A 47,725-nucleotide genomic window follows, 5' to 3' on the forward strand; every position below is an offset into this window, starting at 1 on the left:
ACGCCACACGCACGATCTGGCACCCCGAGGCCGTCAGCTCCGCGATCTGCTGCAACGTGGCACCGATGTCGGCCGTCACCGTGGTGGTCATCGACTGCACCGACACCGGCGCGTCGCCACCCACCGCAACCGACCCCACCTGGATCTTGCGGCTCTTGCGCCGTTCGGCGAGCAAAGACGGAACCGATGGCATACCAAGCGAAATCGCGGCCATGTGCTGTGCATCCCCAGGGTTCGGATGTGCGGGCGTGGTTCGAGTCCCGGTGTGGGCGGGCTCGGCTTCCGAGGTTACGGCACGGCGGAGAAGCCGGGCACATCCGCCAGGACCGCGCGCGAACATGGCACCGGCCGGACACCCATGATGCCCGGCCGGTTCGCACCTCGTTAGCGTTTGATCGATATCAGGTGATCTTGACCGGATTGACAACATCCGCGATCAGAACCAACACGGTGAATGACAGGAAGAGACCGGCCACCACATAGGCCACCGGCATCATCTTCGCCACGTCGAACGGACCCGGGTCCGGCCGGTTGAACACCCTGGCCATGTTCCGCTTCAGCGCCTCCCACAGCGCCCCCGCGATGTGGCCGCCGTCCAGCGGCAGCAGCGGAAGCATGTTGAACAGGAACAGCGACAGGTTGAACCCGGCGACCAGCATGAGCATGGTCGCCACCCGCTGCTCCGGCGGGATGTTCAGCGAGAAGACGTCGCCGCCGACCCGGGCCGCGCCGACCACGCCCATGGGCGAGTCGGGCTGCCGCGGCGCACCGTCGAAGGCCGCCCGCCACAGGCCGGGGATCCGCTCCGGCAGGTCCACCAGCGACCTGGTGGCGGTGGTCACCATGTCGCCCATCCGGCTCACCGAGCCGCCGAACGACTGCTTGACGATGCCCTGGGCCGGGGTGAAGCCGAGGAACCCGGCGGTCACGTACTGGCCGTCGACGTAGCCGCCGTGCCCGTCGGTCTTGGCCACCTGGTTCTTTATCAGGTCGGCGTGGAGTTCCACGCTCTGCCCGCCGCGCTGCACCGTGATCACGGCCGGGCCGGTGGTCTGGCGGATGTCGCCCTGCAACGTGGCCCAGTCCCTGATCGGCCGGCCGTTGAAGGCGGTGATCCGGTCGCCCGCCTTCAGCCCGGCCTTCTTCGCCGGCGAGGCCGGGTCGTCGGTGGCGCAGGTGGCCTTGCCCTTGCTGGCCGCGGACTGCGAGATGACGCAGTCGGAGACCGTACTGACCGTCGTGGTCTGGGAGTTGATGCCGAAGCCCATCAGCACGCCGAGGAACAGCGCGACCGCGAGGACCAGGTTCATGAACGGACCGGCGAACATCACGATCACGCGCTTCCACGGCTTGCGCGTGTAGAACAGCCGGGTCTCGTCGCCGGGCTGCAACTCCTCGAAGGCCGCGGAGCGCGCGTCCTCGATCATGCCGCGCCACGGCGAGCTGGAGCGGGCCACGATCTTGCCGTCCTCGCCGGGCGGGAACATCCCGATCATGCGGATGTAGCCGCCCAGCGGGACGGCCTTGATCCCGTACTCGGTCTCACCCTTCTTGCGGGAGAAGATCGTCGGGCCGAACCCCACCATGTACTGCGGCACCCGGATGCCGAACATCTTTGCCGTGGTCAGATGGCCCAGCTCGTGCCAGGCGATGGAGATCAGCAGGCCGACGGCGAACACGACTATGCCGAGGACCGTCATCGCTGTCGTCATACACGGACCTCCGCTGTCGCCTTCGCTGCCAGTTCACGGGCGCGGGCTCGTGCCCACGCCTCCGCTCCCAGGACGTCCGCCACGGTGAGGGAAGTTCCCGAGGCGGGCGTACCGTGCTCCTCGACGACCTCGGCGACGGTGTCCACGATCCCGGTGAACGGCAGCCGCCCGGCGAGGAAGGCGTCGACGCACTCCTCGTTGGCCGCGTTGAACACCGCGGGTACGGTGCCCCCGAGGCTACCCACTCGACGGGCCAGCGCCACCGAAGGGAACGCCTCGTCGTCCAGGGGTGAGAACTCCCAGTTCATCACCTTGGACCAGTCGAACGCGGGTGCGGCGTCCGGCACCCGGTGCGGCCAGCCGAGGCCCAGCGCGATGGGTGCCCGCATGTCCGGCGGGCTCGCCTGGGCCAGCGTGGAGCCGTCGGTGAATTCCACCATCGAGTGGATGTACGACTGCGGATGGACCACGACCTCGATCCGGTCGAACGGGATGTCGTACAGCAGGTGCGCCTCGATGACCTCCAGGCCTTTGTTGACCAGGGTCGCCGAGTTGACGGTGATGACCGGTCCCATGGCCCAGGTGGGGTGCGCCAGCGCGTCGCCCGGGGTGACTCCGGCCAGTTCCGCCCTGGTCCGGCCGCGGAACGGGCCGCCGGAGGCGGTGACGATCAGCTTGCGCACCTCGCGGCGGGTGCCGCCCAGCAGGGCCTGGAACAGCGCCGAGTGCTCGGAGTCCACCGGCACGATCTGCCCGGGCCTGGCCAGCGCCTTCACCAGCGGCCCGCCGACGATCAGCGACTCCTTGTTGGCCAGCACCAGCACCCGGCCCGCCGCCAGGGCGGCCAGCGTCGGGGCCAGGCCGATGGAGCCGGTGATGCCGTTCAGCACCGAGTGGCACTCCGTCCGGGCCAGCTCACAGGCCGCGTCGGGACCCGCGAGGATCTCCGGCTGGGCCTCGCCCGGCGCGTAGAGCGCGGACAGCGCCTCGCGCAGCGCGGGCACCGCCGCCTCGTCGGCCACCGCCACCGCGCGGACCCGCAGGGTGTGCGCCTGCTCGGCGAGCAGTTGGACCCGCCCGCCCGCGGCGGACAGGGCGACCACCCGGAAGCGTTCGGGGTTGCGCAGCACCACGTCGATCGCCTGGGTGCCGATCGATCCGGTCGACCCGAGGATGACGACGTCACGCGGGGCGCCGGGGCTGCCGGTGTCCGGCTGGTAGAGCACGTGGGGATCGGCGAGGGGTGCGGGACTCTCGGTCATGCCCCCATTGTGGCCGCATCCCCTGGCGGTTCCGACAGGGGATGCGGCGGGGCGGTGCCGGGGTCCGGGATGGGCCGCTCAGCGGATCGGCCGGTGGACGTTGTCCTTGGTGGAGGGTCCGGGCGTGGCGTCCGCGATCCACGGGCCGTCGTCCGACGGGTCCACGATGCCGTCCTCCAGCCAGGTGTAGGCACCGCTCATGATGCCCTTGACCAGTCGGCGGTCGATGGTGTCGGTGTTGGTCCACAGCCGGTCGAAGTACTCCTCGATCCGGATCCGGGCCTGGCGGCAGAAGACGTCGGCGAGCTGGTACGCCTCCCTGCCGTGCTCGTCGCGCGCCCTGAGCATCTCGGCCCGTACGCAGGCCGCGCTCATGGCGAACAGCTCCGCGCCGATGTCGACCACCCGGCCCAGGAAGCCCTGCTTGGTCTCCATCCGGCCCTGCCATCGGGACATCGCGTAGAAGGTTGACCGGGCCAGTCGGCGCGCCGAGCGTTCGACGTAGCGCAGGTGGACCGCCAGGTCGGCGTGGCCCGAGGGGTGGAACTCCCCGTACGCCGCCGGGAGTTGACCGGGCCCGGCGATCAGCTTGGGCAGCCAGCGGGCGTAGAAGCCGCCCGCCTTCGCCCCGGCCTTCGCCTTCTGTGACAGGGACTTGTCCGGGTCGATGAGGTCACCCGCCACCGACAGGTGGGCGTCCACCGCCTCGCGGGCGATGAGCAGATGCATGATCTCGGTGGAGCCCTCGAAGATCCGGTTGATCCGCAGGTCGCGCAGCATCTGCTCGGCGGGCACCGCGCGTTCGCCCCGGGCGGCGAGCGACTCCGCTGTCTCGAAACCGCGTCCACCGCGGATCTGCACCAGCTCGTCGGCCATCCGCCAGGCCATCTCGCTGCCGTAGAGCTTGGCCAGCGCGGCCTCGATACGGATGTCGTTGCGGTCCTCGTCGGCCATCTGGCTGGACAGGTCGAGCACGGCCTCCAGGGCGAAGCTGGTCGCCGCGATGAACGCCATCTTGGAGCCGACCGCCTCGTGCTCGGCGATCGACTTGCCCCACTGCACCCGGGCCGCCGACCACTCGCGGGCGATCTTCAGGCACCACTTCCCGGCGCCCGCGCAGGCGGCGGGCAGCGACAGGCGCCCGGTGTTGAGGGTGGTCAGCGCGATCTTCAGGCCCGCGCCCTCGGGGCCGATGCGGTTGGCGGCGGGCACCCGCACCTGGTGGAAGCGGGTGACGCCGTTCTCGAGGCCGCGCAGGCCCATGAACGCGTTGCGGTTCTCCACGGTGACGCCGGGGCTGTCCGCCTCGACCACGAAGGCCGTGATGCCGCCCTTGTGCCCCTCCGACTTCGGCACCCGGGCCATGACCACCAGCAGGTCGGCGACCACGCCGTTGGTGGTCCACAGCTTCACGCCGTCCAGCACGTAGTCGTCCCCGTCCGGCACCGCGACGGTGGCCAGCCGGGCCGGGTCGGAGCCGACGTCCGGCTCGGTCAGCAGGAACGCGGAGATGTCGGTGCGGGCGCAGCGCGGCAGGAAGGCGTCCTTCTGCTCCTTGGTGCCGAACAGCTTCAGCGGCTGCGGTACGCCGATCGACTGGTGCGCGGACAGCAGCGCCCCTATGGCCGGGCTGGCCGTACCGGTCAGCGCGAGGGCCTTGTTGTAGTAGACCTGGCTGAGGCCGAGGCCGCCGTAGGCGACGTCGATCTTCATGCCGAGGGCGCCGAGTTGTTTGAGCCCGTCGATGACCTCGTCGGGAATCCGCGCCTCGCGCTCGATGCGGGCGCCGTCGACCTTCGTCTCCAGGAAGTCCTTGAGCTTGGCCAGGAACTCCTCTCCCCGCTCGATGTCATCCGCCGGCCCGGTGGGGTGGGGGTGGATGAGGTCGAGCCGGAACCGGCCGAGGAACAGCTCCTTGGCGAAGCTGGGCTTGCGCCAGTCCTGCTCCCGGGCCGCCTCGGCTACCTGCCGGGCTTCGCGCTCGGAGACTTGGCGTGGGGCGGATGGTGCGGTCATGAGGGGCTCACCTCGCCGCGAATCGATGAGTGCGGTCACGGCCGGTCACCGGCCGATTGCTACTGATGCGTATACCCACTCCATGGGAACAGCACCAGCCCCCGCGCACAACCCGGGCGGCTGCCATTTCGGGCTCGTTCTGCGCCGGGCGCTTGACCCGGTGTCGACAACGGGTACGCCCTTTGGCTCACTCGCGGCCCGGAACCGTGGCCGGACTCCTCCGCGGCGTGTTCGCGCCGGAACCGGTCGCGGGATGGGCAGCGGGCGCTCCCGCACAGAGCGCCCGCTGCCCGGGGAGGGTGGCTTACAGGTCCAGGCCGGTGAGGACCAGAACGCGTTCGTAGGTGTAGTCGGCCATCGCGTAGGCGACGCCCTCGCGGCCGGTGCCGGAGGCCTTGACGCCGCCGTACGGCATCTGGTCGGCGCGGTAGGAGGGCGCGTCACCGATGATCACGCCGCCGACCTCCAGCTCCCGGTGGGCGCGGAAGGCAGTCTGCACGTCGTGCGTGAACACCCCTGCCTGGAGGCCGAACTTGGAGTCGTTCACCGCGGCGAACGCCTCGTCGGTGCCGTCCACGCGGTGCAGGCTGAGCACCGGGCCGAACACCTCGGCGGTGGCCAGGATGGCCTCGGCGGGCAGGTCCGCCAGCACGGTCGGGGCGTACGAGGCGCCGTCCCGTACCCCGCCGGTGACCAGCTTGGCCCCCTTGGCGGTCGCGTCCGCGACCCAGGACTCCACCCGCCGGGCGGCGTCCTCACTGACCAGCGGCCCGACATCGGTGGCGTCGTCCGCCGGGTCGCCGGTGACCTGGGCCTCGACCTTGGCGACGACCTTCTCCACCAGCCGGTCGTAGACGGAGGCGTCGGCGATCACCCGCTGCACCGAGATGCACGACTGGCCCGCCTGGTAGTTGGCGAACGTGGCGATCCGGGTGGCCGCCCACTCCAGGTCGGCGTCCGAGGAGTAGTCACCGAGCACCACGGCCGCCGCGTTGCCGCCGAGTTCCAGGGTGACGTGCTTGTGCGGCACCGACTGCTGGATCTGGAAGCCCACCGTGTCCGAGCCGGTGAACGAGATCACCGGCAGCCGCTCGTCCTGTACGAGGGCGGGCATCCGGTCGTTGGCCACCGGCAGCACGCTCCACGAACCGGCCGGAAGCTCGGTCTCCGCGAGCAACTCGCCCAGCAGCAGGGCGGACAGCGGGGTGGCCGGGGCGGGCTTGACGATGATCGGCGCGCCGACCGCGATGGCCGGGGCGACCTTGTGCGCCACCAGGTTCAGCGGGAAGTTGAACGGCGCGATGCCCAGCACCGTGCCGCGCGGGAAGCGGCGGGTCAGCGCGAGCCGACCGACACCGCCCTGGTCGGTGTCCAGCCGCTGTGCCTCACCGCTGTTGAAGCGGCGGGCCTCCTCGGCGGCCCAGCGGAAGACCGAGACCGCGCGGCCGACCTCGCCGCGCGCCCACTTGATCGGCTTGCCGTTCTCGGCGGTGATCAGCCGGGCGATCTCCTCGGTGCGCTCGGCGAGCCGCTTGGCGACGTGGTCCAGGGCCGCGCTGCGGACGTGGGCGGGGGTGGCCGCGAACTCGGCGGCCACCGAATCGGCGGCCTCGATCGCCTCTTCCACCTGGGCGTCGGTGGGGACGCTCACCGTGCCGACGACGGCGCCGTCCCAGGGGTGGGTGACATCGAAGGTGTCCTCGCCGGTGGCCTGGCGCCCGGCGATCCAGAACGGGGTGGCAGTGGGGGTGGTCATGCGAACACGGTAGGGCGGGGTGGGCGGGATCGCGGTTGTCCGTGCGGGAGTACGCCGGCGGCCTTGTGCGCCTATTTGGCGTACGTCGGCGTTTCTTCGGCTCCCGATGGGCGTACCCGGGACAGGCCGGGGTCCGGTTGTGCCCACCCGTTCCGCAGCTCAGCCGCCGGACTTCAGGGCCAGCCAGAGTTCCATGCGGACGTCGGGGTCGTCCAGCGAGCGGCCCAGGATCTCCTCGACCCGCCGCATCCGGTAGCGCAGGGTGTGCCGGTGCACCCCGAGGTCGGCCGCCGCGGCGTCCCACTGGCCGTGCCGGGACAGCCAGGCGCGCAGCGACCGGACCAGATCGCCCCGCGAGGTGGCGTCGTGGTCGTACAGCGGGCGCAGCAGCCCCTCGGCGAACGCCCGGACCGCTTCGTCGCCGAGTAGCGGAAGAATCGATCCGGCACCGACCTCGCCATGCTCCACCAGCGCCCGCCCCCTGCGCTGTGCCACCGCCAGCGCCCGCTCCGCCTGGTCCCCCGCCGCGGGCACCGCGTCAGCCGGCACCGCCGCCGAGAGACCAGCGGCCAACTCCTCCGCGGCCCCCACGAGTTCGGTCCCCGCCGCCAGCACCGCTCCCCCGTCGGCGGCCAGCACGGTCAGCCGCGGCCCGTCCAGCGAGGCGAGCAGCGGCTCTGCCGCCCGCGCCGCAGCGGCCTCCACCCGGTCGGCCAGCAGCGCCAACGCGGCCTGCGGATCGTCCCGCTCGGCCCGGTCCTGCCGCTGCGCGGGTTCCACGGCCAGCAACCGCACCGGCCGGTCAAGCAGCGTGCCGTAGCGGCGGCCCGCGACGGTACGTGCGTGGTCGCACTCGCCCGCCAGCAGCATCCGTAGCAGCGCCGCGCCGAACCGCCGCTCGGCGTCCTGCAAGGTGCGGGACTGCTCCAGGGAGAGGGTGAGCAGTGCGACCGCCGCCTGCACCACATAGCGGTCCGAGGTGTCCAGCCGCTCGGCGGTGCCCACCGCCAGGAAGCCGCGCGGGCGCCGCCCGGTGCCCAGCGACTGGATCTCCACCCGGTCGTCCGTACCGCCGGGGCCCGCCACCGCGGCGCTGGCCGGGGCGGGCCGTGCCCGCAGCCGCTCGATCTCGCCGCCCAGCCGGGCGGCCCGTCGCCCGGCCCAGTCCGGCGAGGCGGCGATCACCGCGCCGGACGCGTCGTACAGCGCCGCCCAGCCGTTGAGATGCGCGGCCAGCCGGGACAGCAGTGCGCCGGTGCCGTCCGGGGCGAGGGCGGCCCGGGTCAGCTCGCGCTGCGCCTCCAGGCTGGTGGTGACCGCCTTGTACTGGTCGGCCGCGATCGCCGCCGAGACCGCCTTGCTGATCGCGATGAACGGGGTCGGGCGGGGCACCCGCAGCAGCGGCAGTCCACGCTCCTCCGCCGCGCTGACCAGCGCTTCCGGCACGGTGTCATGGCCGAGCCCCACGCCGAAGCCGAGGCCCACCACTTCGGCGTCGGCCAGCCGGTACACGTACTCGCGCAGGGCTTCGGCGTCGCTGCCGAGCTTCAGCCCGGTGGTGAGCAGCAGTTCGCCGCCCTCCAGGTACGGGGTGGGGTCGTCCAGTTCGCTGGTGTGCACCCAGCGCACGGGGGCGTCCAACCGGTCGCCTCCGGCCAGGACGGTCAGCTTGAGCGCGGAGGCGCGCACGAGGGAGGCGAGGGTGGGTGGCATGGCGCTACCGATTCTGCCTCACCCGTCCGCGTTGGCTCACCCCCAGAGGTTGACCAGCACCGGCGGCGAGCTGTCGCCGCCGACCGAAGTCAGCGAGGCCACCGCGTGGCCGGGCGGTACCTGGTTGGCCAGGTCGGAGGCGGACCAGCGTTCCCGCTCCACCCGACGCACGGTGACCGACTCGGTGGTCACCGCCTCCCCGGTGAACAGCCGCCGGATGCCGCGCACCGTGCGCTTGACGATCCCGCCGGAGAAGTCGGGGGTGCGGGTCACATCGCTCTCCTCGACCCACGTGGTGCCCCACGCCTCGGCGAACCGCTTGCCGTCCCAGGTGTTCAGCCCGGACAGCGCGACCTTGCATCCGGTCGCGCCCAGCAGCGCGGAGCGCAGCGCCTCGGGCACGTCGTCCAGCCCGCGCAGCGCGAGCACCGCGCCCGCGTGCGCCGAACGCAACCGCTGCAGCCCACGCACCGCCTCGGTGGTGACGGCGTGCGCGGCGTCGTCCAACACCAGGCAGGCGAACAGCGAACGGTCGGTACGAGCGGTGGCGGCGGCGATGAACTGGGCCAGCAGCAGCCGGGTGAGCATCCGGGACGCCTCGGCGTGCCCGCGTTCCGGCAGGTCGATGCGCACCCGCAGCGGGTGCTCCAGCGAGTTCAGCGCGAACGGCCGGGTGCGGCCGGTGACGTCGAAGAACCCGGCGAAGGCGGGCCGGTCGAGCAGCGCCACCCGGTCGGCGAGCAGGCCGCCGATGTCGCCGGGGCGGCCCGACTGCCGTTCCCTGGCGGCGAGTTCACGCGCCCAGGCGTGCTCGCCCGCCTCGTCCAGCGCCTCGCGCAGCACGGCCAGCGCGGCGGCGTTGCCGTCCAGCAGCTCGCGCAGCTCGGGGACGGAGGGGAAGCGGCCGTGGGCGGCGCGGTAGGGGCCGAGGAGCTGGCCGAGCGCGGTCGCCGCCCGCCGCGGGTCGGCCTCCGGCCCCTCGAAGCCGTCCAGCAGGGCCGCGGCGAGGATGCCCGCCGCCTCGTCGGGGTCGGTGGTGCCGCCGTACAGGTCCAGGTCGTACCCGGACGCCGGGTCGCCGATCGCGATCACCACGTCGAAGGCGTCGGCCGGACCGAGGTCGGCGCCCGCCGCGCCGACCGCCACCACGGCCGCGGTCCCGGCCAGCGCCTGCAGGCACAGCGACTCGACCGCCGGCCGCACCACCCGGTGGGTCTTGCCGGAGCCGGGCGGCCCGACGACCAGCAAGGAGGTGCCCAGCAGCGCCGGATCGAGCGCGACGCCCACTCCCCGGTAGCGGTACGGGTTGCGCTGTGCGTCGACCGCCGTGCCGATGCGCACCTGGGCGGTGTACAGGTCGTGCCGGGCCGCCCGGGCGGGCAGGTCGCGCGCGCCGGAGGGGTGCACACAGGCGGCGGCGCCGTGCCGCAGCACCGCGTCGGTGTAGGCGTTCAGCCGTGCGGAGTCGGCCTGCGCGGACCGCCAGGCACGGTGCAGGCGCACGTAGTCGACGTCGTTCAGCCGCCCCTCGCGGGTCTCCGCGGCCAGCCGCTCGGCCACCGCGGGCTGCCCGGCCTCCCGCAACTGCGGCCATCCCACGGGGTCCACCTCGGGCTCGGGCACCGCGACGGCTTCGGGCGCGCCGGGTCGGGCGAGCGGGGTGAGCACGAAGCGGCGGAGGACCTCCATCCAGTTCCCCAGGCGGCCACAGACGGCGAGCAGGAGGGCGCTGCAGACGACGTAGTAGATGTGCGCCGTCACATCGAGCGCGACGTTCTGGTCCCCGGGCCGCTGCTGGCGCCAGGCATCGGGGGTGATCCAAAGGTAGGGCCAGAGCCAGACCTTGATGTAGAGGTTGGCGCACAGCGACCACACCAGCGCCCCGCACAGCGCCGACAGCAGCGCGCCGCCGAGCAGTTTCCGGTTGGGCACCCGCTCGGGCTCCTCCGGTGGCCGGGGGACGTGCCCGAAGGCGTAGATGCCCGGGGCGTCCGCGTGCCGAGGGGTGCGCAGCCACGTCTCCACCGGGTTGGTGGGCGGCGCCTGCGGCATGGGCGGCGGGGTGGCCGGTCGTGGGACGGAGGGCACCGCAGGGGCGGTCTCGCGGTAGCCGTGCGTGCCGTCGATGTCCATGTATCGCTGTCCCTCGCCCTGACCAGCCGACCGTTGCGGTGTGCTCGATGTCGCCCGCGCACTCGTTCGCACGAGTCACGGACCCATGCGTATAAGTGACGTGTCGCTCAATGTAGTGGAGGCGGTACGCCAGGCCGAGTGGCCGACTGGCCGTCGCGTCGAAGAGGCATGGGCGACTGCTACCGAACGGCGTATGCGGAGCCCGGGTGGACGGGCTTAGCCTGCGAGAAAAGACCGTGATCGCAAGGAGTTAGCCCCCATGACCGAACTGTCCGGCGGCCCCGCCCTGCCCCAGGAGCGTCGTCTCGTCACCCCGATTCCCGGTCCGAAGTCCCAGGAGCTGCTGGCCCGCAAGGCCGCGACGGTCGCGAACGGCGTGGGCACGACGCTGCCGGTGTTCGTCACCCGGGCGGGCGGTGGCGTCCTGGAGGACGTGGACGGCAACTCGCTGATCGACTTCGGCTCCGGCATCGCGGTCACCTCGGTGGGCAACAGCGCCGAGGCCGTGGTGCGGCGCGCCACCGAGCAGCTGGCCGCCTTCACCCACACCTGTTTCATGGTGACGCCGTACGAGGGCTATGTGGAGGTCTGCGAGCAGCTCGCCGAGCTGACCCCGGGCGACCACGCGAAGAAGTCGGCGCTGTTCAACTCCGGTGCCGAGGCGGTGGAGAACGCGGTGAAGATCGCCCGCGCCTACACCGGGCGCCAGGCGGTCGTGGTCTTCGACCACGGCTACCACGGCCGTACCAACCTCACCATGGCGCTGACCGCCAAGAACATGCCGTACAAGCACGGCTTCGGCCCGTTCGCGCCGGAGGTCTACCGGGTGCCGCTGGCCTACCCGTTCCGCTGGCTGACCGGTGCGGACAACTGCGCCGAGCAGGCCGCCGCCCAGGCGATCGACCAGATCACCAAGCAGGTGGGCGCGGAGAACGTGGCCGCGATCGTGATCGAGCCGATCGCCGGTGAGGGCGGCTTCATCGAGCCCGCCAAGGGCTTCCTGCCGCGGATCGCCCAGTTCGCCAGGGACAACGGCATCGTCTTCGTGGCGGACGAGATCCAGACCGGCTTCTGCCGCACCGGCCAGTGGTTCGCGTGCGAGGACGAGGGCGTCGTCCCGGACCTGATCACCACGGCGAAGGGCATCGCGGGCGGTCTGCCGCTGGCCGCGGTCACCGGCCGCGCGGAGATCATGGACGCGGCGCACGCGGGCGGCCTCGGCGGCACCTACGGCGGCAACCCGGTGGCCTGCGCGGCGGCGCTCGGCTCGATCGAGACCATGCGCGAGCTGGACCTGAACGCCAAGGCCAAGCGGATCGAGGAGGTCATGAAGGGCCGACTGGCCGCGCTCGCCGAGAAGTTCGACATCATCGGCGACGTCCGCGGCCGTGGCGCGATGATCGCCATCGAGCTGGTCAAGTCGGGCACCCGGGAGGGGGCGAAGACCCCGAACCCGGAGGCGACCGCCGCCGTCGCCAAGGCCTGCCACGCCGAGGGCCTGGTGGTCTTGACCTGTGGAACCTACGGCAACGTGCTGCGGTTCCTGCCGCCGCTGGTCATCGGCGAGGACCTGCTCACCGAGGGCCTGGACATCATCGAGCGGGCGTTCGGCACGCTCTGATCAGCGCGAACCCGGCTTCGGCCGGTGCGCCGGGGCGGCGGTCCCGGGGTGTTGTGCACCCAGGTGAAGAACCTGTGCGGGCCTGATGTAGGGAACGGTGACACCGCTGACTGCCGCCTCCTGTGTGACGTACGGTCGTGCCAGATGAAAGAACCACCCCGGCCGCGGGAGACCGCGGGCGACATCCCGTCGACGACTCCCCATCGTCGATACGGCAGTGCCCTCGCGCACGAAACCGCCGGTGCCGCAAGCTCCGGCAATCCTCGCCGATCGGTCGGCCGCTCGTCCCAAACCCCCCGGGACCAGCGGTCCGGCGATCGTCTCGACCGCCCCGGAACTCTCCCCCCTGTTCCGGGGCGGTCAACTGTTGCCAGCTCCGTCTGCACGGTGCTGTTCGCCCTGCTGACCTGGCAGGTCGCGGTCCACGGGGCGCTGTACCGGTGGGACGTACGGGTCGACGCGGCCGCGTTGCGGGCCGCCTCGGGGCATCAACCGGTGCGGCCCGCGGCCCAGTTCCTGGCCGACCTGGGCGACGTGGGGGTCGCGGTTCCGGTGCTCGTCGCGGCCCTGGGATACGTCGCCTGGCGGCACCGTCGGGCGGGCGCGCCGCGCTGGTGGCTGCCGTCCGCCGTCGGCGCGCTGGCGATGGCGGTGACCGCGCCACTGGTCGTACCGGTGAAGGATCTCGTCTCCCGCCCGGCGCCGGGCACCACCCGACTCGTCGCCCACTCCGGGTACTTCCCGTCCGGGCACGCCGCGACGGCCGCGATGGCGTACGGGCTGGCCGTGCTGGTGCTGCTGCGGTTCGTCCAACGCGGTGCGGCACGGCGGCTGTTGGTGCTCGCCGCCGTGCTGCTGAACCTCGCCGTGGGCGCCGCGCTGGTGTGGCGCGGCTACCACTGGCCGCTGGACGTGGCGGCCAGTTGGTGCCTGAGCGGGGTGCTGTTGTCGCTTGCGCGCCTTACGAGTTGGTGGGGAAGCCCAGGTTGATCCCGCCGTGGGACGGGTCCAGCCAGCGCTGGGTCACCGCCTTGCCGCGGGTGAAGAAGTGGACGCCGTCCTGACCGTACGCGTGGGTGTCGCCGAACAGGCTGTTCTTCCAGCCGCCGAAGGAGTAGTACGCGACCGGCACCGGGATCGGCACGTTGATGCCGACCATGCCGACCTCGACCTCGTGCTGGAACCGCCGGGCGGCGCCGCCGTCGTTGGTGAACAGCGCGGTCCCGTTGCCGTACGGGTTGGCGTTGATCAGTTCCAGTCCCTCGTCGTACGAGGAGACCCGGACCACCGACAGCACCGGGCCGAAGATCTCGTCGTTGTAGACGGACATGCCGGGCTTGACGTGGTCGAAGAGGGTCGGTCCGAGCCAGAAGCCGTCGGCCGTGTCGTCTCCGGAGATCGGGTGCTTGCGGCCGTCGACCGCGAGCGTGGCGCCGTCCGCCAACCCGGCGTCCAGGTAGGAGGTCACCTTGTCCCGGTGCGCGCCGGTGACCAGCGGGCCCATCTCGGAGTCGGCGTTGCAGCCGGGGCCGACCTTGAGGGTGGCCATCCGCTCCTTGATCCTCGCCACCAGGTCGTCGCCGACCGGGTCGACGGCCACCAGCACGGAGACGGCCATGCAGCGCTCGCCGGCGGCGCCGAAACCGGCGTTGACGGCGGCGTCGGCGGCCAGGTCCAGGTCGGCGTCCGGCAGCACCAGCATGTGGTTCTTGGCGCCGCCGAGGGCCTGTACCCGCTTGCCGTACCGGGTGCCGGTCTCGTACACGTAGCGGGCGATCGGGGTGGAGCCGACGAAGGAGACGGCCTTGATGTCGGGGTGCTCCAGCAGCCGGTCGACGGCGACCTTGTCGCCGTGCACCACGTTGAAGACACCGCCGGGCAGTCCGGCCCGCTGCCACAGCCGGGCGAGGAAGTCGGCGGCCGACGGGTCCTTCTCGGACGGCTTGACCACCACGGTGTTGCCCGCCGCGATGGCGATGGGGAAGAACCACATCGGCACCATCGCCGGGAAGTTGAACGGCGAGATGATCGCGACCGGGCCGAGCGGCTGGCGGATCGAGTACACGTCGATGCCGGTGGACGCCTGCTCGGTGAAGCCGCCCTTGAGCAACTGCGGGATGCCGCACGCGTATTCGACGACCTCAAGGCCGCGGGCGATCTCGCCGAGCGCGTCCGAGTGCACCTTGCCGTGCTCCGCGACGATGATCGAGGCGAGTTCGTCGCGCTCGGCGTTCAGCAGCTCGCGGAAGGCGAACAGCACCTGGGCGCGCTTGGCGACCGAGGTGTGCCGCCACTCGCGGAACGCGGCGGCCGCCGCGCCCACCGCCTGGTCGACCTCGGCGATGGTCGCGAAGTCCACCTGGCCGGTGACCCGCCCGGTGGCCGGGTCGTACACGTCGCCCCGCCGTTCGGCGGGCCCGGTCCATTCCTGTCCGGCGATCCAGTGCGTGATGTGCTTGGTGGTCACGGCAGACCTTCCTCTTGACCGTTTGTCGATCGAGCCGCTCGGAGCCTGCTGCCAGTGTGGCGAGGCGCCGCCGCCCGCCACAACCATCAGCGTGTCGGCGCATCCGCCATCCGCTTTACAGTCCGTCGGCGGCGATCCGGGCCGCCGCCTCGTGCATGGCCGTCTCCAGCACCACCGGGTCGGTCAGGGTGCCCGCCCCGTCCGGCGGCACCAGCCAGCGCACCCCGCCGCTGGCCCGGCCCGGGTAGGGGACGACGATCCAGCTGCCGAGCCCCGCCGCCCGTACCCCGGTGCCCACCCAGCGGGCGGCCGTACCGGCCGGGACGAAGAATCCGGTCCTGCGGTCCTCGAAGTCGCCGAGCACCGGTCCCGGCCGGTCGACGCACCGGCCCAGCACGTCGAGCGTGGGACAGCCCAGCTCACCGCCGACGATCAGCACGTCCCAGAGCCTTCCGGCGGGCAGCAGCGTCACCCCCAGCGGGTTGCGCTCCCACTCCCACCGGCAGGCCTCCGGGTCCGGCGCCACCGACACCAGCCACTCCACCGCGGTCTTCGCCGCGCCGCCCATCTCATCCCTCCGTTTCCCCGGCCGCGGCCGGATGTCCCCGTCATGGATGAGAGGGGGCGACCGGTGCGGCATTACGCGGGTTGAGGAGGGATTTTCCAGTCAGTCGAGCACCGGCGCGGGACCCCATTCCGGGCGGCCTTGACCTCGGGGGCTTCCGTTGGTCCGGCATCGCAGCGACGGCGAGCGAACACGACGGCGCGGCCCGGCGGTGCCGAGGGCCCGCCGGGCCGGCGCCCGTCGGTCCGGCGCTAGCTGTCGAAGCCCAGGCCGACCCTGTCCATGGCCTTGAGCCACAGGTTGCGGCGGCCGCCGTTGCGGTCGGCGCGGGCCAGGGACCTACGGGTCAGCTCGATCCCCGCCCAGGCGAACGGTTCCGGCGGGAACGGCAGCGGCTTGCTGCGCACCATCTCCAGTTCGGTGCGCTCGGTGCGCTCCCCCGCCAGCAGGTCGAGCATCACCTCCGCGCCGAACCGGGTGGCGCCCACCCCGAGGCCGGTGTAGCCGAGCGCGTAGCCGACCCGGCCGCCGTGCGTGGTGCCGTAGAACGCGGAGAAACGCGAGCAGGTGTCGATGGCACCGCCCCACGTATGAGTGAACCGCAGGCCCTCCAACTGCGGGAAGCAGGTGAAGAACTGGGCGGCGAGTTTACGGAAGGTCTCCGGTCGCTGGTCGTGCTCCGCGGCCACCCGCCCGCCGAACTTGTAGATGGCGTCGTAACCGCCCCACAGGATGCGGTTGTCGGCGGTGAGCCGGAAGTAGTGGAACTGGTTGGCGCCGTCGCCGAGTCCCTGCCGCCGCTTCCAGCCGATCGACGCCAACTGGACTTCGGTCAGCGGCTCGGTGACCATCGCGTAGTCGTACACCGGCACCACGAACGACCGCAGCCGCTTGACCAGTGACGGGAACACCCCGGAGGCGAGCGCCACCCGGCGGGCGAACACCCGGCCGTAGCCGGTGCGTACCGCCATGCCGCCGCCGTTGGGGGTCATCGAGGTGGCCCGGGTGTGCTCGTGGATCCGCACCCCCAGCGACTCGCAGGCGCGCTTGAGGCCCCAGGCCAGCTTCGCCGGGTGCAGCATCGCGACGCCGTCGCGGTCCCACAGCCCGCCGACGAAGGTCGGCGAGTCGACCTCGGCGCGCATCGCGTCCCGGTCGAGCATTTCGAGTTCGACGCCGAGCCCGGCGGCCTCCTGCGCCAACTCGTGCAACTCGTCGACCTGGTACGGCTCGGTGGCCACGTCGATCTCGCCGGTGCGCTCGAAGTCGCAGTCGATGCCGTGGCGGGCGATGGCCGCCTCGATCTCGTCGAGGTTGCGGGCGCCGAGCTGTTGCAGCTTGCCCAGTTCCCCGGGCCAGCGCTCAAGGCCGTTGCCGATCCCGTGGGTCAACGAGGCGGCGCAGAAGCCGCCGTTGCGGCCGGTGGCCGCCCAGCCGACCTCGTGGCCCTCGATCAGCACCACCTCGCGCGAGGGGTCGCGCTCCTTGGCGATCAGTGCGGTCCACAGTCCCGAGTAGCCTCCACCGACCACCAGCAGATCGCAGTGCTCGTCCCCGACCAGCGCGGGGTTGGCCCGGGGCCTGCCGGGGTCCTCCAGCCAGAACGGTGTGGGCTGCGCGTCAGCGAGCGAATGGGCAGGGTCCATGCGGTATCACTGCTTTCCAGTGCTTCACGGATTATCCGAACCGGTCAGCGACGGGCGGTCCTCGCCCGGCCGACGATCTGCGAGAGCGCGATGACGGCCATCGTGCCCAGCAGCATCAGTGAACCGATGACATCGATCTGGGCCGGGTAGGCACGCTGCACCGAGCCCCAGATGTACATCGGGAAGGTTTCCAGGTTGCCCGCGGTGAAGACGGTGATGATGTAGTCGTCCACCGACAGGGCGAAGGCCAGCAACGCGGCGGCGGCGATGCCGGGCGCGACCAGCGGCAGGGTGACGTGGCGGAAGGTCTGCGCGGGGGTGGCGTACAGGTCCTGGGCGGCCCGCTCCAGGGTCGGGTCCATTCCGGCCAGCCGGGACTTGACGGTGACCACCACGTAGCTGACGCAGAACATGACGTGCGCGATGGTGATGGTCCAGAAGCCGAGGGCGCCGGGGCCGACGGTGTTGAAGAACAGCGCGGCGAGGGTGGCGCCCATGACCACCTCGGGGGCGGCCATCGGCAGGAACAGCAGGGCGTTGACGCCGGAGCGGGCCCGGAAGCGGTAGCGCACCATGGCGAAGGCGATCATCGTGCCGAGCACCGTGGCCACGATGGTGGCGACCACGCCGATCTGCAGCGAGAGCCCGATGCTGTGGCACATCTCGCTGTTGGCGCACGGGTGGCGCCAGGCGTCCAGGGAGAACTCGTTCCAGACGTAGTCGAACCTGCCCACCGGCTTGTTGAACGACATCCACAGGATGACCGCGTTGGGCAGCAGCATGAACACGAACACCACGATGGTGACGGCCAGCAGGGTGTGCTCGCGGAGCCAGGCCAGCGGGGAGCGGCGCCTCGGCTTCGGCGCCGGGGTGGCGGCGGTGGTGCTGGCCGCGGACGGGGCGGTAACGGTGCTCATCAGATCAGGTCCTCCGTCCCGGCCTTGCGGATGTAGCTCATCACCAGGACCAGCGTGCCGACCATCATCACGACCGAGATCGCGGAACCGACCGGGTAGCCCTGGGTGTTGCGGAGGAACAGGTCCTCGATCTTCTGGCCGACTACCCCGGTGTTGGGGTTGCCGAGGAGCTGGGCGTTGATGTAGTCGCCGACGGCGGGGATGAAGGTCAGCAGGGTGCCGCCGATGACGCCGGGCATGGACAGCGGCAGGGTGACCCGGCGCCAGGTGGTGAAGGTGTTGCAGTACAGGTCGTGTCCGGCCTCGTGCAGCCGGGGGTCGATCTTCTCCAGCGAGGTGTACAGCGGGAGGATGGTGAACGGCAGGAAGTTGTAGACCATGCCGCACACCACGGCGGCCGGGCTGGCCAGTACGTGGTCGCCGACGGTCCAGCCGAGCGCGGCGGTGACCTTGAGCAGGTGCAGGTCGCTGAGCAGCCGTACCAGCGGGCTGTTGTCGGCGAGGATGGTCTTCCAGGCGATGGTGCGGATCAGGAAGCTGGTGAACGAGGGCACGATCACCAACGCCATCAACAGGCTTTTCCACCTGCCGCCCTTGAAGGCGATGAAGTAGGCGACCGGGTAGCCGAGCAGCAGGCACACCACGGTGCACAGCACCGAGTAGATCCCCGAATGCAGGTACTGCGGGCCGTACTTGGTGATGGCGTCGGCGTAGTTGGCCCAGTGCCAGGTGAGTTTGAAGCCGTCGTCGTAGTCGCCCTGCTGCACCGAGGCCGACACCGAGGTGAGGATCGGCACCAGGAAGAAGACGACCAGCCACAGCAGTCCTGGCAGCAGCAGGATCCACGGCGTCAGGTTCCGCCGCGGCCTGCGCTCGTCGGGCGGCGGGCCAACGGGCCTGTCGGCGGCGGGAGTCGGGGCGACAGCGGTCACGCCTGCCTGTCGCCCGCCACCGGCCTCGAAGGAGGAGCTGCGCTCCATGGTCATGCCGCGTCCTCCTCCACGTCCGCGCCCGCCTCGATGTCCTGGCCGCCTTCCAGGCCGAAGCCCTGGCCGGGGTCCCAGAAGACGGTCACCTCGGCGCCGGGGCGCTGGATCTGCCGTCCGGTGTTCTGCTCGAAGACCGCCAGTTCCTCGCCGGACGGCAGCTTGACCAGGTACTGGGTGGACACACCGATGAACGAGGTGTCCAGCACGACCCCGCCCGCCAACGTGTTGTGGCCCGCCGGGACCTCCTCGTCCGACGTGGCGATCTGCACCTTCTCCGGCCGCACGCCCAGGATCACCGGCCCGGAGCTGACCGGGCAGCGCGCCGCGTCCACGGTGAGCCGCTGACCGTGGGCGCTGATGGTGGCGATGCCGCCGGTGACGCCCTCGACGGTGCCGGGTATCAGGTTGGACTGGCCGAGGAAGTTGGCCACGAAGGTGGTGCGCGGGTTCTCGTACAGCTGCGCTGGGGAGCCCATCTGCTCGATGCGGCCCGCGTTCATCACCGCGATGGTGTCGGCCATCGTCATGGCCTCCTCCTGGTCGTGGGTGACGTGTACGAACGTCAGGCCCACCTCCAGCTGGATCCGCTTGAGCTCGATCTGCATCTGGCGGCGCAGCTTGAGGTCGAGGGCGCCCAGCGGTTCGTCCAGCAGCAGCACCCGCGGCTGGTTGATCAGGGCGCGGGCCAGCGCGATGCGCTGCTGCTGGCCGCCGGAGAGCTGGTTGGGCTTGCGCTTGGCGACATGGCCGAGCTCCACCAGGTCCAGCATCTCCTCGACGGGCTTCCTGATGTCCTTCAGGCCGCGGCGGCGCAGGCCGAAGGCGACGTTCTCGTAGATGTCCAGGTGCGGGAAGAGCGCGTAGTTCTGGAAGACGGTGTTGACCGGCCGCCGGTACGGTTTGCGGTCCGTCACGTCCTGGTCGCCGAGGAAGATCTGGCCGATGGTGGGCTCCTCAAGTCCGGAGACCATGCGCAGCGTGGTGGTCTTGCCGCATCCGGAGGCGCCGAGCAGCGCGAAGAACGATCCCTGCGGAACCGTCAGGTTGAGGTCGTCCACGGCGGTGAACGAGCCGTAGCGCTTGGTCAGCCCGACCAGGCGCAGGTCGCCGCCCTCGGTGCGGCCGAGCACGTCGTTGGAGCTCATCAGGGGTCTTCTCCGATCCGTGAACGGTCTCGTTGTCAGCGGTCGACGTACCGTCTACTGGCCGGTGACCTGCTGGAAGCGGTTGGTGTAGTCGTTCAGCTGGGCGATGCTGAGAGCCATGAAGCCGCGCGCCTTGTCCTGCATCGCTTTCGTGGGCACGATCAGCGGGACGGCCGCGGCGGTGGAGTCGAGCTTGCGCAGCTCGTCCTCGGCACCGCGCACCGAGGGGATGTAGTCGATGAAGTCATCGAGCGCCGCGGCGACCTGGGGCTGCAGGTAGTAGTCGAGCAGCTTCTCGGCGTTGGCCTTGTGCCGGGCGAAGTTGGGGATGACGCAGTTGTCGGACCAGGAGAGCATGCCTTCCTTGGGCAGGTCGAGGGTGACCAGGTTGGGCTTGCCCAACTGGGCCACGTCGCCGGAGTAGGCCATGGTCACCGCGGTGTTGCCCTGCTGGAAGTCGCTCAGATAGTCGTTGCCGGTGAAGGATCGTATCTGCCCGCGGTCCTTGGCGCGGCGTACGTACTCCAGCGCCTGGTTGAACTGGGCGTCGGTGAAGTGCTCCGGGTCGTGGCCCTGGGCGAGCAGGGCGATCGCCACGGTGTCCTCCATCTCGCTGAACAGCGAGACCTTGCCGTGCAGGTCGGGCCGGGTGAAGACCTCGGCGAGCGAGGTGATCGGCTGCTTCACCAGGTTGGTGTTGTACGCGAAGGTGGTGTAGCCGTACGCCCACGGGATGCTGAAGCGGCGGCCGGGGTCGGTGGGGTCCTTGAGCACCCGCGGCAGCAGCAGGGAGTGGTTGGGGATGTTCGACAGGTCCAGTTCCTGGATGTAGTCGTAGGCGCGGTACTTCCCCACCATGTAGTCGCTGACGACCATCAGGTCGTAGCCGGTGTCGATCCCCTTGACCAGCGACGGGTCGATCTTGGTGTACCAGTCGTTGTTGTCGTTGATCACCTCCAGGTACTGGACCTGGATGCCGGTCTGCTTCTCGAACGCGTCCAGCGTGGGCCGCCGGTTGGCGTTCTTGGGGTCGACGTCGATGTAGGACGGCCAGGTGGCGAACACGACCTTCTTCTCGGTCGCCGAGTAGTCCTTGCCGGCCTGCCCCTTCTCCCGCGCACCGGCCGGTACGACATGCCCCTGCACCCCGCAGGCGGTGAGCGCCGCGGTACCGGTGAGGGCCAGTCCGCCGGTGGCGGCGGCGCGCAGCAGGGTGCGGCGGCTGAGCCGGGTGGTGGTGGAACGGGTTCGGGTGCGGTTGACGTACTGAGCGAGCTCGGTTGGGCTGGGGTTCGTCACGCGTCACCTGTCCCCGAAGATCGTGCGGTGCCAGTCTTTTCTCGCCACCGCCGTATTGTCGAACATGACGTGCTTGACCTGCGTGTACTCCTCGAAGGAGTAGGCGGACATGTCCTTGCCGAAGCCGGAGGACTTGTAGCCGCCGTGCGGCATCTCGCTGATGATCGGGATGTGGTCGTTGACCCAGACGCAGCCCGCCTTGATCTCGCGGGTGGCGCGGTGGGCCCGGAACACATCACGGGTCCAGGCGGACGCGGCCAGTCCGTACGGGGTGTCGTTGGCCAGCCGCAGCCCCTCGTCGTCGCCGTCGAACGGCAGCACCACCAGTACCGGGCCGAAGATCTCCGCCTGGACGATCTCGCTGTCCTGCGGGGCGCCGGTGATCAGGGTGGGCCGGTAGAAGGCGCCCCTCGGATCCGGCGCCGCGCCGCCGGTGACGACGGTGGCGTAGCCGCGGGCGCGCTCCACGAAGCCCGCGACGCGGTCCCGTTGGGCGTGGCTGACCAGCGGCCCGAGGTCGGTCGCGGGGTCGAAGGGATCGCCCAGCCGCACACCGTCGAACAGTTCGGCGACGGCGGCCACGAAGGCGTGGTAGAGCGGCCGTTGCACATAGGCGCGGGTCGCCGCGGTGCAGTCCTGGCCGGTGTTGATCAGCGCGCCCGCGACCGCGCCGTGCGCCGCGGCCTCCAGGTCGGCGTCGTCGAAGACCACGAAGGGCGCCTTGCCGCCGAGTTCGAGGTGGAGCCGCTTGACGGTACGGGTGGCGAGTTCGGCGACCCGCCGGCCGACGGCGGTGGAGCCGGTGAACGAGGTCATCGCCACCTCGGGGTGGCCGACCAGGTGCTCGCCGGCGTCCCGTCCCGCGCCGGTGACGATGTTGACCACGCCGTCGGGTATGCCCGCGTCGGTCGCCGCCTGGGCGAACATCAGCGAGGTGAGCGGGGTGAGTTCGGCGGGCTTGAGCACGATGGTGTTGCCTGCGGCGATGGCGGGCAGCACCTTCCAGGCGGCCATCTGGAGCGGGTAGTTCCAGGGGGCGATGGAGCCGACCACGCCGATCGGCTCGCGCCGGACGTACGAGGTGTGGTCAGCGGAGTACTCCCCCGCCGCCCTGCCCTCCAGATGGCGGGCGGCACCGGCGAAGAACGCGGTGTTGTCGACCGTGCCCGGTACGTCGAACTCGGTGGACAGCCTGATGGGCTTGCCGCACTGGATCGACTCGGCCAGTGCGAGGTCGGCGGCGCGCTCGGACAGCGCGGCGGCGAAGCCGTGCAGGGCGTCGGAGCGTTCGCCCGGGGTGGCGCCGGCCCATCCGGGCAGCGCCTCGGCGGCGGCGGTCACGGCGGCGTCCACGTCAGCGGCGCCCGCCAGCTCGTAGGTACAGACGGTCTCGCCGGTGGCCGGGTCGACCACCGGATGCGAGCGGCCTGAGGAGCCGGAGCGCAGACGTCCCGCGATGTACTGGGCCTGCCCGCCGAAACCTTCCGCCAGGGCGAGCGCGGCTTCGCGGCCGTGGTCCCTGTGGTCCATCACGTTCTCCTCGTATCGCCCGGCGGCGTAGCATTGGGCCGGGTTGGTGGCCGATCCTGGCAGAGTAGCCTTGCCCCAACAAGGGATTCCGTTGTTGCCTTTTGGTTACGCGACGGAATCTGTCTCCAAGGCGATCTGCACGCAACGGACGATGCCGCCCGCCGACAGATCATGGCAACCAGCAGGTTGCCCTGCGAGACCGCCCCAGCTTTACACTCTGCCGGAAGGCCGGGTTCCGCGGATTCGCGCCCCCGCCCGACCAGACCGGAGGTCGCCGTGTTCCCCACCGTCGCCCAGGTCCTGGACCTCGAAGTCCTGCGCCGCGGCAACCCCCGGGTGGTCGCCGGGGGATCCGGCCTGGACGCCCCCGTGCGCTGGGTGCACATCAGCGAACTCGCCGATATCGCGGGCATGCTGCACGGCGGCGAACTGGTGCTGACCACCGGCGTCATGCTGCCCACCGACAAGGAGTCGCTGGCCCGCTACATCGGCGGCCTCGCCGATGTGGGGGCCGCCGGGCTGGTCGTCGAACTCGGCCGCCGGTACGCGGACGAACTGCCCCGCCCGCTGGTACGCGCCGCCGAGCGGCGCGGCCTGCCGCTGATCGAACTGCGCACCGAGGTGCGCTTCGTGGCGGTCACCGAAGCCGTGCACGAGCACGTGGTCAACGCCCAACTCACCGAGCTGCGCGCCTCGGAGGCGGTCCACCAGATCTTCAACGAGCTGTCCGTGGAGGGCGCGGAACCGGCCGAGGTAGTCCGGGAGGTGGCCCGGCTGGCGGGGGCGCCGGTGGTGCTGGAGAACCTCACCCACCAGGTGCTCGCCTTCGACCCGGCGGGCGGCGACCCGCAGGCGCTGCTGGACGGCTGGGAGCGCCGCTCCCGCGGGGTGACCACGGCCGGACGCACCGGCCATGACGAGCGCAGCGGCTGGCTGGTGACCGCGGTCGGCGCCCGCGGCCGGGACTGGGGGCGGCTGGTCGTCGTCGGCGAGCCGTCGGCGGTCCCGCCGGCCCGGCTGACCGTCGTGCTGGAGCGCGGCGCCGCCACCCTGGCGCTCAACCGGCTGCTGGAGCGCGACCTGGAGTCGCTGGAGCGGCAGACCCACCGCACGCTGCTGTCCGGCATCCTCACCCATGCCCTGACCGTCTCCGACGTGGCGCTGCGCGCCCGGGCGCTGGGGGTGCCGCTGGAGGGCCGACGGCTCGTCGGCGTCATGCTGCGGCTGCGCGGCGGACCCGCGTCGGCGGCGCTGGAGGCGGAGTCGAGGCTGCGGGACTTCACGGAGACGGCCGCGCAAGCGGCCCGGGAGCGCGGACTGACCGCGCTGATCGGCGGGCTGGACGACGGCGGGGTCGGCATGCTGATCTCGCTCGGCCCGGCGGACGAGGAGCACGCCGCGCTGGAGGGCTTCGCCGCCGCCCTGGACCGGCTGGTCGAGCCCGGCGCGGACGCTCCCGCGTTCCTGATGGCGGCCGGTTCGTCGGTGGGCTCGCTGCGCGACGCACGGCGCACCCTGCTGGAGGCCGCCCAGGTCGCGGACGCGGCCCTGCACTCGCGCACCCGCAAGGCGGGCACGTACTACCGGCTGCCGGACGTACGGCTGCGCGGCCTACTGCATCTGCTGCGGGACGACGCCCGCCTGCAGACGTACGTGGAACGGGAGTTGGGGCCGCTGCTGGCGTACGACGCGGAGAACGGCACCGATCTGGTGGGCATACTCGGCGTCTACCTGTCCAACGGCCGCAACAAGTCGGCGGCCGCCGACGCCGCCCACATGTCCCGCCCGTCCTTCTACGACCGGTTGCACCGGGTGGAACGCGTCCTGGCCACCGACCTGGACCAGGTCGAGTCCTGCCTCTCCCTGCACGTGGCCCTGCTCGCCCTGGAGGCGGTGCGCCGCTAGCGGCCCGCCCGGGCCGGGCGCAGCGCCTCCCGGGTGGCCGCACCGTCCCAGACGGTCTGGAACGCCAGCCGCAGGCACCCGGCCAGCGCCGGGTGTTCGATGTACAGGGCGGTGGTGGCCCCGGTCCCGGCCACCGGGTCCGGCATGTCGCACAGCACCAGCGACCCGTCCGCGACGATCAGCTTCAGCGGCAGGTCGGCGGCGAACCGCGCCTCCTCCCCCGCCTTCCCGAAGTGCTCGACGTTGTCCATCATCGCCGGGTCGTCCAGCACGTCGTACGTGTAGATCGCCCGCACCGTCCCCTCGGCGCGGCGCAGCCTCCGGGTGGCCTTGATCCCGGCGGTGTTCTCGGTGGGCGCCACGAACGGCGGCTTGCAGAAGCTGAGCAGTTCGCGGCTGGCCTGCTCCTGGATGTCGGCGAACCGCTCGGAGATCGCCTTGGGGTCGCGCAGCACCTCGATGTAGTCCAGCGGGTTGGACTGCGAACGCCCCTCGGACCACACCGGCAGCAGGGCGGAGACCAGTCCGGTGGACACCCGCTCCATCCGGTCCAGCGCCTCCCGCTGCTCCGACATCAGCCGGGTGAGCGCGAGTTCCGGCGCGATGGCGGAGAAGGTGGCGACCTTGCCGGGGTGCGCCGTGGCCAGCCGGCGCCGCACCAGGGCGTCGAGTACGTCGTAGATGCGTTGCCGCGGTACGTCCGCCTCGCGGGCGACCTCGGCCGCCGTGTAGGACTCGCGCCTGATCAGGGCGAGGTAGACACGCGCTTCATACCGGGCCAGCCCGAGCGATACGAGCTGGCCTACGGACTGCTCATCCGGCTCCATGGCAGGACACCGTATACGTCTCAGCCGTGAAGCCAACCCTATGGATTTTCCATTCCCCGGTTGTCACCCGATGAAGCGTTCGCTAACTTCATCGCAGCCACCACTCAGTGTGGTGACAAACGGGGAGGCAGAGGGCTTTCGGCCCCTCCATCTCCTCGGACCGCACTTTTCCGCACGGCACCCGCACTCTCCATCGGTCACGGCCCCGCCGTTGATCACTTGTCATGCGCAGACCACCCTGTCCTGCGCATCCCCCACTGGAGGGCATGTCCATGCGCTCGAAGCGACACTCCGGCAGACGCATGGCGAGAACCGCCGCCACGGCGCTGCTGTCCACAGCGGCACTGGTGAGCGCCGGTCTTCTCGCCGCCACCCCGTCGTCCGCCACCGCGTCCCAGACCACCACGCACACCCGGAACCTGTGCAACCAGCACACCCAGCCCGGCCAGGAGGCCTGCCTCGCCGAGGTGCGCACCGACGTGATGCAGCACCTGCACCTGTCCCCCAACGCCACCCCGTCCGGCTACGGCCCCAGCGACCTGCAGAGCGCCTACAACCTGCCGTCGGCCTCGGCCGGTTCGGGCCAGACGGTGGCCATCGTGGACGCGCAGGACGACCCCAACGCCGAGTCCGACCTGGCCACCTACCGTTCGCAGTACGGCCTGCCGGCCTGCACCACGGCCAACGGCTGCTTCAAGAAGATCGACCAGAACGGCGGCACCAACTACCCGACCGCGGACAGCGGTTGGGCGGGGGAGATCTCCCTCGACGTGGACATGGTCAGCGCGATCTGCCCGCAGTGCCACATCCTGCTGGTCGAGGCGAACAGCGCCAACATGTCGGACCTGGGGGCCGCGGTGAACCAGGCCGTCGCCCAGGGCGCCAAGTACGTCTCCAACAGCTACGGCGGCTCCGAGGACTCCACCGACACCAGCTCGGACAGCCAGTACTTCGACCACCCGGGCGTCGCCATCACCGTCAGCGCCGGTGACAGCGGCTACGGCGCGGAGTACCCGGCCGCCTCGCGGTACGTGACCTCCGTCGGCGGCACCTCGCTGACCCGCGACTCCAGCGCCCGCGGCTGGTCGGAGTCGGTGTGGAACACCAGCAGCACCGAGGGCACCGGCTCCGGCTGCTCGGCGTACGACACCAAGCCGTCCTGGCAGACCGACAGCGGCTGCTCCAACCGGACCATCTCCGACGTCTCGGCGGTCGCCGACCCGGCCACCGGTGTCGCCGTCTACCAGACCTACGGCGGCTCCGGCTGGAACGTCTACGGCGGAACCAGCGCCTCCTCGCCGATCATCGCCTCGGTCTACGCCCTGGCCGGCACACCGGCGGCGGGCAGCTACCCCGCGTCCTACCCGTACGCGCACACCTCGGCGCTCAACGACGTCACCAGCGGCAGCAACGGCAGCTGCTCCCCGTCGTACCTGTGCACCGCGGGCCCCGGCTACGACGGCCCGACCGGCTGGGGCACCCCGAACGGCACCGCCGCGTTCACCAACGGCTCCAGCACCGGCAACACCGTGACGGTGACCAACCCGGGCAACCAGTCGACCGCCGTGGGCACCTCGGTGTCGCTGCAGATCAAGGCGAGCGACTCGGCCAGCGGACAGACGCTCGGCTACAGCGCCACCGGCCTGCCCGCCGGACTGTCCATCAACTCCTCGACCGGCCTGATCACCGGTACCCCGACGACCGCAGGCACCTCCAACGTGACGGTGACCGCCAAGGACTCCACCGGTGCCTCCGGCTCGGCCTCCTTCACCTGGACGGTCGGCGGCTCCGGCGGCGGCTGCAACGCGCAGCAGCTCATCGGCAACCCGGGCTTCGAGACCGGCACCGCCGCGCCCTGGTCGGCGACCCCGTACGTGATCAACAACGACCCGACCGAGCCGCCGCACTCCGGCAGCTGGGACGCCTGGCTCGACGGTTACGGCTCCAGCCACACCGACACGCTGTCCCAGTCGGTGACCATCCCGGCCGGATGCCACGCCACCCTCAGCTTCTGGCTGCACATCGACACCGACAAGACCTCGTCGACCGCCTCCGACAAGCTGACGGTCCAGGCCGGCTCCACCACCCTGGCCACCTACTCCAACCTGAACGCCAACTCGGGTTACGCGCAGAAGTCGTTCGACGTCTCCTCCCTCGCGGGGAAGACGGTCACGCTGAAGTTCACCGGGGCCGAGGGCTCCGGAGCGCAGACGTCCTTCGTCATCGACGACACGGCGCTCAACATCAGCTGACGCCGTAGGCCACCGGCACAGAGGCGGGTCCGGGCTTTCGCCCGGACCCGCCGTACGTTTCGCTTCTCCTTCGGGGGCAAGCCCCCTGCCTTCCGTGGGCGGTTGCCCCCGACTACCTCAACCGCAGTTCCCAGTAAGCGTCTTCGTGGTTGGTTGTCGGTTCGAAGTCGAACTGCAGGGGGGTCAGCCCCGGCGGGACGTCGAAGGCGAAGACGACCTTGGAGACCTGGCCGGGGCGCAGTACGTCGGGGAAGTCCTCGGCCAACTCGCCGGTGGAGGTCGAGATCAGCTGGAGGTCGGTCTGGTCGCCCCCGGCGGTGCCGTAGTAGGTGTAGTCGCCGAGGCGCAGGTCCGCGTCGCCGGTGTTGCGCACGGTCACGGTGAAGCGGTACGCGGTGTCCCCCGCGGTGTAGCCGTCGGCGCCCGCGGGCGGGGTGAAGCGCTGCGGGGTGGTGGCGGTGACCTGCGTTCCGTCGTCGAACCTGGCGGTGCCGTCGGCGCCCAGCGGCTTGTCGTAGGTCCCGCGGGCCGAGGTCAGCGCCACGTCCGCGGCGCCGAAGAGCCCGTTGTACGAGGTGGCGACCAGCGCGATCACCGCGATCGACACGGCGATGGCGGCGGCGCCGAGGATCGTCCCGCTCAGCGCCTGTCCGCCGTTGGTCGCCTCACCGCGGCGCGCCCGGCGACGGCCGATGAGGCCGAACACCACCGCCAGCACGCCGAGCGGCAGTCCGAGCACCACGCCGAAGCAGGTGACGGCGGCGACGGTGCCGACTATGCCCAGCACCAGGGCCGCCGTGCCGAGCGCGTTGCGCGGCGCGGGGTGCAGCCAGGCGGCGTACGGGTAGCCGGGGTAGCCGGGTGGGCAGGCCGCCTGGTACGGGTCGTACGGCCCGTTGGGGGGCGGTGGCGGACAGGCGTCCCGGGGGGTGTCCTGCGGGGAGGGGGGCACGGCGTCCTGCGGCGGTGCCCACGGGTCACGGCGTTCGATTCGTGACCGATCGTGTTGCTCGTCGGACATCGCAACCTTTCCTCTAGGTACGTCCCGCAATGTTATGGCCTACGGCCGACGGGCCGCCCGGTACGCACGTCTACGATGGGCCGGTCCGCGCAACCGCAGGAGGGGACCCGTATGACCGCCAGTTCCGCACCGACCGCACCCGCCGGGCTCGACGTCTTCATCGCCGGACTGCCCAAGGCGGAACTGCACGTCCACCATGTCGGTTCGGCCTCGCCGCGGATCGTCGCGGAACTCGCCGCACGGCACGCCGACTCGAAGGTACCCGCGGATCTCGACGCGCTCACGGAGTACTTCACCTTCCGCGACTTCGCCCACTTCATCGACGTCTATCTGTCCGTGGTGGACCTGATCCGCGACGCGGCCGACGTACGTCTGCTGACGTACGAGGTCGCCCGCGACATGGCGCGGCAGAACATCCGCTACGCGGAGCTGACCATCACCCCCTACAGCTCGGTGCGCCGCGGGATCGCGGCGGAGGCCTTCATGGAGGCCATAGAGGACGCCCGGGTGGCGGCCGAGCGGGAGTTCGGCACCGTGCTGCGCTGGTGCTTCGACATCCCCGGTGAGGCGGGCCTGCAGTCGGCGGAGGTGACCACGGAGCTGGCGCTGAAGCACGGTCCCGACGGCCTGGTCTCGTTCGGTCTCGGCGGTCCCGAAATCGGCGTTCCCCGCCCGCAGTTCAAGCCGTACTTCGACCGCGCCCGGGCCGCGGGCCTGCACAGCGTGCCGCACGCGGGCGAGACCACCGGACCGCAGACCATCTGGAGCGCGCTGCGCGACCTGGGCGCCGAGCGCATCGGCCACGGCACCAGCGCGGTCCAGGACCCCGCGCTGCTCGAGCACCTGGCCGAGCACCGTATCCCGCTGGAGGTCTGCCCCACCTCCAACATCGCCACCCGCGCGGTGGCCACTTTGGACGAACACCCGATCCGCGCGATGTCCGACGCCGGTGTGCTGATCACCGTCAACAGCGACGACCCCCCGATGTTCGGCACCGACCTGAACACCGAATACGCCGTCGCGGCGCGGCTGCTGGGGCTGGACGCGGCGGGGGTGGCCGCGCTGGCGAAGAACGCGGTCGAGGCGTCGTTCATGGACGGCGTGTCGAAGGCCAGGCTGAACGCCGAGATCGACACCTACACCGAGGCGTTGGCGGCCGGCGCTTGACCTTGACGCGCGGGTCAGGGGCCAACGTCGGTGCACCGTACGGCGGTTGACCGTCGAGGACGTCCGCGCGTGCGCGCACCGGCTGGACCTGGTCGAGGGCGACACCCTGCCGCCGTGCGGTGCCGTCCCCGGGGCCGCCCCCGGCGTGGCGGCGCGCCGACTCGCCGCCCTGGACGCGCAGATCGACCGGCTGACCCGGCTGCGGGAGCGCCTTGCGGCCCGGCTGGAGGGCGGGAGCGCGGCCGCGTAGGAGGATGCGCGGGCCCCGGGTCACTGGTGTGAGCCGGGGCCCGGCGCTGCCGCGGCGTCAGTCCAGCGACGTCATCACGTGCTTGATGCGGGTGTAGTCCTCGAAGCCGTAGGCCGAAAGGTCCTTGCCGTAGCCGGACTTCTTGAAGCCGCCGTGCGGCATCTCCGCGACCAGCGGGATGTGGGTGTTGATCCACACGCAGCCGAAGTCGAGCTTCTTGGACATCCGCATGGCGCGGCCGTGGTCCCTGGTCCACACCGAGGAGGCGAGCGCGTACTCCACGCCGTTGGCGTAGGCGACGGCCTGGTCCTCGTCGGTGAAGGACTGGACGGTGATGACCGGGCCGAAGACCTCCTTCTGGATGATCTCGTCGTCCTGCTTCAGTCCGGAGACGACGGTCGGGGCGAAGAAGTAGCCCTTCTCGCCGACCCGGTGGCCGCCGGTCTGGACCTTGGCGTGCGCGGGCAGCCGCTCGATGAAACCGGTGACCTGCTGCAGCTGGTTGGCGTTGTTGAGCGGGCCGAACAGCACGTCCTCGTCGTCGGGCTGGCCGGTCTTGGTGTCGGCGGCGGCCTTGGTGAGCGCGGCCACGAACTCGTCGTGGATGGACTCGTGTACCAGCACCCGGGTCGCGGCGGTACAGTCCTGGCCCGCGTTGAAGAAACCCGCCACCGAGATGTCCTCGACGGCCTTGGGGATGTCGACGTCCTCGAACACCACGACCGGGGCCTTGCCGCCGAGTTCGAGGTGGACGCGCTTGAGGTCCTTGGACGCGCTCTCGGCGACCTGCATGCCCGCGCGCACCGAGCCGGTGATCGAGGCCATCGCGGGCACGTCGTGCTCGACCATCAGCCGGCCGGTTTCGCGGTCGCCGCAGATGACGTTGAAGACGCCCTTGGGCAGGATGTCCCCGATGATCTCGGCGAGCAGCACGGTCGAGGCGGGCGTGGTGTCCGACGGCTTGAGCACCACGGTGTTGCCCGCGGCGATGGCCGGGGCGAACTTCCACACCGCCATCATCATCGGGTAGTTCCACGGCGCGACCTGCGCGCACACCCCGACCGGCTCCCGGCGGATGATGGAGGTCAGGCCCTCCATGTACTCGCCGGCCGAGCGGCCCTCCAGCATCCGGGCGGCGCCCGCGAAGAAGCGGATCTGGTCGACCATCGGCGGGATCTCCTCGCTGCGGGTCAGACCGATCGGCTTGCCGGTGTTCTCGCTCTCGGCGGCGATCAGTTCCTCGGCCCGCGCCTCGACGGCGTCCGCGATCTTCAGCAGCGCCTTCTGCCGCTCGGCCGGAATCGTGTCGCGCCAGGCCGGGAAGGCGGCCGCGGCCGCGGCCATCGCCGCGTCCACGTCGGCCGCGCCGGACAGCGGGGCGGTGGCGTACACCTCGCCGGTGGCCGGGTTGACGATGTCCGTGGTGCGACCGTCGGCGGCATCCCGGAACTGCCCGTCGATGTAGTTGCGCAGGGTGCGCGGCTCGCTCACTGCCTTCTCCCGTCCTTCGTGCGGTGTGCTGTGTCCGATGGGTGAGACATCACTCACCCTAGCCGCTGAACGAGCGGATTCGACATACCTACCCCCCTCGAACAATGGAATCAGTAATTTCTCATTCGCATCTCAACGGATTTCATCGCCAGGGGCTTGCGTGACGGACGAGTCCTCATGCACAGTGGCTGCGTGGCCACACGTACACCCGACCCGAAGGACCGCAACGGCGCTCCGGTGATCGACTCCGTTTCCAAGGCGATCATCGAGCAGCTGCAGGAGGACGGACGCCGCCCGTACGCCGCGATCGGCAAGGCGGTCGGCCTGTCCGAGGCAGCCGTCCGGCAGCGGGTCCAAAAGCTCCTCGACCAGGGCGTGATGCAGATCGTCGCGGTCACCGACCCGCTCACCGTGGGATTCCGGCGACAGGCGATGGTCGGCATCAACGTCGAAGGCGACCTGGAACCGGTCGCCGACGCACTGGCCGGGATGGGAGAGGTCGAGTACGTCGTGATGACGGCGGGCTCGTTCGATCTGCTGATCGAGATCGTCTGCGAGGACGATGACCATCTCCTGGAGATGATCAACAAGCGGATCCGCGCGCTGCCCGGCGTGCGGTCCACCGAGAGCTTCGTCTACCTCAAGCTCCGGAAGCAGACCTACACCTGGGGAACCAGATAGCCATGAGCTCGGACCTGTCAAAGTCTGCGTACGACCACCTGTGGATGCACTTCACGCGCATGTCGTCGTACGAGAACACCCCCGTACCGACCATCGTGCGCGGCGAGGGCACGTACGTCTACGACAGCAACGGCAAGAAGTACCTCGACGGCCTCGCCGGCCTGTTCGTCGTGCAGGCCGGCCACGGCCGCCGGGAGCTGGCCGAGGTCGCCGCGAAGCAGGCCTCGGAGCTGGCCTTCTTCCCGATCTGGTCGTACGCCCACCCAAAGGCGATCGAGCTGGCCGAGCGGCTGGCGCACCACGCGCCCGGCGACCTGAACAAGGTCTTCTTCACCACCGGCGGTGGTGAAGCGGTCGAGACCGCCTGGAAGTTGGCGAAGCAGTACCACAAGCTGAAGGGCAACCACACCAAGTACAAGGTGATCTCCCGCGCGGTCGCCTACCACGGCACCCCGCAGGGCGCGCTGTCCATCACCGGACTGCCCGCGCTCAAGGCGCCGTTCGAACCACTGGTGCCCGGCGCGCACAAGGTCCCCAACACCAACATCTACCGCGCCCCGATCCACGGCGACGACCCGGAGGCGTTCGGCCGCTGGGCCGCCGACCAGATCGAGCAGCAGATCCTGTTCGAGGGCCCGGAGACCGTCGCCGCGGTCTTCCTTGAGCCGGTGCAGAACGCGGGCGGCTGCTTCCCGCCGCCGCCCGGATACTTCCAGCGGGTCCGCGAGATCTGCGACCAGTACGACGTGCTGCTCGTCTCCGACGAGGTCATCTGCGCCTTCGGCCGCCTCGGCACGATGTTCGCGTGCGACAAGTTCGACTACGTGCCGGACATCATCACCTGCGCCAAGGGCATGACGTCCGGCTACTCGCCGATCGGCGCCGCGATCGTCTCGGACCGCGTCGCCGAGCCGTTCTACAAGCAGGACAACACCTTCCTGCACGGCTACACCTTCGGCGGGCACCCGGTCTCCGCGGCGGTGGCGCTGGCCAACCTCGACATCTTCGAGCGCGAGGGCCTCAACCAGCACGTCCTGGACAACGAGTCGGCGTTCCTGAAGACCCTGCAGAAGCTGCACGACCTGCCGATCGTCGGCGACGTGCGCGGCAACGGGTTCTTCTACGGCATCGAACTGGTCAAGGACAAGGCCACCAAGGAGACCTTCACCGGTGAGGAGTGCGAGCGCCTGCTGTACGGCTTCGTCTCCAAGAAGCTGTTCGAGAACGGCCTGTACTGCCGGGCCGACGACCGCGGCGACCCGGTGGTGCAGCTCGCCCCGCCGCTGATCTCCGACCAGTCCACCTTCGACGAGATCGAGCAGATCCTGCGCTCGGTGCTCAGCGAGGCGTGGACCAGGCTGTGACCCGGCCCGCGCGGCCGGCCTGATCCGGGCCGTCCGCTGCTCCACCGGGACCGCCGGTCGTGACCGATCCCCTTCGCACTCGTTCAACGGTGCGAAGGGGATTCGTGCTTTCCCGGACCGGACTGTCCCGGCAACGACGAGCAGCGGAGGTGCGCGGCATGGTGGCCCCGCCGGACAACGACGTGCTGTGGGGGCGCGGCCTGCGCCATTCCCATCAGGGTTCGCCCGCCCTGCTCGGGGTCTCCGTCGGGGTGCGCGACGGAGAGATCCTGGGCATCGTCGGCCCGCGCGGCGCGGGCAAGACCACCTTGCTGAAGTGCCTGTCGGGGCAACTGGTGGCGGACGAGGGCGAGGTGTGGTTCAACAGCGCGCCGGTGCACACCCTGCCCGGCGCCGCCCGCGAGCGGCTGCGCCGGGAGTGCTTCGGGTGGGTGGGCAGCAGCCCGCAGCTGGTTCCGGAGCTGACCGCGTGGGAGAACGCGGCGCTGCCGCTGCTGCTGTCCGGCGCCACGCACCGCGCCGCCCGGAACTCCGCGCAGGAGTGGCTGGACCGGCTGGATGTCGGCGAGTGCGCGCGACGACGGCCCGGTGACCTGCTGCAGGCGCAGCGGCAGCGGGTGGCGGTCGCCCGGGCGCTGGTGTCCCTGCCGGAGGTGATCTTCGCGGACGAGCCGACGGCGCCGCTGCACCGCGCCGATCGGGCGCAGGTGCTGCGCACGCTGACCGCGGCGGCCCGCACCCATGGCATCACCGTGCTGCTGGCCACCCATGACCCCGAGGTCGCCGCGTTCGCCGATCGGACCGTCGCGCTGGTGGACGGCCAGCGGGCAGCGGCCCTGCCGAACGGACCCTGGCCGGAGGAGGGGGTGGCGCCGTGCTCAGCCTCCGCCTGATGCGCCGCGCGCGACCGCTGTCACTGCTGCGGCGGCTGCTGGTGGTCGCGGCGTCCGCGGGCACCGGATTCCTGCTGCTGGCCGCGGTCGGCCATGCGCTCGGTCATCCGCAGGACCCCTCCGCCGGACTGGTGCGGCTGGCCTGGTGCGTGGTGCCGCTGGCGACGGCGGTCCATCTGACGGTCGCGGTGGCCCGTACCGAGACCGGGGAGCGGGCGCATCCCGGGCTGGTCGCGGCGGGTCTCGGCCGGTCGTGGCTGCCGGTGCTGGCCGCGGTGTCCACGGGGGTGAGCTGTCTGCTGGGCAGCCTGGTCGCGCTGGGGGTGTTCCTGTGGTTCCGCGAACGCCTGGCGGGCGTGCTGCCGCTGCCGGTCGCCGGGATCGCCACGCTGCTGGTGGTGCTGCCGCTGGTGGGCGCCGCCGGGTCGTTGGTGGCGCTGCGGCGACGGCGGCGGGCGGCGACCGTCTCCGGGCTGCCGTGGGGTGTGGCGCTGACCGCGGCCGGACTGGCCGTCGAGGTCTACGCCAGCCGCTGGACCCGCCCGGCCGCCGGTACCGCGCTGCCGCTGCCCGGCGGGCTCGGGGCGATCGCGCCCGCGGTACTGGTGGGTTGGGTGCTCACCGCCTCGGGTCTGGTGCTGGCCGGGCCGGGCCTGGTGCACTTCGGCGGTCGGCTGCTGGCGGCCTTCCGGCCCGGTGCGGTACGGCTGTTGGCGGGGCGCACGCTGCAAACGCAGGCGGCGCGGGTGGGACGTCCGCTGGGGGTGCTGTGTGCGGTGGCGTCGGCGGCGCTGGCGGCGACCGTGCTGCACTCGGCGCGGCCGTTGGGGCCGCTGACCGGTCTGGGTGCGGCGCTGGTGCTGGCGTGTACGACGGCCACGGCGTGTACGGCGGCCGCCGGTTCGGCGCAGGCCTGCGAGGTTCCGGAGGAACTGGCGGCCCCGTCCCGGGTGTTGCGCCTCGCGGCGCTGCTGCGGTTGCTGGTCGTACTCGCCGTGCTGGCACCGGTCACCTGGGCGGTCGGCCAACTGGCCGCCCTTCCCTTGGCGCGGTAGCGGCTGGGGTTCACGGTCGGCGCGGCACCGCGGACTCCGCCGTCGTGGTCGCTCGCCGCCGCTGCGCGCGTCCTTGAGGGCAAGCCCGCGAAGCCCGGGTGCGGCCCGGAAGTTCGGCCATTGCGTCCGCACGACTGTGCGCCGCGGCGGCGAGCGGTTCCGACGTCGGAGCCCGGCGGTGCCGAACCGGCGATGCCCCAGGCCGGGGGCACACGGCGCGGTGTCAGCTGAAGACCGGGTGGAAGGCGCCCGCCAGTACGCTCACCGTCACCGCCCCCGCGGCCAGGGCGGTGCTGACGGCGATGAACGCGGCGTCCGCCGCGGTGAAGTGCTGGCGGCGGGCGCTGGTGCGCGGCACACCGGAGTCGAAGCCGCGGGCGTCCATCGCGGACGCCAGACGGGTGCCGCGCCGGATGGCGCCGACCAGCAGGGTGAACGTCGCCGAGGCGAACAACCTCAGCCGGGCGACCGGATTGCGCCCGGGGTCCACGCCGCGGGCCCGCCGCGCCGCGTTGATCAGCTGCCACTCCTGTCCGAGCAGCGGCACCAGCCGCCATGCGGCGAGCGTGCCGATGGCGAACCGCGCGGAGACCCGGGCGTTCTGGATGAGCGCGTCGGCGAGGTCGGTGGGGTCGGTGGTGGCGAAGACCAGTACGCCGGGCAGTGCCACCGCCACGATCCGCAGACCGAGTGCGAGGGCGTCGGTGAGGATGTGCTCGCGGTCGGCGGCGAACAGGAAGAGGGTGACGACCGCGCCGAGCACACTGACCAGCAGCGGCCAGGCGCGCCGGGCCAGTACCGGGTAGCGGATGCCGAACAGCGGTACGACGGCGAGTTCCACGGCGAGCGCGATGCCCGGCGCGACCGGGTCGAGGCTGATGACCAAGGCGAGCGCGAAGACGGCCGCGGCGGCGAGCTTGGCGACCGGGTTGCGGCGGGCCAGTGGGGCCGCCGGGTCGGCGATGGGGGCGGTGCGGTTCATGCGGCGGCCAACGGCTGTGGTTCCAGGCGCAGTTCGCGCGCGTCCAGGGCGGTGAGGAAGTCGGCGTCGTGGGTGACGGCGACGATGCCGTGGCCCTCGTCGCGCAACTGGGCGAGCAGCGCGACGAGTTCGGCCCAGGTGCGCCGGTCCTGGCCGAAGGTGGGCTCGTCCAGGATGAGCAGGCGGGGTGCGGCGGCCAGTGCGGTGGCGACCGACAGTCGGCGCTGTTCGCCGCCGGACAGGGTGTGCGGGTTGGCTTCGGCGAGGGCGTCGAGGCGTAGCCGTTGCAGGAGTTCGTCGATGCCGTCCGGTCGGGCGGCGCCGAGGGCGAGTTCGTCGCGCACCTTGGCGGTGACGAACTGGTGCTCGGGGTTCTGGAAGACCGATCCGATCCGCCGGGCCAGTGCGGGGGCCCGCCACTTGTGCGGCGGGGTGGCGGCATCGGCTCCGGCGAGTTCGCCGGTGGCGGTGATCCGGCCGCCGCTGGGGGTGAGCAGTCCGCCGAGCAGTAGGGCGAGGGTGGACTTGCCCGCGCCGTTGGGTCCGAGGACGGCGAGCGCTTCGGCGGCCCGTACCGTGACCGGGCCCAGGTCGCGCAGGACCGGGCGGTAGCTGAGGGACTCGGCGCGCAGCAGGTCATCGCCGGGCGTCACCCGCGCGGGGTGGGCGAGCACGGGGTGGTCCGGTACCCACACGCCGTCGGCGGCGAGTTGGTCGCCGTGGCGGGCGAAGACCTGCTCGGGCGGGCCGTCGGCGCGAATGCCGCCGCCCGGTTCGAGGACGATGACGCGGTCGAGCTGCCCGGCGAGTTCGGCGATGCGGTGCTCGACGATGATCTGCGTGGTGTCCTCGATTCCGGCGAGCACCTGGCGTACCAGGGCGGCTCCGGCCGGGTCGAGGTTGGCGGTGGGCTCGTCGAGCAGCAGCAGTCCGGGGCGGGTGACGAGTGCTCCGGCGAGGGCGAGCCGCTGCTGTTCGCCGCCGGACAGCGCACCGGTGGACCGGTGAGGGCCGTAGGGGAAGCCGACGCGGCGCAGCGCGGCGTCGACCAGCGCCGGGATCCGTTCCGGCGGGGTGCCGCGGTTCTCCAGGCCGAAGGCGACGTCATCGCCCGCGCGTTCCATGACCAGTTGGGACTGCGGGTCCTGGAAGACGATCCCGGTACGGGGACGGGCCTCGCGCGGGTCGAGCCCGTCGATCTCGATGCTGCCCTCGCGCTCACCGGAGTCGGGGGGAAGCAGTCCGGCGAGGGCGGCGAGCAGGGTGGACTTGCCCGCGCCGGACGGGCCGAGCAGGGCCACCCGTTCGCCGTGCCGGATCTCCAGGTCGACGCCGCGCACCGCCCATCGGCGGCGTCCGGCGTGCCGGTGGCCGAAGCCGCGCAGCCGTACCGTGCTCATCGGTCCTCAGACGGCGGCGCGTTCGCGGCCGGACGGGAACGGATCCAGGGCGCCGGTCTGGGCGAGGGACTTGGTCAGCGCCAGGCTGCCCAGTCCCGCGATGGCGGCCGAGCTGATGGTGACCAGCACGGTGTAGCCGATCTGCCAGACCAGGGAGTCGGCCCCGTAGTACAGGGCGTTGTCCATCAGTGAGGCGGCGAGCCCGGCCAGCGCCCCGCCGGTCAGCGCGGTCGGCCAGCGCCACACCCGGTATCCGGTGAACGCGAAGCCGAACTCACCGGCCATGCCCTGCAGCACCCCGTACAGCAGGGTGACCAGGCCCCAGGGGGAGCCGAAGAAGGTGGCGACGGTGGCGGCGACCACCTCGCAGAAGATGCCCGCGCCGGGCTTGCGGATGACCAGCGGCCCGAGCACCGCGGGCACCAGCCACACACCGTAGATCAGTCCGCGGGCGGGCAGCGGTATGGCGCTGGCGACCCCGTCCCACAGCGAGTTCCACGCCCAGAACACCACGCCGAAGGCGGCGCCGAGGACGGCGGTGACCACGATGTCGACGGTGCGCCACCTGGTCGAGGGCAGACTGCTTGCGTTGGCCGAAGGCATGGCCGAACTCCCTTCGCCGGCATGACCCGGATCAGGTTCGAGGGTCTGCGGCCACCCGGCCGCACTCTCAGCGCTGGACGCGCTCCCCTGTCGGAAACGAACTCAGTTGCACATTTGTGCGAAGCTACGATATCAGTGCGCCGTCAGCGCTCTGCAGCGGCAAGCTGCCCGCACGCTCCGTCGATCTCCTGGCCGCGGGTGTCCCGCACGGTCACCGGCACGCCGTGCGCCTCCAGCGCGCGGACGAAGGCCCGCTCGTCCTCGGGGCGGGACGCGGTCCACTTGGAGCCGGGGGTGGGGTTGAGCGGGATCAGGTTGACGTGCACCCGGTGGCCCTTGAGCAGTCGGCCCAGCAGATCGGCCCGCCACGCCTGGTCGTTGATGTCCTTGATCAGCGCGTACTCGATGGAGACCCGGCGGCCGGAGACCTCGGCGTAGTGCCAGGCGGCGTCGAGCACCTCGCGGACCTTCCACCGGGTGTTGACCGGCACCAGGGTGTCGCGCAGCTCGTCGTCGGGGGCGTGCAGGGAGAGCGCGAGACGGCACTTGAGGCCCTCGTCGGCGAACCGCAGCATGGCCGGGACGAGCCCGACGGTGGAGACGGTGATGCCGCGCTGCGACAGTCCCAGGCCGTCCGGCTCCGGGTCGGTCAGGCGGCGGATGGCGCCGATGACCCGGTTGTAGTTGGCCAGCGGCTCGCCCATGCCCATGAAGACGATGTTCGACAGCCGCGCCGGGCCGCCGGGGATCTCGCCGTCGCGCAGCGAGCGCATTCCGGCGACGATCTGGTGCACGATCTCGGCGGTCGACAGGTTGCGGGTCAGGCCCGCCTGACCGGTGGCGCAGAACGGGCAGTTCATCCCGCACCCGGCCTGCGAGCTGATGCACATGGTGACCCGGTCCGGGTAGCGCATCAGCACGGACTCCACCAGCGTGCCGTCGAACAGCCGCCACAGCGTCTTGCGGGTGGTGTCGTCGTCGCACGATATGTGCCGGACCACCGACATCAGGTCGGGCAGCAGATCGGCGGCGAGCCTCTCGCGGGCCGCCGCCGGGATGTCGGTCCACTGCGCCGGATCGTCCGCGTAACGCGCGAAGTAGTGCTGCGAGAGCTGCTTGGCGCGAAACGGCTTCTCGCCGAGCCCGGCGACCGCCTCCCGGCGCTCGGCGGGGCTCAGGTCGGCAAGGTGCCGCGGGGGCTTCTTGGCCCCGCGCGGCGCTACGAAGGTGAGTTCTCCGGGTGCAGGCATGATTTGTCCAGTGTCGCAGATCGTCTTTCGCGACCTGCGCCACTGCGGTTTCGTTCTGGCTGTCACCGGTGGTTGGTGGTGGTCGCCGGGCCTCCTCGGACGGCCCACAGACGGCCAGCACCGAGCGGCGGACCAGGGAGAAAGCCCGATCCGGGCGCACCAGCGTGCCCGACGGGTCGGCACAGTACCTGCGACTCTCCCGGCTACGCTCGCGCGGGAGCGCCCCGCGGCGCGTGGCCGCGGGGCGCCTTGTGGGGTTAGTCGATCTTCTCCCCGTTGTGCGTGCCGCCCTTGCAGACGTTGTGCGCCAGATCGGGCGTTCCGCCGCCCTGCGTGCACTGAGAAGGGGTGACGTAGGACGGGCCACCCCGTGCGGTGGCGGCGGTGGCGGTGGCGGCGCCCGTGAGGCCGAGTCCGGCGAGGGCTGCCGCGGCGGTGACGGCGGCGAGGCTTCGTCGCATGCGCATTTGGTTTCCCCTTTCACGGATTGCCTCGATTGGGGCACTAGACAGCTTGATCCTCACCCATGTGGGTGGCACGTCATGTTGCGCCATTCGGGTGACAGTGCTGGCGGGTGCAGGGTCGGTGCCGCGACCCGTCGGACCCAAAGCTTCGGCTACGGCACCCATGCTCGACGTGATCGCGTCAGCACCGGCGGCACGGAGCGCCTCGGGCTTGTGGGGCTTGTTGGCGAAGCCGATCGCCTTCACCCCGGCGGCATGGGCGGCTTCGACATCCGTCACAGAATCGCCGATCAGCACGCAAGCCTGGGACGGCGAAGACCTCGGCTCCATGGTCCGCGACTCGATGAAGGCCACCAGCCCGCACATCGCGATCCTCGGGCACATCACCCCGGACGAGTTCCGGGCGAAGATGCAGGACTCAGAGATGGCGGGCGGCACGTACAACCGGTTCCTGCCGATCTTCTGCCACCGCAACCTGATCCTTCCGGAATCCCGCGGCGCGGATGCGCAGCTCATCGACAACCTTGCCCACGGCTGGCGCACGGTGCTCAACGACGCCGCGAAGGTCGACCAGGTCCAACTCAGCTCGTGATGCTCGGGCGTTGTACCGCGATGAGATCTACCCGAGTTGACCGACGACGCCCACCAAGGCGCGATCGCGGCCGTCAGCGAATACCTGGGCCACACCGACCCCGCCCTGACGCTGCGGGTGTACGCGCACCTGATGCCCAACCGCCGAGAACGCGCCCGACGCGCTGTGGACGCGGTCTTGGCCGTGGCTCACTGAGCCTGCGATGTGTTCCCCTCGCTGACGGCCTCCGGCGCGCCCCCGGTCCCAGCCTCGTTGGCCCGACGGCGCGCCATTACTACCTGCGTGTAGTCGGTGGGCGGTGGCAGCGGGTCTTCTCGGAGAAAGGCTCCGAGACAGCTCAGCCCCTCGTACGGGACGCTGACAGCGCCCTGCCGACGATCCAGGTACGAGCCTTCGCCGCCCTGGAAGGTCAACGCGCTCGCCATCGCGATGTCTCCGACGCGCTCCGCCAACGCGCGGTCCGGAAGCCGAGGGAGTGCGAGGAGTATCCGCTGGTGATGTTCGTTCGCCATCAAGCGAAACGGTCTCATGACCTCTAGCGGGGCCCCCTCAGCCGGGTAGGTCCAGGCGAGTTCGTGAAGGGCGACGAACTCATGGGAGATTGCCTCGACGGTTTCCCTGGCGAGCTTTTCCCGCTGCTCCCGGCGAGCTTCAGCCCTCTGATAGCGCTGGGTTGCCAGCGTGGTGGCGATCGATCCCCCCGCGCCCACCAGCGCGCCGACGAGACCCGCCACGGCACCTACCCACACCCCTGAGTCCACGGGAGCATCCTGGCCCAGCCGCCCCTCCTCCCGCCCCTGAAATCGACGAACTGGCGCTCGCGACGACGGAGCCGTCAGCCCGCCCCGACGAAGACCACCAGAAGCAGCCAGACCACCGGGGCGGTGGGCAGCAGCGAGTCGAGCCGGTCCATGATGCCGCCGTGGCCCGGCAGCAGCGTGCCCATGTCCTTGATGCCCAGGTCCCGCTTGATCATGGACTCGCCGAGGTCGCCGAGCGTGGCGCTGGCCGCGACCGCAAGCCCCAGCAGCAGGCCCTGCCACCACTGGCCGCCGTCGATGAGGAACCGCATCGACAGCGCGCCCGCGGCCATCGCGAAGGTGACCGCGCCGACCAGGCCCTCACGGGTCTTGCCGGGGCTGATCCGGGGCGCCAGCTTGTGCCTGCCGAACCGCCAGCCGACCGCGTAGGCGCCGGTGTCGCTGACCACGGTGAGCAACAGGAAGACGAACACCCGCCACGGCCCGTCGTGCGCGGCCAGCATCATCACCACGAACGTGGCGAGGAACGGCACGTAGAACGCGGCGAACAGGCCCGCGGTGACATCCCGTAGGTAGTTCTCCGGTGGCTGGGTCATCCGCCACACCAGGACCGCCAGCGCGGTCAGCGCCATCGCCACCCAGGCGCCCTCGGCGTCGCGTACGTAACCGGCGATCACCATCGCTGTGCCGCCGACCGCCAACGGCACCAGCGGCACCCGGATGCCCTTGCGCTCGGAGAGCCGACTGGTCAGCTCCCACAGGCCCACGACCACCGCGAGCACCACCACGCCGACGAAGACCGCCTTCACCACGAACAGCGCGACGATGATGACGGCGCCGAGCCCGACGCCGACCCCTATCGCGGCGGGCAGGTTACGGCCCGCCTTCTTCTTCGTCCGGTTGGCGCGGCGCCCGCCCGGCACCGCCGAAGCACCGGACGCCCCGGCTCCGGAGTGCGGCGCCGCGGACGCGTGACGCTCCGACGGCACGGGGGACTCGTCCCGGAACTGCGGGCCGCCACTGGCGTCCGGTACTGGTGGCATGGGTCGAGTCTGCGCCGCCTCCCCGCCGTCGTAGCCAGGACCCGCCGAAAAATGCGCCTGCTCGGGGGCCCTCCAGTAACCGGCGCCCGGCGAGGACCCCCGTGAAGAGTCGTTCATCAGACCTCTAGCAGCTCTGCTTCCTTGTGCTTGAGCAGCTCGTCGACCTGCGCCACGTACTTGGCGGTGGTGTCGTCAAGCTCCTTCTCGGCACGCCGCACCTCGTCCTCGCCGGTCTCCTTGTCCTTGACGAGCTTGTCGAGGGCGTCCTTGGCCTTGCGCCGGACGCTGCGGATCGAGACCTTCGCGTCCTCGCCCTTGGTCCTGGCGACCTTGATGTAGTCCCGGCGGCGCTCCTCGGTCAGCTCCGGGAACGTCACTCGGATGATGTTGCCGTCGTTCGACGGGTTGACGCCCAGGTCGGAGTCGCGGATCGCCTGCTCGATGTTGCGCAGCGCGCTCTTGTCGAACGGAGTCACCACGGCCATCCGCGGCTCGGGCACCGAGAAGGACGCCAACTGGTTGATGGGCGTCAAGGCGCCGTAGTAGTCCGCCACGATCTTGTTGAACATCGCCGGGTGCGCACGCCCGGTGCGGATCGCGGCGAAGTCCTCCTTGGCGACCACGACGGCCTTTTCCATCTTCTCCTCGGCTTCGAGGAGGATCTCTTCGATCACCATGTGCTCCTGGTCCTCATCATGAGCAGAGTCTCGCCCCTGCGTGCGCGCGTCTTCCCTGCACGGTGTCGAACCGGCAGCGTGTTGTCCATCCCCGTACCGGACTGTTCGGTCCGTTACGGGGTTGCCGTACCCCTGGTCGTGGGGTCGTGCTCAGTCCCGGGTGCCGTGCTCGCTCACCAGCGTGCCGATCTTCTCACCCTTCACGGCACGGGCGATGTTCCCCTCAGTGAGGAGTTCGAAGACCAGGATGGGCAGCTTGTTGTCCCGGCACAGCGTGATCGCGGTGGCGTCGGCCACCTTCAGGTCACGGGCCAGGACCTCGTCGTACTCCAGGGCGTCGAACTTCACCGCGTCCGGGTTGACCTTCGGGTCGGAGTCGTAGACGCCGTCCACCCCGTTCTTGCCCATCAGGATCTCCTCGGCGTGGATCTCCAGGGCCCGCTGCGCGGCGGTGGTGTCGGTGGAGAAGTACGGCATGCCCATGCCCGCGCCGAAGATGACCACCCGGCCCTTCTCCAAGTGCCGCACGGCCCGCAGCGGAATGTACGGCTCGGCGACCTGGCCCATGGTGATGGCGGTCTGCACCCGGGTGTCGATGCCCTCCTTCTCCAGGAAGTCCTGGAGCGCCAGGCAGTTCATGACGATGCCGAGCATGCCCATGTAGTCCGAGCGCGCCCGGTCCATGCCGCGCTGCTGGAGCTCGGCGCCACGGAAGAAGTTGCCACCGCCGATCACGACGGCGATCTGCGTGCCGCCGCGAACCACCGCCGCGATCTCCCGCGCGATCTTGTGCACGACATCGGGGTCCACGCCGAGGCTGCCGCCACCGAACGCCTCGCCGGAAAGCTTCAGCAGGAACCGGCGCGGCTTGCTGCCGCTGTTGTCAGTGCCTTCGGCGTTATTGGCCGTCGAATCGCCGGTGCGGTCGTCCTGATCCATGGAGTTCTCCTCGTGCACGTACGAAGGAGGCCATTGCCGTGGGTCTCGTTGAGTTCCCATGACGGCAATGGCCTCCTCGTCACAACTGCGGCCGGCCGGCCAGCGGCCGACCGCGATCGACCCCTGCGGGGTCGCGGGTCTTACGCTTGCGCGACTCAGACGCCGACGCGGATGCGCGCGAAGCGCTTCAGCGTGACGCCGGCCTCGTCCAGCACCTTCTGCACGGACTTCTTGTTGTCCTTGGCGAAGGGCTGGTCCACCAGCACGTTCTCCTTGTAGAAGCCCGTCACCCGACCGTCGACGATCTTCGACAGGGCAGCCTCCGGCTTGCCCTCCTCACGCGCGGTGGCCTCGGCGACGCGGCGCTCGTTCTCCACGACCTCGGCCGGGACCTCCTCACGGGTGAGGAACTTCGGCGAGAACGCGGCGATGTGCTGCGCGACGTCCTTGGCGACCTCGGCGTTCGCCTTGTCCAGCTCGACCAGCACACCGACCTGCGGCGGCAGGTCGGGCATGGTGCGGTGCATGTACGCGGCGACGAAACCGTCGGTGAACTGCGCGAAGCGGTCCAGGACGATCTTCTCGCCGAGGTTGGCGTTGGCCTCGTCGACGTAAGCCTGGACGGTCTTGCCGGCCTCGATCTCGGAGGCGAGCAGCGCCTCGAGGTCGGCCGGGGAGGTCTTGGCGACGTGCGCGGCCAGCGCGTCGGCGACGGCGAGGAACTTCTCGCCCTTCGCCACGAAGTCCGTCTCGCACTTCAGCTCGAGCAGCACACCGGAGGCGTTGTCGTCGGCGATGAGCGAGACCACGGCACCGTTCTCGGCGCTACGGCTCTCGCGCTTGGCGACGCCCTTCTGGCCCTTGACGCGCAGGATCTCGACGGCCTTCTCGACGTTGCCCTCGGCCTCGTCCAGCGCCTTCTTGCAGTCCATCATGCCGGCGCCGGTGAGCTCACGGAGCTTCTTGACGTCGGCGGCGGTGTAGTTCGCCATGGTCCCTGGAATCTCTTCTCGGAAAGTCGGGGGTCTACCACCGGTGGCCCGTGCCGGTCAGCGGTTCCACCGGTGAACGGCGGGGGTCGGTCCTCGTAAGGAAGGTCCCGTCCCCCGCCGCGTTCAGCCGTGTGAGCCGGTGGCTACGGCTCAGGCCTGCTCGCCCTCGGCGGGCTTCTCGGCCTCGGCGGCCGGAGCCTTCTCCTCGGCGGCCGCGGTCTCCTCGGCGACCGGGGCCTTCTCCTCGGCGGCCTGCGCCTTCTCGCCCTCCAGCAGCTCGCGCTCCCACTCGGCCAGCGGCTCGGCCGGGGCGGCCTTGTCACCGGTGGCGGCACCGGAGCGGGCGATCAGGCCCTCGGCCACGGCGTCGGCGATCACGCGGGTGAGCAGGGTGACGGAGCGGATCGCGTCGTCGTTGCCCGGGATCTTGTAGTCGACCTCGTCCGGGTCGCAGTTGGTGTCGAGGATCGCGACGACCGGGATGCGCAGCTTGCGCGCCTCACCGACGGCGATGTGCTCCTTCTTGGTGTCCACGATCCAGACGGCGCTCGGCACCTTCTGCATGTCGCGGATACCGCCGAGGGTCTTCTCCAGCTTGTTCTTCTCGCGCTCGAGGACCAGGAGCTCCTTCTTGGTGAGGCCGGAGGCGGCCACATCCGTGAAGTCGATCTCCTCGAGCTCCTTCAGACGCTGCAGGCGCTTGTAGACCGTCGAGAAGTTGGTGAGCATGCCGCCCAGCCAGCGCTGGTTGACGTACGGCATGCCGACGCGGGTCGCCTGCTCGGCGATGGCCTCCTGGGCCTGCTTCTTCGTACCGACGAAGAGGATGGAACCGCCGTGCGCGACGGTCTCCTTGACGAACTCGTAGGCGCGGTCGATGTACGACAGCGACTGGAGAAGGTCGATGATGTAGATGCCGTTGCGCTCGGTGAAGATGAAGCGCTTCATCTTCGGGTTCCAGCGGCGGGTCTGGTGCCCGAAGTGGACGCCGCTCTCCAGCAGCTCCCGCATCGTGACGACGGCCATTGCCGTGCTCCTTGGGTACTCGGTTCCGTGGCCGCCGGGCGGCTGCCACGCCTGACGCCCCGACGCGCCATGCCGCGGGAGCCTTGCGCTGGCGCGAGTCTTCCGAGGACCGAGGGACGCGGCCACCGTGCTGCCCATGACGTTCATGACGTGGACTGACGCGACGGCGGCGGGGCGTGCGAAGTCGACCCGGGGGCCCGGGTCGCCAGGGAAAGTGTACGGGACCGGCGAGGCGCCGGGCGACACGGCGGTTTCCGGCGGATTTCGGTTTTAGGGAGGGTGCGAGGCGATTTCACCCGCATGAGTGGCCCAGTTGTCCACACTCTCCGAGTTGTCCACAGCTTCCGCCCAAGATCATCCCGCTCCAGGCGAGTGCGGCGACAGTAACGCCATGCAGACGAGAACGCAGCGGCACCAGCCGCGGAAGACGGCCGCGGGCTCCCGAGGGTTGGGGACGCGCACGGCGGGGGACGCCAGAGGGTTGGGGTGGGCCCGGGCGGCGGTCACGGCGGTGGCGGCCTTACTGCTCGCGGTGCTCCCGGCGGGCCGAGCCACCGGCGCACCCGACCCGGACGGCCAGCGAGCATGGCCGGTCACCGGCCCCGGCGGCCGAGAACCACCCAGGGTGGTACGCGGCTTCGAACCGCCACCACTCCCCTGGTCCCCCGGCCACCGAGGCGCCGACCTCGCCGCCGCCCCGGGCGCCCAGGTACGAGCCGCAGCGCCAGGCCGCATCACCTTCGCCGGCACGGTGGCGGGCCAGGGCGTGGTCACGGTCGAACTCACCGGCACCGGAACACCGCCGCTGCGCACCACCTACGAGCCCGTCCGGGCAACTCTCCCGACCGGCACGCAGGTGGCCGCCGGGCAACCCGTCGGCGTCCTGCTGTCCGGCCCCTTCCACTGCCCCGCGGGCTGTCTCCACTGGGGGCTGCTACGAGGTGACGTCTATCTGGACCCGCTGACCCTGATCCCGGCCTCCCTTCGACGGCACGGACCCTCGCGGTTGCTGCCGCTGGTCGGGGTCGAGGCAAGTGCAGGGTCGGAGCGGAGGGACGCCGGGTCGGCTGCGGTGGGGGTTGACGCAGGCGCGGGGTCGGATGGGGTGGCCGCCGGGTCGGCTGCGGTGGGGGTTGTGTTGAGCGGTGTCGCCGTGCCGGGAGCGGGGACGGGTGCGGCCGGGGGTTTGGGGGTGGCGGTGGCGGTGCTTCCACTGGTGTGGGCGGTTGCCTCGGGGCGGCGGTGGAGGCACAGCGCGGGGACGCGCGACTGAGGGACGGCGGATGCTGTCCGCCGCCCCTCGGAGGGGGGAGCTGGCT

Annotated in this window: 40 protein-coding genes, 2 pseudogenes and 1 riboswitch; of the genes and pseudogenes, 12 read left to right on the top strand and 30 right to left on the bottom strand. The window is 71.0% G+C overall.

The features are described from left to right. The 7 genes from P3G67_RS34255 to P3G67_RS34285 form a co-directional block, all read right to left on the bottom strand. On the bottom strand, positions 1 to 214 hold a 214-nt coding region (locus P3G67_RS34255; RefSeq protein ID WP_276096991.1), incomplete at its 3' end, for a flavodoxin-dependent (E)-4-hydroxy-3-methylbut-2-enyl-diphosphate synthase. A 187-nt stretch (positions 215 to 401) separates the two neighbouring features. Then, on the bottom strand, positions 402 to 1,712 hold the full coding sequence (locus P3G67_RS34260; protein ID WP_276096992.1) for a M50 family metallopeptidase: 1,311 nt from the start codon (positions 1,710 to 1,712) through the stop codon (positions 402 to 404). Next, complete coding sequence (gene dxr / locus P3G67_RS34265; RefSeq protein ID WP_276096993.1) at positions 1,709 to 2,974, bottom strand: 1-deoxy-D-xylulose-5-phosphate reductoisomerase; 1,266 nt, start codon at positions 2,972 to 2,974, stop codon at positions 1,709 to 1,711. Before dxr ends, P3G67_RS34260 begins: the two co-directional genes overlap by 4 nt. Positions 2,975 to 3,052: 78 nt before the next feature. Beyond that, the gene (locus P3G67_RS34270) at positions 3,053 to 4,990 is read right to left on the bottom strand and encodes an acyl-CoA dehydrogenase family protein (RefSeq protein WP_269859496.1); all 1,938 of its coding nucleotides are present in this window, start codon (positions 4,988 to 4,990) and stop codon (positions 3,053 to 3,055) included. Positions 4,991 to 5,294: 304 nt separating this feature from the next. Beyond that, positions 5,295 to 6,746: an aldehyde dehydrogenase family protein gene (locus P3G67_RS34275; protein ID WP_276096994.1), complete on the bottom strand. Its 1,452-nt coding sequence runs from the start codon at positions 6,744 to 6,746 to the stop codon at positions 5,295 to 5,297. A gap of 159 nt (positions 6,747 to 6,905) precedes the next feature. Beyond that, positions 6,906 to 8,459: a PucR family transcriptional regulator gene (locus P3G67_RS34280; RefSeq protein WP_276096995.1), complete on the bottom strand. Its 1,554-nt coding sequence runs from the start codon at positions 8,457 to 8,459 to the stop codon at positions 6,906 to 6,908. Positions 8,460 to 8,495: 36 nt separating this feature from the next. After that, complete coding sequence (locus P3G67_RS34285; RefSeq protein WP_276096996.1) at positions 8,496 to 10,592, bottom strand: ATP-binding protein; 2,097 nt, start codon at positions 10,590 to 10,592, stop codon at positions 8,496 to 8,498. A gap of 259 nt (positions 10,593 to 10,851) precedes the next feature. Between P3G67_RS34285 and gabT the strand changes: the two genes are divergently transcribed. Beyond that, positions 10,852 to 12,213, top strand: a complete 1,362-nt coding sequence (gene gabT, locus P3G67_RS34290) for a 4-aminobutyrate--2-oxoglutarate transaminase (protein ID WP_276096997.1) — start codon at positions 10,852 to 10,854, stop codon at positions 12,211 to 12,213. A gap of 387 nt (positions 12,214 to 12,600) precedes the next feature. Beyond that, positions 12,601 to 13,203, top strand: a complete 603-nt coding sequence (locus P3G67_RS34295; protein WP_276096998.1) for a phosphatase PAP2 family protein — start codon at positions 12,601 to 12,603, stop codon at positions 13,201 to 13,203. On the opposite strand, the gene P3G67_RS34300 is transcribed toward P3G67_RS34295, so the two are convergent. From P3G67_RS34300 to P3G67_RS34335, 8 genes are all read right to left on the bottom strand, one after another. Then, positions 13,175 to 14,680: a CoA-acylating methylmalonate-semialdehyde dehydrogenase gene (locus P3G67_RS34300; protein WP_276096999.1), complete on the bottom strand. Its 1,506-nt coding sequence runs from the start codon at positions 14,678 to 14,680 to the stop codon at positions 13,175 to 13,177. The genes P3G67_RS34295 and P3G67_RS34300 overlap by 29 nt on opposite strands. A 115-nt stretch (positions 14,681 to 14,795) precedes the next feature. Further along, on the bottom strand, positions 14,796 to 15,248 hold the full coding sequence (locus P3G67_RS34305; RefSeq protein WP_276097000.1) for a hypothetical protein: 453 nt from the start codon (positions 15,246 to 15,248) through the stop codon (positions 14,796 to 14,798). 248 nt (positions 15,249 to 15,496) lie between these two features. Then, a complete protein-coding gene (locus P3G67_RS34310) occupies positions 15,497 to 16,891 on the bottom strand; it encodes an NAD(P)/FAD-dependent oxidoreductase (RefSeq protein WP_276097001.1) in 1,395 nt (464 codons plus the stop codon). Positions 16,892 to 16,935: 44 nt separating this feature from the next. Continuing rightward, positions 16,936 to 17,808, bottom strand: coding sequence for an ABC transporter permease (locus tag P3G67_RS34315; RefSeq protein WP_391858410.1), 873 nt, complete (start codon positions 17,806 to 17,808; stop codon positions 16,936 to 16,938). Further along, positions 17,808 to 18,788: an ABC transporter permease gene (locus P3G67_RS34320; RefSeq protein ID WP_391858412.1), complete on the bottom strand. Its 981-nt coding sequence runs from the start codon at positions 18,786 to 18,788 to the stop codon at positions 17,808 to 17,810. Before P3G67_RS34320 ends, P3G67_RS34315 begins: the two co-directional genes overlap by 1 nt. A gap of 2 nt (positions 18,789 to 18,790) precedes the next feature. Next, positions 18,791 to 19,942 (bottom strand): ABC transporter ATP-binding protein, encoded by a 1,152-nt coding sequence (locus P3G67_RS34325; protein ID WP_276097003.1) that lies wholly within the window; start codon positions 19,940 to 19,942, stop codon positions 18,791 to 18,793. A 54-nt stretch (positions 19,943 to 19,996) separates the two neighbouring features. Beyond that, entirely contained in the window at positions 19,997 to 21,241 is a 1,245-nt protein-coding gene (locus P3G67_RS34330) for a polyamine ABC transporter substrate-binding protein (RefSeq protein ID WP_276097004.1), read from the bottom strand. 3 nt (positions 21,242 to 21,244) lie between these two features. After that, complete coding sequence (locus P3G67_RS34335) at positions 21,245 to 22,771, bottom strand: gamma-aminobutyraldehyde dehydrogenase (protein WP_276097005.1); 1,527 nt, start codon at positions 22,769 to 22,771, stop codon at positions 21,245 to 21,247. 276 nt (positions 22,772 to 23,047) lie between these two features. Between P3G67_RS34335 and P3G67_RS34340 the strand changes: the two genes are divergently transcribed. Next, positions 23,048 to 24,676 (top strand): PucR family transcriptional regulator, encoded by a 1,629-nt coding sequence (locus tag P3G67_RS34340; RefSeq protein WP_276097006.1) that lies wholly within the window; start codon positions 23,048 to 23,050, stop codon positions 24,674 to 24,676. Here P3G67_RS34340 and P3G67_RS34345 read toward each other — a convergent pair. Then, on the bottom strand, positions 24,673 to 25,503 hold the full coding sequence (locus tag P3G67_RS34345) for a TrmB family transcriptional regulator (RefSeq protein WP_269859509.1): 831 nt from the start codon (positions 25,501 to 25,503) through the stop codon (positions 24,673 to 24,675). The two genes, P3G67_RS34340 and P3G67_RS34345, sit on opposite strands and share 4 nt — an antisense overlap. A gap of 272 nt (positions 25,504 to 25,775) precedes the next feature. Between P3G67_RS34345 and P3G67_RS34350 the strand changes: the two genes are divergently transcribed. After that, positions 25,776 to 27,755, top strand: a complete 1,980-nt coding sequence (locus P3G67_RS34350) for a putative Ig domain-containing protein (protein WP_276097007.1) — start codon at positions 25,776 to 25,778, stop codon at positions 27,753 to 27,755. Positions 27,756 to 27,867: 112 nt separating this feature from the next. Here P3G67_RS34350 and P3G67_RS34355 read toward each other — a convergent pair whose 3' ends face one another. Beyond that, positions 27,868 to 28,776: a DUF4190 domain-containing protein gene (locus tag P3G67_RS34355; RefSeq protein ID WP_276097008.1), complete on the bottom strand. Its 909-nt coding sequence runs from the start codon at positions 28,774 to 28,776 to the stop codon at positions 27,868 to 27,870. Between the two features lie 111 nt (positions 28,777 to 28,887). On the opposite strand from P3G67_RS34355, the gene P3G67_RS34360 reads away from it, so the two are divergent. Together P3G67_RS34360 and P3G67_RS34365 are read left to right on the top strand one after the other, a co-directional pair. Continuing rightward, positions 28,888 to 29,943, top strand: a complete 1,056-nt coding sequence (locus P3G67_RS34360; RefSeq protein ID WP_276097009.1) for an adenosine deaminase — start codon at positions 28,888 to 28,890, stop codon at positions 29,941 to 29,943. A gap of 46 nt (positions 29,944 to 29,989) precedes the next feature. Further along, positions 29,990 to 30,193, top strand: a complete 204-nt coding sequence (locus P3G67_RS34365) for a MerR family DNA-binding protein (protein WP_276097010.1) — start codon at positions 29,990 to 29,992, stop codon at positions 30,191 to 30,193. Positions 30,194 to 30,250: 57 nt separating this feature from the next. Here the strand turns inward: P3G67_RS34365 and P3G67_RS34370 are convergent, their stop codons facing one another. Then, the gene (locus tag P3G67_RS34370; protein WP_276097011.1) at positions 30,251 to 31,684 is read right to left on the bottom strand and encodes a gamma-aminobutyraldehyde dehydrogenase; all 1,434 of its coding nucleotides are present in this window, start codon (positions 31,682 to 31,684) and stop codon (positions 30,251 to 30,253) included. A 177-nt stretch (positions 31,685 to 31,861) separates the two neighbouring features. Here P3G67_RS34370 and P3G67_RS34375 point away from each other — a divergent pair, with 177 nt between their 5' ends. From P3G67_RS34375 to P3G67_RS34390, 4 genes are all read left to right on the top strand, one after another. Then, positions 31,862 to 32,365: an Lrp/AsnC family transcriptional regulator gene (locus tag P3G67_RS34375; RefSeq protein WP_269859515.1), complete on the top strand. Its 504-nt coding sequence runs from the start codon at positions 31,862 to 31,864 to the stop codon at positions 32,363 to 32,365. A 2-nt stretch (positions 32,366 to 32,367) separates the two neighbouring features. After that, positions 32,368 to 33,729, top strand: a complete 1,362-nt coding sequence (locus P3G67_RS34380; protein WP_276097012.1) for an aspartate aminotransferase family protein — start codon at positions 32,368 to 32,370, stop codon at positions 33,727 to 33,729. A 158-nt stretch (positions 33,730 to 33,887) separates the two neighbouring features. Further along, a complete protein-coding gene (locus P3G67_RS34385; RefSeq protein ID WP_276097013.1) occupies positions 33,888 to 34,622 on the top strand; it encodes an ABC transporter ATP-binding protein in 735 nt (244 codons plus the stop codon). Beyond that, positions 34,622 to 35,677, top strand: a complete 1,056-nt coding sequence (locus P3G67_RS34390) for a hypothetical protein (protein WP_391858411.1) — start codon at positions 34,622 to 34,624, stop codon at positions 35,675 to 35,677. Before P3G67_RS34385 ends, P3G67_RS34390 begins: the two co-directional genes overlap by 1 nt. A gap of 223 nt (positions 35,678 to 35,900) precedes the next feature. Here the strand turns inward: P3G67_RS34390 and P3G67_RS34395 are convergent, their stop codons facing one another. From P3G67_RS34395 to P3G67_RS35915, 6 genes and pseudogenes are all read right to left on the bottom strand, one after another. After that, positions 35,901 to 36,659, bottom strand: coding sequence for an energy-coupling factor transporter transmembrane component T family protein (locus P3G67_RS34395; protein WP_276097015.1), 759 nt, complete (start codon positions 36,657 to 36,659; stop codon positions 35,901 to 35,903). After that, positions 36,656 to 38,059, bottom strand: coding sequence for an ABC transporter ATP-binding protein (locus P3G67_RS34400; RefSeq protein ID WP_276097016.1), 1,404 nt, complete (start codon positions 38,057 to 38,059; stop codon positions 36,656 to 36,658). The genes P3G67_RS34395 and P3G67_RS34400 overlap by 4 nt, the downstream gene beginning before the upstream one ends. A gap of 6 nt (positions 38,060 to 38,065) precedes the next feature. Continuing rightward, positions 38,066 to 38,662: an ECF transporter S component gene (locus P3G67_RS34405; protein WP_276097017.1), complete on the bottom strand. Its 597-nt coding sequence runs from the start codon at positions 38,660 to 38,662 to the stop codon at positions 38,066 to 38,068. Beyond that, positions 38,653 to 38,761, bottom strand: a riboswitch (TPP riboswitch). Its footprint overlaps the gene before it by 10 nt. Before the next feature lie 44 nt (positions 38,762 to 38,805). Next, entirely contained in the window at positions 38,806 to 39,912 is a 1,107-nt protein-coding gene (gene rlmN / locus P3G67_RS34410) for a 23S rRNA (adenine(2503)-C(2))-methyltransferase RlmN (RefSeq protein ID WP_269859521.1), read from the bottom strand. A 257-nt stretch (positions 39,913 to 40,169) separates the two neighbouring features. Continuing rightward, a complete protein-coding gene (locus P3G67_RS34415) occupies positions 40,170 to 40,379 on the bottom strand; it encodes a hypothetical protein (RefSeq protein WP_276097022.1) in 210 nt (69 codons plus the stop codon). Positions 40,380 to 40,616: 237 nt separating this feature from the next. Beyond that, positions 40,617 to 40,892 (bottom strand): annotated as a pseudogene (locus tag P3G67_RS35915) (HAD hydrolase-like protein); the annotation flags it as partial. Positions 40,893 to 41,028: 136 nt separating this feature from the next. Between P3G67_RS35915 and P3G67_RS34430 the strand changes: the two are divergent. After that, positions 41,029 to 41,163 (top strand): annotated as a pseudogene (locus P3G67_RS34430) (site-specific integrase); the annotation flags it as partial. On the opposite strand, the gene P3G67_RS34435 reads toward P3G67_RS34430, so the two are convergent. The 6 genes from P3G67_RS34435 to rpsB all read right to left on the bottom strand — a co-directional run bounded on the left by P3G67_RS34435 (position 41,157) and on the right by rpsB (position 46,406). Further along, positions 41,157 to 41,702 (bottom strand): hypothetical protein, encoded by a 546-nt coding sequence (locus tag P3G67_RS34435; protein WP_276097019.1) that lies wholly within the window; start codon positions 41,700 to 41,702, stop codon positions 41,157 to 41,159. The pseudogene P3G67_RS34430 and the gene P3G67_RS34435 overlap by 7 nt on opposite strands. Before the next feature lie 101 nt (positions 41,703 to 41,803). Continuing rightward, entirely contained in the window at positions 41,804 to 42,889 is a 1,086-nt protein-coding gene (locus P3G67_RS34440) for a phosphatidate cytidylyltransferase (RefSeq protein ID WP_276097020.1), read from the bottom strand. Then, the gene (gene frr, locus P3G67_RS34445) at positions 42,889 to 43,446 is read right to left on the bottom strand and encodes a ribosome recycling factor (protein WP_269859062.1); all 558 of its coding nucleotides are present in this window, start codon (positions 43,444 to 43,446) and stop codon (positions 42,889 to 42,891) included. The genes P3G67_RS34440 and frr overlap by 1 nt, the downstream gene beginning before the upstream one ends. Positions 43,447 to 43,599: 153 nt before the next feature. After that, the gene (gene pyrH / locus P3G67_RS34450; protein ID WP_269859000.1) at positions 43,600 to 44,388 is read right to left on the bottom strand and encodes a UMP kinase; all 789 of its coding nucleotides are present in this window, start codon (positions 44,386 to 44,388) and stop codon (positions 43,600 to 43,602) included. Between the two features lie 155 nt (positions 44,389 to 44,543). After that, complete coding sequence (gene tsf / locus P3G67_RS34455; protein ID WP_269859001.1) at positions 44,544 to 45,380, bottom strand: translation elongation factor Ts; 837 nt, start codon at positions 45,378 to 45,380, stop codon at positions 44,544 to 44,546. Positions 45,381 to 45,530: 150 nt separating this feature from the next. Continuing rightward, positions 45,531 to 46,406: a 30S ribosomal protein S2 gene (gene rpsB, locus P3G67_RS34460; protein ID WP_276097021.1), complete on the bottom strand. Its 876-nt coding sequence runs from the start codon at positions 46,404 to 46,406 to the stop codon at positions 45,531 to 45,533. A gap of 391 nt (positions 46,407 to 46,797) precedes the next feature. On the opposite strand from rpsB, the gene P3G67_RS34465 reads away from it, so the two are divergent. After that, on the top strand, positions 46,798 to 47,679 hold the full coding sequence (locus tag P3G67_RS34465) for a murein hydrolase activator EnvC family protein (RefSeq protein ID WP_313881879.1): 882 nt from the start codon (positions 46,798 to 46,800) through the stop codon (positions 47,677 to 47,679). The last annotated feature ends 46 nt before the right edge of the window (positions 47,680 to 47,725 follow it).

It is taken from the genome of Streptomyces silvisoli (assembly GCF_029269905.1).
Taxonomy (GTDB): Bacteria; Actinomycetota; Actinomycetes; order Streptomycetales; family Streptomycetaceae; genus Streptantibioticus_A; species Streptantibioticus_A silvisoli_A.

Coding starts and splice junctions, on each gene's coding strand:
- P3G67_RS34310 (WP_276097001.1), bottom strand. CDS start 16,891: ATGGACCCTGCCCATTCGCTCGCTGACGCGCAGCCCACACCGTTCTGG.
- P3G67_RS34275 (WP_276096994.1), bottom strand. CDS start 6,746: ATGACCACCCCCACTGCCACCCCGTTCTGGATCGCCGGGCGCCAGGCC.
- P3G67_RS34380 (WP_276097012.1), top strand. CDS start 32,368: ATGAGCTCGGACCTGTCAAAGTCTGCGTACGACCACCTGTGGATGCAC.
- P3G67_RS34305 (WP_276097000.1), bottom strand. CDS start 15,248: ATGGGCGGCGCGGCGAAGACCGCGGTGGAGTGGCTGGTGTCGGTGGCG.
- pyrH (WP_269859000.1), bottom strand. CDS start 44,388: ATGGATCAGGACGACCGCACCGGCGATTCGACGGCCAATAACGCCGAA.
- P3G67_RS34280 (WP_276096995.1), bottom strand. CDS start 8,459: ATGCCACCCACCCTCGCCTCCCTCGTGCGCGCCTCCGCGCTCAAGCTG.
- P3G67_RS34315 (WP_391858410.1), bottom strand. CDS start 17,808: ATGAGCACCGTTACCGCCCCGTCCGCGGCCAGCACCACCGCCGCCACC.
- P3G67_RS34465 (WP_313881879.1), top strand. CDS start 46,798: ATGCAGACGAGAACGCAGCGGCACCAGCCGCGGAAGACGGCCGCGGGC.
- tsf (WP_269859001.1), bottom strand. CDS start 45,380: ATGGCGAACTACACCGCCGCCGACGTCAAGAAGCTCCGTGAGCTCACC.
- P3G67_RS34355 (WP_276097008.1), bottom strand. CDS start 28,776: ATGTCCGACGAGCAACACGATCGGTCACGAATCGAACGCCGTGACCCG.
- P3G67_RS34350 (WP_276097007.1), top strand. CDS start 25,776: ATGCGCTCGAAGCGACACTCCGGCAGACGCATGGCGAGAACCGCCGCC.
- P3G67_RS34260 (WP_276096992.1), bottom strand. CDS start 1,712: ATGACGACAGCGATGACGGTCCTCGGCATAGTCGTGTTCGCCGTCGGC.
- P3G67_RS34360 (WP_276097009.1), top strand. CDS start 28,888: ATGACCGCCAGTTCCGCACCGACCGCACCCGCCGGGCTCGACGTCTTC.
- P3G67_RS34325 (WP_276097003.1), bottom strand. CDS start 19,942: ATGAGCTCCAACGACGTGCTCGGCCGCACCGAGGGCGGCGACCTGCGC.
- P3G67_RS34375 (WP_269859515.1), top strand. CDS start 31,862: ATGCACAGTGGCTGCGTGGCCACACGTACACCCGACCCGAAGGACCGC.
- P3G67_RS34405 (WP_276097017.1), bottom strand. CDS start 38,662: ATGCCTTCGGCCAACGCAAGCAGTCTGCCCTCGACCAGGTGGCGCACC.
- P3G67_RS34390 (WP_391858411.1), top strand. CDS start 34,622: ATGCGCCGCGCGCGACCGCTGTCACTGCTGCGGCGGCTGCTGGTGGTC.
- P3G67_RS34270 (WP_269859496.1), bottom strand. CDS start 4,990: ATGACCGCACCATCCGCCCCACGCCAAGTCTCCGAGCGCGAAGCCCGG.
- P3G67_RS34385 (WP_276097013.1), top strand. CDS start 33,888: ATGGTGGCCCCGCCGGACAACGACGTGCTGTGGGGGCGCGGCCTGCGC.
- P3G67_RS34285 (WP_276096996.1), bottom strand. CDS start 10,592: ATGGACATCGACGGCACGCACGGCTACCGCGAGACCGCCCCTGCGGTG.
- gabT (WP_276096997.1), top strand. CDS start 10,852: ATGACCGAACTGTCCGGCGGCCCCGCCCTGCCCCAGGAGCGTCGTCTC.
- rpsB (WP_276097021.1), bottom strand. CDS start 46,406: ATGGCCGTCGTCACGATGCGGGAGCTGCTGGAGAGCGGCGTCCACTTC.
- P3G67_RS34335 (WP_276097005.1), bottom strand. CDS start 22,771: ATGGACCACAGGGACCACGGCCGCGAAGCCGCGCTCGCCCTGGCGGAA.
- rlmN (WP_269859521.1), bottom strand. CDS start 39,912: ATGCCTGCACCCGGAGAACTCACCTTCGTAGCGCCGCGCGGGGCCAAG.
- dxr (WP_276096993.1), bottom strand. CDS start 2,974: ATGACCGAGAGTCCCGCACCCCTCGCCGATCCCCACGTGCTCTACCAG.
- P3G67_RS34440 (WP_276097020.1), bottom strand. CDS start 42,889: ATGAACGACTCTTCACGGGGGTCCTCGCCGGGCGCCGGTTACTGGAGG.
- P3G67_RS34395 (WP_276097015.1), bottom strand. CDS start 36,659: ATGAACCGCACCGCCCCCATCGCCGACCCGGCGGCCCCACTGGCCCGC.
- P3G67_RS34320 (WP_391858412.1), bottom strand. CDS start 18,788: ATGGAGCGCAGCTCCTCCTTCGAGGCCGGTGGCGGGCGACAGGCAGGC.
- P3G67_RS34345 (WP_269859509.1), bottom strand. CDS start 25,503: ATGGAGCCGGATGAGCAGTCCGTAGGCCAGCTCGTATCGCTCGGGCTG.
- P3G67_RS34415 (WP_276097022.1), bottom strand. CDS start 40,379: ATGCGCATGCGACGAAGCCTCGCCGCCGTCACCGCCGCGGCAGCCCTC.
- P3G67_RS34400 (WP_276097016.1), bottom strand. CDS start 38,059: ATGAGCACGGTACGGCTGCGCGGCTTCGGCCACCGGCACGCCGGACGC.